Annotated in this window: 49 protein-coding genes (1 of these 49 only partly in view); 13 read left to right on the forward strand and 36 right to left on the reverse strand. The window is 36.6% G+C overall.

Annotated elements, in window-relative coordinates; all coding sequences use genetic code 11:
• Positions 1-440: the final stretch of a lipoteichoic acid biosynthesis MFS flippase LtaA gene (ltaA, locus tag PYW36_RS08430; RefSeq protein WP_169301482.1), read on the forward strand. It extends 748 nt beyond the left edge of the window; only the last 440 of its 1,188 coding nucleotides appear in the window; its start codon lies off the left edge, out of view; its stop codon occupies positions 438-440.
• 330 nt (positions 441-770) lie between these two features.
• Here the strand turns inward: ltaA and PYW36_RS08435 are convergent, their stop codons facing one another.
• The 3 genes from PYW36_RS08435 to PYW36_RS08445 form a co-directional block, all read right to left on the reverse strand.
• Positions 771-1,280 carry a 2'-5' RNA ligase family protein gene (locus tag PYW36_RS08435; protein ID WP_037572139.1) on the reverse strand — a complete coding sequence of 170 codons (510 nt, stop codon included), beginning with the start codon at positions 1,278-1,280 and terminating at the stop codon, positions 771-773.
• A 50-nt stretch (positions 1,281-1,330) separates the two neighbouring features.
• On the reverse strand, positions 1,331-2,068 hold the full coding sequence (locus tag PYW36_RS08440) for an esterase family protein (protein ID WP_037573034.1): 738 nt from the start codon (positions 2,066-2,068) through the stop codon (positions 1,331-1,333).
• Positions 2,069-2,244: 176 nt separating this feature from the next.
• A complete protein-coding gene (locus tag PYW36_RS08445) occupies positions 2,245-3,825 on the reverse strand; it encodes an alanine/glycine:cation symporter family protein (protein WP_103159393.1) in 1,581 nt (526 codons plus the stop codon).
• A gap of 199 nt (positions 3,826-4,024) precedes the next feature.
• Between PYW36_RS08445 and cozEa the strand changes: the two genes are divergently transcribed.
• The gene (gene cozEa, locus PYW36_RS08450) at positions 4,025-5,122 is read left to right on the forward strand and encodes a lipoteichoic acid biosynthesis protein CozEa (protein WP_037572143.1); all 1,098 of its coding nucleotides are present in this window, start codon (positions 4,025-4,027) and stop codon (positions 5,120-5,122) included.
• A gap of 147 nt (positions 5,123-5,269) precedes the next feature.
• On the opposite strand, the gene fabI is transcribed toward cozEa, so the two are convergent.
• The 7 genes from fabI to PYW36_RS08485 form a co-directional block, all read right to left on the reverse strand.
• Positions 5,270-6,040, reverse strand: coding sequence for an enoyl-ACP reductase FabI (gene fabI / locus PYW36_RS08455; protein ID WP_103159392.1), 771 nt, complete (start codon positions 6,038-6,040; stop codon positions 5,270-5,272).
• 176 nt (positions 6,041-6,216) lie between these two features.
• A complete protein-coding gene (locus tag PYW36_RS08460) occupies positions 6,217-8,052 on the reverse strand; it encodes a monovalent cation:proton antiporter family protein (RefSeq protein ID WP_037572148.1) in 1,836 nt (611 codons plus the stop codon).
• Positions 8,053-8,062: 10 nt separating this feature from the next.
• The gene (gene mgtE / locus PYW36_RS08465; protein ID WP_103159406.1) at positions 8,063-9,406 is read right to left on the reverse strand and encodes a magnesium transporter; all 1,344 of its coding nucleotides are present in this window, start codon (positions 9,404-9,406) and stop codon (positions 8,063-8,065) included.
• A 70-nt stretch (positions 9,407-9,476) separates the two neighbouring features.
• Positions 9,477-10,331: an RluA family pseudouridine synthase gene (locus PYW36_RS08470; protein WP_103159391.1), complete on the reverse strand. Its 855-nt coding sequence runs from the start codon at positions 10,329-10,331 to the stop codon at positions 9,477-9,479.
• Positions 10,328-11,137 carry an NAD kinase gene (locus PYW36_RS08475; protein ID WP_037572157.1) on the reverse strand — a complete coding sequence of 270 codons (810 nt, stop codon included), beginning with the start codon at positions 11,135-11,137 and terminating at the stop codon, positions 10,328-10,330. Before PYW36_RS08475 ends, PYW36_RS08470 begins: the two co-directional genes overlap by 4 nt.
• Positions 11,137-11,781, reverse strand: coding sequence for a GTP diphosphokinase (yjbM, locus tag PYW36_RS08480; RefSeq protein ID WP_037572160.1), 645 nt, complete (start codon positions 11,779-11,781; stop codon positions 11,137-11,139). Before yjbM ends, PYW36_RS08475 begins: the two co-directional genes overlap by 1 nt.
• Before the next feature lie 16 nt (positions 11,782-11,797).
• Positions 11,798-12,145 (reverse strand): UPF0738 family protein, encoded by a 348-nt coding sequence (locus PYW36_RS08485; protein WP_103159390.1) that lies wholly within the window; start codon positions 12,143-12,145, stop codon positions 11,798-11,800.
• 201 nt (positions 12,146-12,346) lie between these two features.
• Here PYW36_RS08485 and PYW36_RS08490 point away from each other — a divergent pair, with 201 nt between their 5' ends.
• The 3 genes from PYW36_RS08490 to yjbH all read left to right on the forward strand — a co-directional run bounded on the left by PYW36_RS08490 (position 12,347) and on the right by yjbH (position 14,206).
• Entirely contained in the window at positions 12,347-12,937 is a 591-nt protein-coding gene (locus PYW36_RS08490) for a CYTH domain-containing protein (protein WP_037572169.1), read from the forward strand.
• Between the two features lie 88 nt (positions 12,938-13,025).
• Positions 13,026-13,397, forward strand: coding sequence for a truncated hemoglobin YjbI (locus PYW36_RS08495; RefSeq protein WP_037572171.1), 372 nt, complete (start codon positions 13,026-13,028; stop codon positions 13,395-13,397).
• A 14-nt stretch (positions 13,398-13,411) separates the two neighbouring features.
• The gene (gene yjbH, locus PYW36_RS08500) at positions 13,412-14,206 is read left to right on the forward strand and encodes a protease adaptor protein YjbH (RefSeq protein ID WP_103159389.1); all 795 of its coding nucleotides are present in this window, start codon (positions 13,412-13,414) and stop codon (positions 14,204-14,206) included.
• Between the two features lie 259 nt (positions 14,207-14,465).
• Here yjbH and pepF read toward each other — a convergent pair whose 3' ends face one another.
• From pepF to spxA, 4 genes are all read right to left on the reverse strand, one after another.
• Positions 14,466-16,274, reverse strand: coding sequence for an oligoendopeptidase F (gene pepF, locus PYW36_RS08505; RefSeq protein ID WP_103159388.1), 1,809 nt, complete (start codon positions 16,272-16,274; stop codon positions 14,466-14,468).
• 70 nt (positions 16,275-16,344) lie between these two features.
• Positions 16,345-17,340 carry a competence protein CoiA gene (locus tag PYW36_RS08510; protein WP_133170672.1) on the reverse strand — a complete coding sequence of 332 codons (996 nt, stop codon included), beginning with the start codon at positions 17,338-17,340 and terminating at the stop codon, positions 16,345-16,347.
• Positions 17,341-17,537: 197 nt separating this feature from the next.
• Complete coding sequence (gene mecA / locus PYW36_RS08515) at positions 17,538-18,251, reverse strand: adaptor protein MecA (RefSeq protein WP_037572185.1); 714 nt, start codon at positions 18,249-18,251, stop codon at positions 17,538-17,540.
• A 225-nt stretch (positions 18,252-18,476) separates the two neighbouring features.
• Positions 18,477-18,872 carry a transcriptional regulator SpxA gene (spxA, locus tag PYW36_RS08520; protein ID WP_037572189.1) on the reverse strand — a complete coding sequence of 132 codons (396 nt, stop codon included), beginning with the start codon at positions 18,870-18,872 and terminating at the stop codon, positions 18,477-18,479.
• Positions 18,873-19,176: 304 nt separating this feature from the next.
• Here spxA and trpS point away from each other — a divergent pair, with 304 nt between their 5' ends.
• Entirely contained in the window at positions 19,177-20,169 is a 993-nt protein-coding gene (gene trpS / locus PYW36_RS08525; RefSeq protein WP_037572193.1) for a tryptophan--tRNA ligase, read from the forward strand.
• 114 nt (positions 20,170-20,283) lie between these two features.
• On the opposite strand, the gene PYW36_RS08530 is transcribed toward trpS, so the two are convergent.
• The 5 genes from PYW36_RS08530 to opp3b form a co-directional block, all read right to left on the reverse strand.
• On the reverse strand, positions 20,284-21,909 hold the full coding sequence (locus tag PYW36_RS08530) for a peptide ABC transporter substrate-binding protein (RefSeq protein ID WP_228512597.1): 1,626 nt from the start codon (positions 21,907-21,909) through the stop codon (positions 20,284-20,286).
• A 65-nt stretch (positions 21,910-21,974) separates the two neighbouring features.
• Entirely contained in the window at positions 21,975-22,913 is a 939-nt protein-coding gene (locus tag PYW36_RS08535; RefSeq protein WP_037572198.1) for an ABC transporter ATP-binding protein, read from the reverse strand.
• A complete protein-coding gene (locus PYW36_RS08540) occupies positions 22,913-23,986 on the reverse strand; it encodes an ABC transporter ATP-binding protein (RefSeq protein ID WP_037572201.1) in 1,074 nt (357 codons plus the stop codon). The genes PYW36_RS08535 and PYW36_RS08540 overlap by 1 nt, the downstream gene beginning before the upstream one ends.
• Before the next feature lie 14 nt (positions 23,987-24,000).
• Positions 24,001-25,062, reverse strand: a complete 1,062-nt coding sequence (gene opp3C, locus PYW36_RS08545; RefSeq protein WP_037572204.1) for an oligopeptide ABC transporter permease — start codon at positions 25,060-25,062, stop codon at positions 24,001-24,003.
• Entirely contained in the window at positions 25,062-25,988 is a 927-nt protein-coding gene (gene opp3b / locus PYW36_RS08550; RefSeq protein ID WP_037572207.1) for an oligopeptide ABC transporter permease, read from the reverse strand. The genes opp3C and opp3b overlap by 1 nt, the downstream gene beginning before the upstream one ends.
• 246 nt (positions 25,989-26,234) lie before the next feature.
• On the opposite strand from opp3b, the gene PYW36_RS08555 reads away from it, so the two are divergent.
• Positions 26,235-26,615 carry a DUF3899 domain-containing protein gene (locus PYW36_RS08555; RefSeq protein ID WP_037572210.1) on the forward strand — a complete coding sequence of 127 codons (381 nt, stop codon included), beginning with the start codon at positions 26,235-26,237 and terminating at the stop codon, positions 26,613-26,615.
• A gap of 319 nt (positions 26,616-26,934) precedes the next feature.
• Here the strand turns inward: PYW36_RS08555 and fabF are convergent, their stop codons facing one another.
• Both fabF and PYW36_RS08565 read right to left on the reverse strand, forming a co-directional pair.
• Positions 26,935-28,179 carry a beta-ketoacyl-ACP synthase II gene (fabF, locus tag PYW36_RS08560; RefSeq protein ID WP_037572213.1) on the reverse strand — a complete coding sequence of 415 codons (1,245 nt, stop codon included), beginning with the start codon at positions 28,177-28,179 and terminating at the stop codon, positions 26,935-26,937.
• A gap of 16 nt (positions 28,180-28,195) precedes the next feature.
• A complete protein-coding gene (locus PYW36_RS08565) occupies positions 28,196-29,137 on the reverse strand; it encodes a beta-ketoacyl-ACP synthase III (RefSeq protein WP_037572215.1) in 942 nt (313 codons plus the stop codon).
• Positions 29,138-29,287: 150 nt separating this feature from the next.
• Between PYW36_RS08565 and PYW36_RS08570 the strand changes: the two genes are divergently transcribed.
• Positions 29,288-29,488 carry a DUF2929 family protein gene (locus PYW36_RS08570; protein ID WP_037572217.1) on the forward strand — a complete coding sequence of 67 codons (201 nt, stop codon included), beginning with the start codon at positions 29,288-29,290 and terminating at the stop codon, positions 29,486-29,488.
• A 134-nt stretch (positions 29,489-29,622) separates the two neighbouring features.
• On the opposite strand, the gene clpB is transcribed toward PYW36_RS08570, so the two are convergent.
• Both clpB and PYW36_RS08580 read right to left on the reverse strand, forming a co-directional pair.
• The gene (clpB, locus tag PYW36_RS08575) at positions 29,623-32,232 is read right to left on the reverse strand and encodes an ATP-dependent chaperone ClpB (protein WP_037572219.1); all 2,610 of its coding nucleotides are present in this window, start codon (positions 32,230-32,232) and stop codon (positions 29,623-29,625) included.
• A 225-nt stretch (positions 32,233-32,457) separates the two neighbouring features.
• Entirely contained in the window at positions 32,458-32,766 is a 309-nt protein-coding gene (locus tag PYW36_RS08580) for a metal-sulfur cluster assembly factor (protein WP_037572221.1), read from the reverse strand.
• 112 nt (positions 32,767-32,878) lie between these two features.
• On the opposite strand from PYW36_RS08580, the gene PYW36_RS08585 reads away from it, so the two are divergent.
• On the forward strand, positions 32,879-33,715 hold the full coding sequence (locus PYW36_RS08585; RefSeq protein WP_037572223.1) for a Cof-type HAD-IIB family hydrolase: 837 nt from the start codon (positions 32,879-32,881) through the stop codon (positions 33,713-33,715).
• 2 nt (positions 33,716-33,717) lie between these two features.
• A complete protein-coding gene (locus PYW36_RS08590) occupies positions 33,718-35,040 on the forward strand; it encodes a CoA-disulfide reductase (protein ID WP_103159386.1) in 1,323 nt (440 codons plus the stop codon).
• Between the two features lie 146 nt (positions 35,041-35,186).
• Here the strand turns inward: PYW36_RS08590 and PYW36_RS08595 are convergent, their stop codons facing one another.
• The 7 genes from PYW36_RS08595 to PYW36_RS08625 form a co-directional block, all read right to left on the reverse strand.
• On the reverse strand, positions 35,187-35,576 hold the full coding sequence (locus tag PYW36_RS08595) for a YisL family protein (RefSeq protein ID WP_037572226.1): 390 nt from the start codon (positions 35,574-35,576) through the stop codon (positions 35,187-35,189).
• Positions 35,577-35,828: 252 nt separating this feature from the next.
• On the reverse strand, positions 35,829-36,731 hold the full coding sequence (locus PYW36_RS08600; protein WP_037572227.1) for a fumarylacetoacetate hydrolase family protein: 903 nt from the start codon (positions 36,729-36,731) through the stop codon (positions 35,829-35,831).
• 78 nt (positions 36,732-36,809) lie between these two features.
• Entirely contained in the window at positions 36,810-40,448 is a 3,639-nt protein-coding gene (addA, locus tag PYW36_RS08605; protein WP_103159385.1) for a helicase-exonuclease AddAB subunit AddA, read from the reverse strand.
• The gene (addB, locus tag PYW36_RS08610; RefSeq protein ID WP_103159384.1) at positions 40,435-43,896 is read right to left on the reverse strand and encodes a helicase-exonuclease AddAB subunit AddB; all 3,462 of its coding nucleotides are present in this window, start codon (positions 43,894-43,896) and stop codon (positions 40,435-40,437) included. The genes addA and addB overlap by 14 nt, the downstream gene beginning before the upstream one ends.
• Before the next feature lie 299 nt (positions 43,897-44,195).
• Entirely contained in the window at positions 44,196-44,777 is a 582-nt protein-coding gene (lepB, locus tag PYW36_RS08615; protein ID WP_037573035.1) for a signal peptidase I, read from the reverse strand.
• Between the two features lie 11 nt (positions 44,778-44,788).
• Entirely contained in the window at positions 44,789-45,310 is a 522-nt protein-coding gene (gene lepB, locus PYW36_RS08620; RefSeq protein WP_037572234.1) for a signal peptidase I, read from the reverse strand.
• 142 nt (positions 45,311-45,452) lie between these two features.
• Positions 45,453-46,784 (reverse strand): glucose-6-phosphate isomerase, encoded by a 1,332-nt coding sequence (locus PYW36_RS08625; RefSeq protein ID WP_037572236.1) that lies wholly within the window; start codon positions 46,782-46,784, stop codon positions 45,453-45,455.
• Positions 46,785-46,972: 188 nt separating this feature from the next.
• Here PYW36_RS08625 and PYW36_RS08630 point away from each other — a divergent pair, with 188 nt between their 5' ends.
• From PYW36_RS08630 to PYW36_RS08640, 3 genes are all read left to right on the forward strand, one after another.
• Positions 46,973-48,178 (forward strand): argininosuccinate synthase, encoded by a 1,206-nt coding sequence (locus PYW36_RS08630; protein ID WP_103159383.1) that lies wholly within the window; start codon positions 46,973-46,975, stop codon positions 48,176-48,178.
• Positions 48,171-49,544, forward strand: coding sequence for an argininosuccinate lyase (argH, locus tag PYW36_RS08635; RefSeq protein ID WP_103159382.1), 1,374 nt, complete (start codon positions 48,171-48,173; stop codon positions 49,542-49,544). Before PYW36_RS08630 ends, argH begins: the two co-directional genes overlap by 8 nt.
• A 153-nt stretch (positions 49,545-49,697) precedes the next feature.
• Positions 49,698-50,633: a glycerophosphodiester phosphodiesterase gene (locus tag PYW36_RS08640; RefSeq protein ID WP_103158908.1), complete on the forward strand. Its 936-nt coding sequence runs from the start codon at positions 49,698-49,700 to the stop codon at positions 50,631-50,633.
• Between the two features lie 52 nt (positions 50,634-50,685).
• Here the strand turns inward: PYW36_RS08640 and PYW36_RS08645 are convergent, their stop codons facing one another.
• From PYW36_RS08645 to fmdA, 6 genes are all read right to left on the reverse strand, one after another.
• Positions 50,686-51,930, reverse strand: a complete 1,245-nt coding sequence (locus PYW36_RS08645) for a Glu/Leu/Phe/Val family dehydrogenase (RefSeq protein WP_103158907.1) — start codon at positions 51,928-51,930, stop codon at positions 50,686-50,688.
• Positions 51,931-52,090: 160 nt separating this feature from the next.
• Complete coding sequence (locus PYW36_RS08650; protein ID WP_103158906.1) at positions 52,091-53,290, reverse strand: ornithine--oxo-acid transaminase; 1,200 nt, start codon at positions 53,288-53,290, stop codon at positions 52,091-52,093.
• 223 nt (positions 53,291-53,513) lie between these two features.
• The gene (gene pruA, locus PYW36_RS08655; protein ID WP_103158905.1) at positions 53,514-55,058 is read right to left on the reverse strand and encodes an L-glutamate gamma-semialdehyde dehydrogenase; all 1,545 of its coding nucleotides are present in this window, start codon (positions 55,056-55,058) and stop codon (positions 53,514-53,516) included.
• 331 nt (positions 55,059-55,389) lie between these two features.
• The gene (gene ygs / locus PYW36_RS08660) at positions 55,390-55,776 is read right to left on the reverse strand and encodes a S1 domain-containing post-transcriptional regulator Ygs (RefSeq protein ID WP_037572258.1); all 387 of its coding nucleotides are present in this window, start codon (positions 55,774-55,776) and stop codon (positions 55,390-55,392) included.
• Between the two features lie 165 nt (positions 55,777-55,941).
• On the reverse strand, positions 55,942-56,211 hold the full coding sequence (locus tag PYW36_RS08665) for an FmdB family zinc ribbon protein (RefSeq protein ID WP_037572261.1): 270 nt from the start codon (positions 56,209-56,211) through the stop codon (positions 55,942-55,944).
• Positions 56,211-57,401, reverse strand: coding sequence for a formamidase (gene fmdA, locus PYW36_RS08670; RefSeq protein ID WP_037572263.1), 1,191 nt, complete (start codon positions 57,399-57,401; stop codon positions 56,211-56,213). Before fmdA ends, PYW36_RS08665 begins: the two co-directional genes overlap by 1 nt.
• Between the last annotated feature and the right edge of the window lie 270 nt (positions 57,402-57,671).

Raw genomic sequence — 57,671 nt, forward strand, 5'->3', positions numbered from 1 at the left:
TTATTATTGGGGGAATCGGATGTACCGTTTCGATGTTATTTTTATCTAAAATTATCGATAAACATTCTAATAAATTTATGTATAGCGTCATTTTTATAGGCTTTTTCGTCTATGCGAGCGCAATACTGTCATTTGCATTTATCCACCAAATTTTCATCGTATGGGGGATTGCCTTTTTTATTGGTTTACTTTATGGACTTTTACTTCCTGCATGGAATACGTTTATGGCAAGCTTTATCCATCAAAACGAACAAGAAGAAACATGGGGTGTTATCAATAGTATTCAAGGCTTTGGTGCAATGATAGGGCCATTACTCGGCGGACCTATTTCTCAATTTACAGGTAGCCCTGTTTATACTTTTTATTTTGCGGCGATCCTTATTTACTTTTTAGCCTTTTTCTATGGCATCTATTTTTTAAAACGACACCGTAAAGCTTGAGGTTTGTAATCGTCAAAGTTGAGTCCATAGAGATGTTAAATTCTATATTTCAAGGGGTACATTATAATATTCACCTCACTAAAAAATAGCCATCCAAATTTTTCGTCAGATAAATTTGGGTGGTTATTCTAATAGAAGTAGACACTCTCCTGCCTTTTTTTGCTTTCACTTAAAGTTTACGTGATAACGCCTTGTAAGTCCTCAAATTATGCGCAGAACTCCTTTTTTCAGACCAAAAAAAGATACATATTTCAACATCACAACCCGTGCATTAAAATATGTATCTTATCAAAATAAGGTCACATCCATTTTGTTCAATTAAAATGTGCATTAACCTAAAGTATATGTTTCAATTTCTTCCCATTTATCGGCGTCGTCATTAAATTTCATTAAAGACAATTTATCAATGATTTCTTTATGCTCAATTCCAGCCAAACGAACTTGACCGTAAATGTCTTCAAATTCTTGACTTGTCAAACCTTGAGCAATTGTAAAATGAGGTACAAATGGGTGTTCCGCTTCGCCGTAGAAGTCATCGCCATCAAAACGGTTGAACAAATCTTGCAATTCGTCCGTTTTTTCAACTTTAAAATAGATGACGTTCGTTGTAGGTGCGAAGTTAGATGCTTTCGTTGCATGAACCGTTACAGGTTGCACACCTTCAAGACGCTTTGGAATATCTTGTTTAATAGAGTCTAGTGCATTGTCATCGACTTCGAATTGACTTTTAACAGTCACGTGCGGTTTAATTTTTGTGTAATGTTTATCGTAGCGTTTACGGTAGGCATTGACCTCTTCTTGAAACGCTTGTGACGGAATTAACGCTAATCCTAAAATCATTGAAATTCCTCCTTTGTTTGTCCTTGTTTCTATTATAGCAAAAAATTATATCATTGGTTACTTAAAAAGTATTTTAACAATGCGGGTAATTCTTTTTTCCACGTTTTCCAGTTATGTCCCCCATCTAATTCTTCATAATGATACGTTGCTGAAGTTGATGCGATTAAGCGACTTAACGCTCGATTAGGTGTTAAAAAGTCTGCCCGTTCACCACTCGTCGGGAGTTCAAAGTCTATTTCTTCCTTACCGACCACATGCCAAATGGTTAAGTCATTCTTAAATTGGCACCGTTGAAATAAAGACTCTACAACCTCATCATAATGAGGACTCAACATCCCCACTTGACTCATCACTCGAGGATAAGATAATGCAGTCAGTAATGCAATACTCCCTGCAAGACTATCACCTAAAAGGAGCCGCGCATTTCCCACTCTATAAGTCGGGAAAGTTTCATCAATCCAAGGTAATACTTCTTGAGCGACCGCTCGCACTGTATTGGCCGCTTTTTCACCTTGGGGATGAAATTCGGTGCGTCGTTTTTCTACATTCTCATAATGAAAACCAACAATAATCACACGTTCTACAGCATGATCTCGTCGTAACCTTTCATACACACGATGAATTTGCCCGAAACGTAAAAAATCCCTTCCATCAAAGCATAAAACCACTTTACTTTTATACAAATCAGAATAATCTTCTGGTAAATACACAGACAAAGTGACCTCACGTTGTAAGATTTCACTATACAATTGTGTGGTTATTACTTGTCCAGGTTTAAATTCACTCATCATTAAAGCGCCCCCTGTTTTTATTCAATAAAGATATTGTACCAAGAGACGCTTAACTTGTTAAATAGAGCGTGAGGATAGAAGACCGCCTACCACTCTTATTTTATATTAATGAATGTTACACTTTGATTGGTCCACATTTACTCGTGATTGACTGCCTTGTTATTTCCAATCTATTATTCGCTATCTGGACGATAATTTTCTTCGCGCAATCGACGTGGATAATCTTCTAACCAAAACGTGGCGTTAGGAAGTTCTTTCGGATCAGGACGATAAATCGCTGTTTTACCCGTTCCATTTTTCTTCTTTTGTTGCTCGAAATCTTTCAACGCCTTGAGCGCTGGTTTACACAATATCCAAATGGCAATGATATTCAACCAAGCCATCATTCCTACCCCTAAATCCCCTAACGCCCAAGCGACGTCTGCTGTTTTAATTGAACCATAAGCCGTAGCTACAATTAATAAAACACGGATGACATTACGCCATATTTTGTTTTGTTTTTTAGCGATTCTATTCGTAATATAACTCACATTAGTTTCTGCCATATAGTAATAAGCTAAAATCGTCGTAAATGCGAAAAAGAATAAAGCAATCGCAATGAAATAAGAGCCTAAACCTGAAAACGTCGGATCAAAATGATATTGAGAGCCTTGAAAAGCTTTATCTATCCCTGCTTGTGCATACATTGCTGTTCCTGAATAATCTTTTGTGCCATCAGCATTTTGAACATATATACCCCCATTTTCTATTAATCCTGGGCGTCCATTCGCATCGGTTGTACCGTCTGTTGTATTGTAAGTTCCTGAAATTAAAATGATAAGCGCTGTGGCTGTACAAACAAATAATGTATCCACGTAAACTGAGAATGCTTGAACCAGACCTTGTTTCGCCGGATGCGATACTTCAGCGGCCGCTGCTGCGTGAGGTCCTGTTCCTTGTCCAGCCTCGTTAGAATACAATCCACGTTTAACCCCAATTTCAATCATTGCACCAATAATACCCCCAAACGCTGCTTCCATACCAAAAGCTGATTTAAAAATTAATGCAAATAAAGCGGGTACCTCTGTAATATTCAATGCAATAATAACGAGCGCCATTAAAATGTATACAATTGCCATAAATGGCACAACGGCTGTTGCTACTTTGGCAATCCATTTTATGCCCCCGAAAATAATAAGTGCTAAAATAACGATGAGTGCAACGGCAATGACCCAAGTTGGAATACCAAATGCGTTATTCATTGAACTTGCAATTGCATTCGATTGTACCCCAGGTAAGAGTAATCCAACCGAAATGATGGTTACAACCGCAAATAGAAGTCCATAAATTTTACCGAATTTCCCCTTTATCCCTTGTTCTATGTAATAAGCTGGACCCCCACGATACTCTCCGTCTTCTTCTTTTTTAAAGATTTGACCTAATGTTGATTCAATAAATGCTGTTCCTGCTCCTAAAAATGCTGTCGCCCACATCCAAAAAACCGCTCCTGGACCACCGATGAATATTGCAGTTGAAACCCCAACAATATTACCTGTTCCGACACGTCCCGCTAATGATAGCGCAATAGCCTGAAAACTCGATATCCCTGTCGGTGATTTTTCCCCTTGGAACATTAAGCGTATCATTTCTTTAAAGTGTCTTACTTGTAAAAAGCGTGTCATTAAACTGAATAAAATTCCAGTTAACAAAAGGCCATATACCAACGGCTTGCTCCATACGATTTCATTCAACCATCCCACAATTGTTTCTACCATAAACATACCCCCATCTTGTCGGAAAATTAAAATTTATAATTTTCAGATAAATATGAATTCATTATACCTGTTAAATATAATCCGTGCAACACAATTAAAAAATTAGCTTTTGTAATTTTATACTTGAAATTTTGTTTCATCACTTCTCGTTTTGGGCTATACTGAAATGTGACTAAAAAATTTAAAGGAGGCGCATTTTATGACGAATAAAGTGTGGTTTCGAACGGGAGTAGCTTTGTTAATTCTCTTCCTATTAATTAAGCTCTTCTTAGAAATCAACAATATTTTCATGCCACTCGTAATTATCGTCCAATCGGTGTTGTTGCCGTTATTATTGGCCGGATTTTTATTTTACATATGCTTACCATTTCAAAAAATGCTTGAAAAAAGACATGTTCCGAGATGGGCGAGTATTACAATTATCCTTCTTGGTCTTAGTGCAATTATTGCTGCTATCATCGGTGTTGTGGGTCCTGTGATTACAAACCAAGTCCAAAATTTAATTAAAAATATTCCTACCATCCAACGTGAAGCACAAGAGCTCATTAATTTTGTTCTTGATCAAAGAGATCGCTTACCTTCAAACGTAACCGAAAAAATTAACAGTATGATTTCAAAAGTAGGTTCTTATATAACAGATATCTTGTCGAATTCTTTTAATATTATTACAAGCGTTATTTCGACACTATTCTTGCTTATTTTAGTGCCATTTTTCTTAATTTTTATGTTAAAGGATCACGAACGTTTTATCCCTGCCGTTGCACGTTGGTTTAACGGGGACCGTAAAATTTTCATTGTTGACCTTTTAACAGATTTAAATCATACTTTAAAATCATACATTCAAGGTCAAGTGATGGTCAGTTTAATCCTAGGTGCTATTTTATTTATCGGCTATAGCCTTATTGGCCTCGAATATACAGTATTACTTGTCATGTTTGCCATTGTTGCGAATATGATTCCGTTCCTTGGTCCATGGATGGCCTTTTTACCAGCGGGTATTTTAGGTCTTATCCAAAGCCCCTCTACCTTCATTTGGGTTTGTGTGGTCACTTTGATTGCACAACAACTTGAAGGTAATGTCATTACACCTAACGTAATGGGGAAATCTCTCAACATCCACCCTTTAACAATTATCATTGTTATTTTGGCTTCAGGAAGTTTAGGTGGTTTTGTATTAATCTTAGTTGCCGTGCCACTTTATGCGGTACTTAAAACAATCGTTCGTAACGTCTTTAAATACCGACATCAAATTATGCTAAAAGCTCGAAGCGACGTCAATGACCATGATCTTTTATAACACATAATAAAACCGCGGATTGAGAACTCTCTTAATCCGCGGTTTTTTCTATCAAATGCCTATCCTCTTGACTACAAATAAAAAACTGCCGACAAAAGTGTGGTCGACAGTCTTTCATATATCGTTTTACAGCTTAATTAAATATATTTATTTTATCGCATGGAAGCCGGCATCTACATGGATATTTTCGCCTGTAATACCACTAGAAAAATCACTTAATAAGAACGCTGCAGTTTTACCCACTTCTTCTTGATCTACATTACGTTGTAGCGGCGCACGTTGCTCGATTTCTTTAAGAATTGTCGTAAAGTTACCCACTCCACGTGAACTTAACGTTTTAATAGGGCCCGCAGAAATACAGTTCACACGGATATTATCTTGACCTAAATCAGCTGCAAGATATTTCACATTCGCTTCTAAGCTGGCTTTCGCAATCCCCATTACATTGTAATTAGGCACTGCAAATTCTCCACCAATATAAGAAGACGTCACAATACTTCCAGCTTCATTCATTATTTTTCGTGCTTCACGAGCAACAATCGTTAATGAATAAGAGCTAATATCTTGGGCCAATAAGAACCCATCACGAGACGTTTCCGAATAACGTCCACGTAATTCTTCTACACGTGCAAATGCGATAGAGTGGAAGACTCCATCAATTTTACCGACTTCTTTACCGATGCGTTCAAAACCATTTTCAACATCTTCATCACTTTGAACATCAATTTGATACACATGTTTTTCTTTTTGGTTTAATTGATCAATCAATTTGTCTAATTCTTTGAAGCTACGCTCTTTTCTGTATGTAAAAACAAGCTTAGCTCCGAGTTGATCTAAAACTTTTGCGACACCAAAGCCAATACTTCTTTTATTAGCAATGCCCATGATGACATACGTTTTACCTTCTAAATTTATCACTGTGAATTGCTCCTTTAAATTAAGATATACAAAATTCATCTTTAATTTTAACATCTGGTCTTAATTTTTTAAAATCAAATCCCTTTTTAAAGCATTAAGATGGTTTTGTTATGCCACCACCATTGAAAAACAAAAAACGCCATCTCTTAAGAAAAAAGAAATGACGTTCTTTAGCGTTATTTAAACATTTCGAGTTCCATTTTAAGTTGATCGACATACTCTTTAGAACCCGTCACAATCAAACGATCTCCGTATTGAAGTTTTGTATCCCCATGCGGCACAATCGATTCGTTATTACGAATAATTCTGACAAAGATAATATCTCCATCAAATGGGAAGTTACGCAGTTGTGTTTCATCAAAAGCATAGTTGAACATTCCAATTTCGTAAATAGACGTTTCAACATTACTCAATAAGTTCAACATGTTCGGAGTTTCAATCATCCCTTTAAGTAATATTTGATTACTTTGGAAGTTACTAAATATTTCAATCCCTTGATGCTTGAGTTGATGTTCTTCATCATTTGTTTCTAATCTACAAATGACACGCTCAACCCCAAATTCTTTTGCCATTAATGCGACTTTTCGGTTGATTTCATCATCATTCGTTGAACATACAACAATATCGCTCTCAAATAGGCCTAATCGCTCCAACATTTTTGATTCATAGTCAGCAATCTCAACCATTGTTATGTCGTCAGATAAAATGCGATGATCTGTCAAATCTTTACGATAGAACAACGTTATTTGATAAAGTTGGGATTGCAAACTTTGAGCGATTGGAATTGATAGCTGGTTTTTACCAATCATAGCTACCTTTATTGAACGTTGCATTTCATCAGGTAACGGGAATAGCTTTTTAAATACAATTGGTACAATAACACAAGTAATGACCGCACTTAAAATTAAAATCCCTGAGGTATCTGCACTAATGGTACCTAATCGTTCTGCGATTTTAGCGGCGGCAATCACTAATGACAACGTTGACGTCAGTAAAAAGGCAGAGGCAATGGTCGTTTTCATATCAAACCATTTTTTAATGATAAGTACAGGTATTAATTTTGAAATTAGGAAGGCCAAAATTAATACAGGAATAATGATAAGAAGTGATGGATTTTGAATTAATGATGGAATATCTAAATCCACACCTACCATAATGAAAAATATCGGGATAAAAAAGCCATATCCAAATGAGTCGAGCTTTTCTACAAGTTCTTTATTGGGTTGTAGCAAGGATACAACTACCCCGGCCAAAAAGGCCCCCAGTATATGTTCAGCGCCGACACCTTCAGCAAGAACGACAAGTAAAATAATTAAAGCAAAGACCGCGCGGATACCAATTTGTGTTGTACCATCCATCAATTTATTAAGGAATGGCGCTTTTTTAAAAAGTCCTCCTAAAACATAAAACACCACAGTAAACACAACGAGTATTCCGATAAGCCAAATCGTACCGCCGCCTTTAGCATGAATGGCACCATAGACTGTTAACAGCAACATTGTCGCCAAATCTGCGAGTACTGCAACGAGTAAAATAAATTGCCCAATCGTCGTACTCATTATGTTCATCTCTTTTAATGTTGGGACAACCACACCTAAAGAAATCGTCGAGATAATAATCACCATGAGAAGGACATCATTAATCAAGCCAATCCACATAAAGCCGAATGCCAAAACGATTGAAATGACCATAATTAAAATAAATACATATAAAGATAAAGAAAGATGACTAGGTCCTTCATGTTTATCTTTTTTAGCCTTTGTTTTATCTTTTTTGAAAGCATTAAAATCAATTTCAAGCCCACTCAAAAACATTAAAAAGATAAAGCCTAGTGTTGAAAGAATGTCTAAAACGTTGTCTCGATGAACGAGATTTAAAAACGAATTCCCGATAATAATCCCCATTAAAATTTCCGCAACCACTACAGGTAAAAAGGAAATTCTTAGTCGATTGACTAAGATGGGGGTGAGCAGCGCAGCAATAATAACAACAACGAGCGATACAAATTCCATAGACTCCTCCTTAAACTAGATATGTCATAAATGTGGTTGCCAATCCAAAGTAAATTAACATACTCACAATATCGTTAATGGTAGTAATAAAGGGACCACTTGCAACAGCAGGGTCGATACCAATCTTATTCATAATGAGAGGAATCACCGAACCTATCGTTGTTCCTACTGTCATGGCGATCGTTAAACTTCCCCCTACAATTAACCCAAGAAACGGTTCTCGGTAAAGTAATAATATAATAAAAAACAAACTCGTGGCACAACAAATTCCTGTGAGTAAACCACTTCCTGACTCTCGCAAAGCAAGTTTAAACTTACTCTTCTCATCAATCTCACCTGTAGAAATATTACGTACAGCAACGGCCAGGGATTGCGTACCAGAGTTTCCGGACATCCCGCTAATGATAGGAATAAATGCAGCGAGTAACGCCACTTTTTCAAGTGTTTCTTCAAAAGAGCCCAGTATGGAAGCCGTAATCATCCCTAGTACAGTTAAGATTAACAACCACGGCAAACGTTTTAATGCTGTTTTAACAATAGAATCGTCTGTAGAATCTATATCTGAGACCCCGGCTAAACGTGAGTAGTCTTCACTCGCCTCTTCATCCATAACATCGACGATATCATCGATTGTAATAATCCCTAATAAATGATTTTGGTAATCGACAACTGGCATTGCGATAAAATCATAGTCTCTCATTGTTTGGGCTACGTCTTCTTGGTCATCTGCGACATTTGCGCTAATGACACGTTCACTCATAATATCCTCAATGTAGGCATCATTTTCAGCGACGATTAAATCTCGTAACGAAATAACACCAACTAATTTTTTCTGTTCATCCACAACAAAAATCACATAAATGGTTTCTGCATCCGGCGCTTGATCTTTAACACGCATCATCGCCTCGTGAACAGGGGTATTGATGGTCAATGAGATAAATTCTGTTGTCATGATACCGCCGGCAGTATCTTCATCATAATGTAATAATGCTTTAATCTCGCTCGCATCTTCTTTGTTCATTAATAATAAAAGGCTTGCAATTTTACGCTTAGATAACTGATTTAAAATGTCTACGGCGTTATCATAGGACATATGTTCTAAAATTTGACTCGCATATGTCGCATTCATTTCTTCAAATAAATCTTCATAAGCCTCTTCATCTATCTCTAAATGTTCGAAAAATTCGGCCACTTCTTCCGGTGAAAGAAATTGATACATTTTTTGACGAATATCACTTTCACTTTCTTCAAAGTACTCACTTTGCTCATAAGAGTGAAGTTCTAAAAAAGCTTCGCGAAATCCGTCAATGTCATCCTGATGAATGAGGTGATCAAGTAAAGCTTTATCATACATCTCTTCGTCATCTAAAACGATTTGCTCTTTTTCATCCGTCAATGGTGCCACCTCCGTCTCTTACGTTTCCTTATAATGTCATCAAAAGTTTATTCAAATTTGGATGTGTCGCTTTAATATGTAATACATCTTTAGTGATGGGGTGTATAAATTTTACTTCAGCACATTTTAGTAATTGTGACGTGTATAAAGCATGTTGAGTGCCATACAGTCCATCCCCTACAATGGGTGCACCTATATATTGAAAATGCACGCGAATTTGATGTGTTCTTCCCGTTACAAGTTTAACACGGCATAATGTATAAGTCTTGAAATTTTTAATGGGCCAATAAAGTGTTTTGGCATACTTTCCCTCTGGTGAAACGCACCTTGAGATAATACTGTCATCAGCTCTTGCAATAGGTGCAACAATTTCATTGGGTTCCGTCAAATTCCCCTCACAGATACATTCATATATTTTATCAATAGAAGTTTGCGTCATTAAATGATGGAGATGACGCGATTTTGCAAAAATAACAATGCCCATCGTATGACGATCTAGACGTGTCACTATATGCGGTATACCTTGTGACTCAGCCTGTTGCATATAACTCAAAACTTGTTCGACAAGACTCTGATGTGGATGTTCCCGTGAAGGCGCACTATTTTGCGCAGTAGGCTTTGTTACAATCAGCAACCATTCATCTTCATAAAGAATATTGAGCGGTTTCTCATAAGGGATTAAACTTTCACTCGGCGTTTCTATAGGAAGGTGAACTTCAAGTTGATCCCCTTCTTCGAGTTGAGCCCTTACCGTCACGGGTTGACCATTAACAAGTAAAGCGCCATTTTGCTTAATGGCGCTAATCGTTTTTTTCGAAAATTGTTGCTCATATAAAAATGTCTTTAATAAATGACGCTCTTGAATCAAATATTTAAAAATCATACGTCATCGCCACTTGAAATAAATGAATCATGCACACGTTTCCAAAAAGGAAAAGGTCTAAAGCGCGCAAAGCGTATTTTCTCATTGGCTACACGATACTGTATTGCATTCACATTTTTATGCTTAATACTCACATGGTCGATTGTTGTCAATATAGAATCGTGATTGACGGGTCTTACATGACATGTATGATGTTTAGGCAATACAAGTGGCGACCCGACTGTCCTAAAAACGCGGTTATTGATAGAGGCAATTTCCGCAATTTGTATCGCTTCAAGCGACGGATGTATCAGTGCACCACCTAACGCTTTGTTATAAGCCGTTGATCCTGAAGGTGTTGAAATACACAAACCGTCCCCTCTAAAACGTTCAAAATGTTGTCCGCGAATGTCTAAGTCGACGACAAGCGTTGTCCCATTCTCTGTTTTCATTGTCGCTTCATTTAAGGCAAGATGACGTGTTTCATACCCTTTATCATTATATCTGACAATAATTTCTAATAAGGGATATTCAATCACTTGAAAATCTGAGTTGTTGATTTCGATTATGAGCTTTTCAACTTCATGGGGGAGCCAATCTGCATAAAACCCTAAATGTCCGGTATGTATTCCTACAAAAGCACATTTAGATAACATGTGACTATATTGATGAAACGCTTGTAATAGTGTTCCATCTCCTCCAACTGAAATGACGATTTCTGGATTTTCATTATCTTCTATCATCTTGAAATCATGCATATGGCTCATCATTTTATGTTTAAGGGCCTCTGACTTGGCGTCACCTTTTGATAAAATCACATATCGCATTACTCCACCCCACGATTTTCATGCTTATCTGCACGTTTTTTTGAATAAAACTTTTGTGCTTCTTTAATTTCTTCTTTAATTTCAGACATTTCTTCATCTAATAAAAATGCCGCTTCTGCTGCACGTTCTAATCGTTTTTGTATTTCTGGTGGATAATCACCATCATATTTGTAACGCAAAGTATGTTCGATGGTCGCCCAAAAATTCATTGCTAGTGTTCTAATTTGAATTTCAGCAAGAATCGTCTTCTGACCGTCAAGTGTCTCAATAGGATATTCGATAATAACATGATATGAACGATACCCACTTTGTTTTGTGTCTTTTATATAATCACGTTCTTCAATTACTTTGAAGTCTTTACGTTGTTTTAACAATTCAACCACTTTATCAATATCATCCACAAATTGACACATCATACGTAATCCAGCAATGTCATACATTTCTTCACGTAAGCGATCAAATGGGATCCCCCTTTTATTCGCCTTATCAATAATACTTGTAATCGGCTTGACACGCCCTGTCACAAACTCGATGGGAGAATTGTGTTCTGTGACTTGATATTCTTTACGTAACCCTTTGAGTTTAATTTTTAGTTCATCAATTGCTTGACGATAAGGCGCTAGAAAAATTTCCCACTGGTTCATCTTACCTCACTCCGCTTCATACTAATTCAAATGTTTCTTCAACGGCTGCCACAAATTCATTACCATAATTGGAATTACCTTCTATATTATTTAATAAATACGTTAGTTCATCTTTGAATTGTGTTAACGTTAACGTATCATTAATGACAATTTTTTTGTCTTTATGTTCATGAAGCATTGACCACGTTTCTTGAACAAAAATTAAGTAAGAAAATGATGACCCATTATCCATCAAATATACGAATGAAAAATTGTCACTGTCCACAATCATCTGACCAACTTCAGATAAACCTTCTGTCGATTGATCTGTATAACATAACATTTGATCATCTTGAATTTTAATTTCATTAACATATATACGCATACGTTCTCCTCCTAGATATGGGAGGCGGTAGTGATATCCGCACATTCCCCAATCCCTTTTCTTTTATCATCGAGGCACACGGCCTTATCATCTAACATTTTAACATAATTCCACTAAGGACTCATCGTCTATCTATCGAATGAGAAATACTTTTAAAGTCTTTTCATATTCGGCATAATACTCAATAAGGAGTGAACACATATGGCAATCGAAAAAGAAATCGAATTCAAACAATTACTTAATTTACAAAGTTACGAAAGCATTAAATCAACATATTTTAACGGAGCGACCCCTTTCAAACAAACGAATCATTATATCGACACACCTGACTTTCAAATTCAATCACAAAAAATGGCATTACGCATTAGAGAAAAAGCTGACGGAGCTTTAGAGTTAACTTTAAAAGTTCCGCAAGCCATTGGGTTAGATGAATATAACTTTGCTACGGACCTTAAACCCATTCAAGGACAAGTGCCAAAAAATGCCCTACCGAAAGAAATTCAGTCGCTTCTTATTGAAAAGCACGTGAATCTTGAAGCGCTTCAAATCTTAGGTGCCTTGACCACTTTGCGCTTAGAAAAACAACTGACAGATGGGTTGCTTGTACTCGACCATAGTTTTTATCTTGGCACAGAAGACTATGAATTAGAATTTGAAGTGAAAGATTTTGAAAAAGGACAACACGCCTTTAATGAACTCTTAAAATCTTTTCATTTGAAACACCAAGAACCTAAGAACAAAGTCCGTCGTTTTTTCGAATATCAATCCTTTCTCAACCAAAATAATAACTGATAGGTATTGTATAAGTGTTTTTACTTTGATATGTAAAAATTCATGTTATTATTTATGTATATCAAAACTAACGATTAAAGGTGAAATGATGCCTCAAACTCCATATGAAATTATTGGTCAAGATGCGCTTTACGACATGATTGACCATTTTTATACACTTGTTGAACAAGACAACCGAATTAATCACTTATTTCCTGGTGACTTTAAAGAAACGAGTAGAAAACAAAAACAATTTCTCACTCAATTTTTAGGCGGTCCTTCTCTTTATACAGAAGAGCATGGCCATCCGATGTTACGCCAAAGACATTTGCCATTTAAAATTGATGCACATGCTAAAAACGCATGGCTCGAAAATATGCATATTGCGATAGAAACTGCCCAACTCCCTCATGGTGTGGGCGATTATTTGTATGAACGTTTAAAGTTAACTGCAGAACATATGGTTAACACAGAAAATTAATTGTAGGTGAAATCATGACGAAAGAATTAAGAGCTGTTGTTCATAGTTACCAAGAAGACACAAACGCCAATCTTTCTCCTGTGAGCAAAATAGAAATTTATTCTTTTTTCGATCCATTCAGCAAAGAAAGTTTTAAACTGTCTGCCGTGTTATCGAAATTAAAAATTGAATACAGCCAATATATCCGCATTCGTCATATTCTCAACCCTTCATTACGTGTATTGACAAAATGCCAAGCTCAAAGTACTTCAGATAGAGATAACATTGCATTGGCGTTCAAGGCAGCGGAATTACAAGGCCGTGCACGTGCCCATCGCTTTATGCATCTCATTCAAAACGAGATTATTCCTAAACCAGATATCGTCACAGAAGACATGATTTCAAAATGTATTGTGAATGCGGGTTTAGACTACGACGTGTACCAAGAAGACTTAGCGCACGGAAATCTCCGTGAAAGCTTAAAAGTAGATTTGCATATCGCTCGCGAAATGGATGTTGAAATGGCACCTTCACTCGTGTTCTTTAATGAAGATATACAAGAAGAAGGTTTAAAAGTAGAAGGTCTATATCCCTACCATATTTATACTTATATCATTAATGAAATGATGGGCAGTCCAATCGAAAAGCAATTACCCCCCAAATTGGCTGAATATATTCTTCAAAAACAATTAGTCACTGAAGAAGAGCTTTTAACCATTTATGAATGGCCAGAGAAAACACTAAAAAAAGAACTTAAAAAACTTTTATTACAACAAAAAATCGAAAAGATAAAATATCCTGGTGGAGAATTTTGGAAAGCGAAAATGTGAGAAAACTAAATAAAGAGGTACGGAGTTGGAGCGATTAACATCAGTTCCAACTTTTTTGTATAAAAAAAACGCCGTGTTCTGACACGGCGCTAAACAAAGGGGATGGGAGAAATTTTTCACTTCAAACAAAGGGGTATGTTTGTTATGTGATTAATTTCATGCTCATAATATATCATGTGTTTACAAACGATTCAACCCTTTAACGGCTAAAAATGCAAGTTTTCACAAATCCGTCAAATTGTAAACGGATACACTAGTTTCAAGCTTTCATTAATTTTTCAAAAGCGTCTAATTTCTCTTCAAATACCTTACATGCATCTTCAATAGGTTGAGGTGTTGTCATATCAACACCAGCATTTTTCAATATATCAATTGGATAATTTGAACTTCCCTTTTTCAAAAATTCATTAATATATCTTTCAACCGCCGGCTGCCCTTCCGTTAATATTTGATGACTTAAACTTTGTGCAGCGCTATATCCCGTAGCATATTGATAAACATAATAATTCATGTAGAAATGCGGAATGCGTGACCATTCTTTACTAATATTTTCGTCTGTTTCAACTGTATCTCCAAAATATTGGCGGTTGAGCTTAGCATATTCTTCATTCATACGAGTTGCAGTTAATGGCTCTCCCGCTTCTTCAATTTGATGGATTTTATGTTCGAATTCTGCAAACATTGTTTGACGGAACAATGTGGCACGAAAGCGTTCCAACTCTTGATTTAATAAGAGTAAACGTCGTTTATCGTCTAAATGTTGATCCATATAGTGACTGAGTAGTGCTTCATTACATGTAGAAGCCACTTCTGCAACAAAGATGGTATAGTCACTTTGATTGGATGGTTGATATTTACGACTAAAATAACTATGCGCAGAATGGCCAAATTCATGCACTAAGGTATATAGATCTGAAACAGTATTAGACCAATTGAGTAAAATAAAAGGATTCGTTTTATGCGCTCCTGAAGAGTAACCACCAGAACGTTTACCTTTGTTTTCGTAAACATCGACCCAACGATTTGCTAAACCTTCTTTAACCACGTTAAGATACTCCTCACCCATCGGTGCGAGTCCTTTTAACATCCACTCTACTGCTTCATCATAAGGCATCTCAAATTTAATATCTTTGACCATGGGCGTATACATATCATACATTTTAAGATCATCTAATCCGAGCAATGTTTGACGGAGTTTAGTATAACGATGCAGTAAAGGTAAGTATTTGTGCACTGTTTTCACAAGGTTATCGTAAACTTCTTCCGGAATGTGATTACGACTTAAAGCTTGTTCACGTGCTGTTTTGTAGTGATGGGCACGCGCATTGAAAACATGCTTTTTCACTTCTCCAGCAAGTGTCGCCCCTAAAGTATTGTTATAAGCCCCATAAGCTTTATAAACATTGTTGTATGCCGATTTTCTTAATTCTCGGTCGTCTGACTCTAAATATTTGATAAATGTGCCTTGCGTGAGCGGGTGTTGACGTCCCTCTTTATCTATCACATCTTCAAATGTTAAATCTGCATTATCAAACATACTAAACACATTACTTGCTGTAGAGAGCGCATCTTGTGCTTCCGTCAAAAGTTTTTCTTTCTCCGCATCTAAGACATGTGGGCGTTGTTCATTAATTAATTGAATATCAAATGCATAACGCTTTAAACCTTCATGAGATGAAACAAAAGATTGTAAACGCCCTTCATCAATTTGTAATAACTCCGGAACTAAAAAGCTCCATGCTGAGCTCAATTTAATCGCCAATTGATGCGCCCGTGCTTCAAAGCCCGTATACTTATCGTTTGCTGTATCTTGATCTTGTTTCAAATGCGCATAAACATAAACTTCCTCAAGTTTAGTTTCGATTTCATCTTCTAAACTTAACGCTTTGTACAAAGTTTCTGCATCGTCACCTAAATGCCCTTTAAAAGCTTCTTCTTGGCCGAGATAACTTTCTACTTTTTTGAAAGCCTCTTCCCAAGCAGCATCATTTTCAAAAATTGTCGTTAAGTCCCAAGTATATTCAGGATATTGTTGTTCTTGTTCTGCTCTCGTTAGTTGTTGTGCCATTTCATATTCCTCCTCTAAAGATGATATTATAGCTATTTTCTCATTTTTAAATTCAGAATGCACTTTTTAACTATGTCACACGTAATAATTTCATGTAAGCATGAACCATCGTCTGCATCATACGTTGATAATCCACATTTTGATGCGCAAAATATCTAGGTTGGAGCATTTTGCGAACGGCTTGATGAGGAATGGAACCTCCTTTAAGAGATTTCAAAACAGTCAGCTGCCAATAGACAGGATGTGTGAGAAAGTAGAGTTGTTCTGGAAATATAAAACCCGTCAGTTTACAAACTTGTTCATCAGATAATTGTAATTGATACATCAGAGATAAATGGGGTTCTAAAACGCTATTTTTACGTCGACAATATGCAATATATCTTTCAATAAAATATTGCGAAAGTTTTCTTATAGGAGGTATTGATTTTGAAGGGTCACTCATATCCTCTAGCCACTGTTCAAAAGGAATTGGGATTATTTCACCTTGAAATGTTTTCGAGGCAATCGGGGTTAACTGTGTGATTTTATGGGGGATAAAAGTTTTTGCATCAATACAATATAAGGTACGTGTTTGATGAATGATACTCGTTTGATGACGTTGAGTGAAATAGTAACTTCCTTTATTCTTTTTGGGAACCTCCGTTACCCAAACGACGTTGTATCCTAAACTTTGTAACCCTGCTGTTCTCACTTGCATGGTCTCTACATCTATAGGGCTTAGTTGAATTTCAATTGCCCATTGATTGTTTATTGTAATGTCAGGAATTTGGCAAATAGTGGATAAGTAAGGTTCTAAACAAACATGTTCATAATGCTGTGCCAACTTCTCAAAAAGTCCTTGTTTCATTTTTAAATGTTGTTCTGTTTCTCCACCTTTATGTTTTAAATGGATTTGACCGGAGGGATGTGCAAAATGCGGCGTCACTTTTATACCTTGACGTAATATGAGTCGTTCTTTACAAATCGGGCAATAGTAGCACTCTAGCCGAGAGGCTTGTCTTGCTGAAACTTGTTCATTATTCTCGTTCATCGCTGTTAACATCAACTTCACCTCATAAAGATACACGCCTCATCCTCTTAAATTACTTTTTATTGCTTAACTTAATTTCAAAATACTTATCAATATACAAGAAATTATGCGCCGCCACAAAAAGGAGTTAAGCGATCCATAATTACCTAACTCCTTAATTTAACCCATCCGTATAGCCAAGGCACAAAAAAGCACGACCATCCTCAGAATGGTCGTACACCTTTTAGACTGTATTACTTATTTGGAAAATAACGTTTCACTTGTTCAGTAACATTGTGACTCATTACAATTTTAGCATAATCGTTTAAAAATACTTCAGTTTTATCTGTAGGTGATGCATATTCAAGCGCTTGTCCATAAAAATCATGAATGGCTTCTTCTGTCACCTCTTGGTCAAAATGAACCATGTAATAGTAAGTGTCATTAAACATATACAATAAATCTTCGTATTGTGTTAATTTTTGATTATTTTGATGTGCGTAAGCAATTAAAGTTTCTAAATCATCAAATTTAAAGATGAGTGTATTAGATTGAAGTGATGTCATTTGAGATGAACGACGTGTCGCTTGAGTAGTCTCTCTTTCATCTAAATCGTCTTCTTGTGTTTCGCTTGAATGAGCTTTCAACGATTGAGAAAGTAAATCGTTTAATTGGCTATCAAACTCATCTAAGGCACTATCTTCTTCAGACATTTGCATCAATTCGTCATTTTTAGACTTAGAAATCGTCACTTCTACCCCTTTTTCAAAAGCGTGTACTTGAATCCATAAAGGGCCTTCAACAACAAAATCTTCTTCTTGGTTAATTTCTTCCATCATTGACCAGAAAAACTCTTCTCCACGTTTACGGTTCGTCCATAAGTCCTCACGTCTAAATCCACGTGCTTCTATATCTTTATAAGTGATAAACAACTTTACAGTCATGTCGTCAATGCGTTCTATTCTCATATCATCTCACTCCTTACAGTCGATGAATAGTAATCCTATTGTAGTAGACAAATTAGAAAAATACAATCCATTTGTTTGAATACTACAATCATTTGAAAAACGCTTTAAATTCAGTATATCATACTTAAAAAAAGAGCTTAAATAGTTCGTATATATAAAAAAAGACGAGCAACGCAAACCGACGTTACTCGAAAACATTATCTAAATAGATTTATAAAGTTTAAATTAATCAACCATACGTTGCGCTTCTTGCAATTGGAACGTACGGACTTTACGTGGTAAGAAACGACGAATTTCATCTTCGTTGTATCCTACTTGTAAACGTTTATCATCTAAAATAATCGGACGGCGTAAAATGCCAGGGTTATCTTGGATGATGCCATATAAATCTTGTAAAGGTAAAGAATCGATATCTACGTTTAATTTTTGGTATGTTTTAGAACGTGTAGAGATAATTTCATCAGTACCGTCTTCTGTCATTTTTAAAATTTGTTTTATTTCATCTAAAGTTAAATGTTCAGAAAAAATATTTCGCTCCGTATACGGAATGTCATGTTCTTGTAACCATGCTTTCGCTTTACGGCAAGATGTGCAACTTGGTGAAGTAAATAATGTTACCATACATCTCACTCTCCTAATTGAATAAAAATTCATTAAAATTTAACGTTCAAGTTTGACTGATTAATATAAGCTAAAACAATTCAAATCTTTTTTCTGTCTGTCTAACGCTATATATCTATTATAGCCAAACAACATTAAAATTAAATGAGAAATCTGTAAAAATAGTATTTATTTTAAATAATCAGTCTTTAGTATGAGACTTATTTCTACCATTTCCTAATACTTATCATAACATAACTTACAAACTTAGAAAATACTGTTACAATAGTATTGATAAACACGAAAGAAAGTAGGCATTGTTCATATGAAAACATTATTCTCAGGCATTCAACCTAGTGGTATTCCCACAATTGGCAACTATATCGGTGCATTAAAACAGTTTGTTGAAATCCAAGATGATTACGAGTGCTATTTCTGCATCGTTGATCAACATGCAATCACGGTGCCTCAGGATCGCTTAAAATTGCGACAACAAACACGTCAACTTGCCGCGATTTATTTAGCTTCTGGCCTTAATCCGGATAAGATTACGTTATTCATTCAATCTGAGGTTCCTGCACACGTTCAAGCCGGTTGGATGTTAACGACCATTTCCTCCATTGGCGAACTCGAACGTATGACACAATTTAAAGATAAGGCGCAAAAACAAAATGATGGTATTCCTGCCGGTTTATTAACTTATCCCCCATTAATGGCAGCAGACATCATTTTATATAATACAGACATTGTTCCTGTTGGGGATGATCAAAAGCAACACATCGAATTAACACGTAACCTCGTAGATCGTTTCAACAGTCGCTATAATGATGTTTTAACAAAACCTGAAATACAAATGCCAAAAGTGGGCGGACGTATTATGAGTTTACAAGATCCGATGAAGAAAATGAGTAAAAGTGATGATAACCAAAAAAACTTTATTTCGTTACTTGACGAACCTCGTTTAGCTGCTAAAAAAATCAAAAGTGCTGTAACAGATTCAGAGGGAACTGTTAAATTTGATAAAGAGAATAAACCAGGTATCTCAAATTTACTTACGATGTATTCAAGCTTATCTGGAATATCTATTAAAGATTTAGAAGTACAATATGCCAATGAGGGCTACGGTAAATTTAAAGGAGATCTTGCTGAAGTCGTGGAACAATTTTTAACTGACTTCCAAGCTAAATATGAAGAATTTTACAACTCAGAACGTCTCGATGAAATTCTAGATGAAGGCCGTGACAAAGCGCACCGTACATCTTTTAAAACTTTAAAGAAAATGGAAAAAGCGATGGGCCTTGGCCGCAAACGAAAATAATATCAAAATAGCCATCAAAATTTATGCTTAGATAAATTTTGATGGCTTTCTATTTTAACTAGGTACTATCTCCCATCTGAATCCTTATTATTCAAAAGGAAGTCATTTGAGGTATTATTCTTTTTTCTTTTTACCTGTCTCACGATCGATAGATTTATCAATATAAGTGTACTTTAATGATGTATCTCCACCGATATTATGATATTGTAGGTTTTTCACTTGTGGATTCGTTAAATGTGCTTCCCCTTTTTGATAAACTGGCGCAATCGGTGCTTCATTAAGCAATAACTCTTCTGCATCTACAAGCGTTTGATTTCGTTCTTCAGGTTTTTGCAATAATTCGCCATTCGCTTTTTCAAGCATTTTATCATATTCTTTATTACTCCAACCTGTATTATTAGACGAATTACCTGTTGTCATAATATTAAGAAACGTCATTGGGTCCGGGTAATCTGGTCCCCAACCTGAAAGTGAAATTTGATAATTTCCACTTTGTTCACGTGCAAGACGTTGCTTAAACGGTAATTGTTGGATTTTAACAGTAACCCCTGGTAACGTGGTTTCAACTTGAGATTTAATAAACTCTGCTGAAATTTTAGACGCTGGAGTATCTTCTGTGTTCAACGTGAAAGTGAATTTATCTTTACCTAGTTCTTTTTTAGCTTTATTGTAATTCTCTTTAGCCTGTTTAGGGTCGTATTTCAATGGGGATTTAATTTGATCTGTAAAATCTTTGCCATTAGGTGCATCTGCAGTTCCTTTAGCAGTGAATCCATCCACTTCTTTAGAACCGTTATTCAATACAGAATCTACATAATCTTTTTTATTGATGGCTTGCGAAAAAGCAAGTCTCATATTTTTGTTTTTAAACTCTGGGACTTCATCTTGATTCAATTTCAAGTAGAATGTTGAGGCAAGAAGACGTTTTTTCAATGCAGGATCCCCTTTATATTTATCCACTTGTTCTGCAGAAATTGTCGTATCATCTACTGAACCTGTATCATAAAGTGACGCTCCAGCTTGACCATCTTTTAGAACTTTATAATTGACTTTGTCTAGTTTCACCACGTCTTTATCCCAATATTTATCATTTTTCACTAAAATAATTTTATCTTCAACGGCCCAATCTTTCACTTTGAATGGCCCATTATAAACACTTTTTTCCTCAGATGTTCCGAAGCGTTCCCCGTATTTTTTAACAACTTTTTCATTTTGTGGTAAATATGTAGCAAATGCGAGCATTTCTTTAAAATAAGGAATCGGTTTAGTGAGTTCAAAACGGAGAGTATGGTCGTCAATCGCTTTTACCCCTAGTTCATCCACATCTTTTTTCCCCATATTAATCGCTTCTGCATTTTTTAAATCATACATAATGTACGCATATTCTGAAGCCGTATTAGGGTCAACTACACGTTTCCATCCATATTCAAAATCATGGGCAGTGACTGGATCTCCATTTGACCATTTGGCATCTTTACGTAAGTGAACCGTCCAAGTTTTACCTCCGTTCGTAATTTCAGGGTCTCCTTGTGCAACGCCCGGTTCAGCTTTATCATTTTTTCCTGCTGTGTATAAACCTTCATAAACTTGGCTAAATTTATCAAAACTTACATTATCCGTTACTTTAGCAGGGTCTAATGACGCCATATCTTGAGGAATCACTTTTCGAAATACTTGCCCTTTTTCATCATAAATCCCTTCAGCATTACCGCATGCAGATAATACAATAACTGAACTCATGATTGCCCCGAGTAGTTTGACTTTATGTTTTGCGATTTTCAATTGCATTTCCCCCTTCCTTTGTTTTATACATGTAAACCGTTATTTTGAGTGAATTCTTGAAACTCTTCTTCTGTCGCAAGGACGTAATGATTGGGTGTGAAGGCCTTTAATTCACGTGGCGCATCTGGATTCTTTTCTCCTTCATACGCAAAACGTTTTCGTGTACGTTCGCTATCTGGATCTGGTTGAGGAACAGCCGACAATAACGATTTTGTATAAGGATGTAATGGGTGATTATAAATTTCGTCTGCGGGCCCTAATTCGACAATTTTCCCTAAATGCATAACTGCAATTCGATCTGAAATATATTTCACCATCGATAAATCATGCGCAATAAATAAAAACGTAATATTGCGTTCTTGTTGAAGTTTTCGCATCAAGTTAACGACTTGGGCTTGAATCGATACATCCAGTGCCGAAATCGGCTCATCCGCAATAATAAATTCTGGTTCTACCGCTAAAGCACGAGCAATACCGATACGTTGTCGTTGTCCACCCGAAAACTCATGGGGATAGCGATTGGCATGACTTTTACGAAGTCCTACTGTTTCTAGTAAGTCATAGACGCGTTTTTTACGGTCTTTTTTATCTTTCGCTAAACCATGAATATCAATACCTTCAGCCACAATGTCCATGACTTTTAATCTTGGATTTAATGAAGCATACGGATCTTGGAAAATCATTTGGATTTTTTTATTAAACTGAAGCAAATCTTTACGTTTTTTAATACTTTGAATATTAACCCCTTCGTAAAGCACCTGACCTTCTGTCACATCGTTGAGTTTAATAATGGCCTTACCTGTTGTTGATTTCCCTGAGCCGGATTCTCCAACAAGGCCAAATGTTTCTCCTCGATAAATATCGAACGAGATGTCATCAATTGCACGGACTTCATTCCGTTTTCCTTGGTTGAAATACTGTTTTAAATGTTTAACTTCCACTAAAATATCTTTTTCAGCCATTAAAACGACACCCTTTCTACGCGTTCTGGTTTCGCAAAATTGTTCGGCATTGGACGCTGTTTACGTTTTACCAATTCTGGAGGCTCTACTTTTGGAGCACGCTCATCTAACAACCAAGAACGAACATAGTGGGTCGGTGATACTTTAAACCACGGCGGCGCTTCTTTAAAGTCAATCGCCAATGCATACTCGCTACGTGCGGCAAATGCATCCCCTTTTGGCGGATGAACTAAATCTGGTGGCGATCCCGGAATCGCCCGAAGTTCAGTTGACCCTTCAGTTTCTAAATCTGGCATGGAAGATAATAACCCCCATGTATACGGATGTTTGGGATCATAAAATATTTCATCAACATCGCCTGTTTCAATCATTTGTCCACCATACATTACGGCTACTCGGTCTGCTACGTTTGCGACAACTCCCAAATCATGTGTAATGAAAATAATAGAAGTATCTATTTTTTGTTGTAATTCTTTCATTAAGTCTAAAATTTGTGCTTGCATCGTAACATCTAACGCTGTAGTAGGCTCGTCTGCAATTAAAACTTTAGGTTCACATGCAAGTGCCAGTGCAATGACAATACGTTGACGTTGTCCTCCTGAAAATTGATGTGGATATGCGTTAAAACGCTCTTTCACACGTTTTAAACCGACAAGTTCTAACAACTCAATTGCGCGTTGTTTCGCTTCTGCTTTACTTAAACCAATATGTTTAATAATCGGTTCCATCACTTGCTTACCTATTTTCATTGTTGGATTAAGTGATGTCATCGGATCTTGGAAAATCATCGAAATCTCTTTTCCTCGTAATTTCATCAATTCTTTTTCCGATTTTTTTGTTAAGTCTTCGCCATTAAAAATGATGCTACCTTGTTTAATACGACCCGACTTCCCTTGGAAAAGCTTCGTAATCGCTTTTGTTGTGACAGATTTTCCTGAACCGGATTCTCCCACAATAGCTAACGTTTCCCCTTTGTTTAAATAAAAATCTACACCTCGAACAGCTTGCACTTCTCCGACCTCAATATCAAAGGAGACATGCAAGTCATTGACTTCAATCACGCGTTCTGACATGTGCCATACCTCCTTTATTTTCTCATTTTAGGGTCAAATGCATCTCTTAGACCATCACTGAATAGGTAGAAGAATAAAATTAATAAACTTAAAATGAAAGCCGGAATAAATAGTTGGTGCGGATGAATCAATAACATTGCGCGACCTTCATTGACAAGTGAACCTAATGATGTTTGTGGTGCTGGAACACCAATACCGATAAAGCTTAAAAATGCTTCGAAGAAAATCGCATTAGGTACTGTGAACATAGAAGTTACAATAATAGCTCCTAATGTATTTGGTAAAATATGTTTAAAAATTAACTTTAAATTCGACGTCCCTAATGTGCGTGAAGCTAAAACAAATTCTTGATTTTTCAATTTTAAGAATTCTCCACGTACAACACGACTCATTCCAATCCAACCTGTAATGGCCATCGCTAAAATAATTGTCCAAATGGAAGGTTCAAATATTAAGACGAATAAAATAACAACGATGAGTGTTGGAATGGATGAGATGATTTCAATGATACGTTGCATAATATCATCAACACGGCCTCCAAAATAACCAGAAATCGCACCGTAAATTACACCAATGAAAATATCTAGTAACGCCGCCACTAACCCAATAAATAACGAAACTTGTGCACCTTGCCAAGTTCTTGTCCAAATGTCACGTCCTAGTTGATCTGTTCCAAACCAAAAGTTTTGTTTGACGTGCGCTTTATCGTAAGCATTACCGTCAATGCCTTCTCCATCAAAAGGTAAAAATGGAATTTGATCTAAAACAGCAATTTTCGGAGGCAAGTTACGACGTTCGACATCTTGCTCTGCATAATCATGCGAACTTATGAGTGGACCTACAATTGCTAAAATGAGGATAATAATTAACCCTATCATCCCTACAACCGCAAGTTTGTTGCGTGTTAATTGTGACCAAGCATCTTGCCAAAACGTACGTCCTTCTCTTTGAAAATCTTGTTCGCTGCTATCAGGTGCACCTGTACGCACAAAGTCTTCATGCATAATCCCTGCCGTTTGAGCGACTGTCGCACCTGAATGATCGTCTTTAGGTAAAATACGTTCTTCTTTCGTCATTACTTTTTACCCCCTTGCAAACGGATTCTAGGGTCGATAAGACCATATAGAATATCGACAATAAAAATGGAAACAATGAATAGTGTACTGAACAATAAAGTAATGGCCATAATCACAGAAAAGTCATTTGTGGTAATTGAACGTACAAATTGATCCCCTAGTCCAGGAACACCAAAAATATTTTCAATGGTTAAAGTCCCTGTTAAAATACTTGCAAGCATCGGAACGAGTATCGTAATGACTGGAATAAGTGCATTTCGTAATGCGTGGCCATATAAAACGCGGCTCGTCGAATTCCCCTTTGCTCGAGCTAATAATATGTAATCTGAACTTAACACTTCAATCATTTCTGCTCTAATATAACGTGCTACTGTTGCGATAACGACAGCTGATAATGCTAATGAAGGTAAAATTGCAGTGGAAATACCTTCCCATCCTGCCACTGGAAACCATTGGAGACGTACAGCAAAAACGTATTGTAGCAATACTGCTAAAACGAAGGATGGCACAGAAATAGCAATAACTGAAATAAAGGTGGCGAGATAGTCAACCCATGTATTTTGTCGTGTGGCTGCGATAACCCCTAAAAACAGACCGACAATAACCCCTATCACCATAGAAAAAAGCCCCATTTGAAAAGATGGCACTAATCTCGGTTTAATCAAATCCCAAACGGGCTGATTATCATATTGGAAAGAGTTACCAAAATCACCTTTAACGACATTCGCCATATAGTTGCCGTATTGAATAGGTAATGGATCATTTAAACCATATTTTTCATTCAACATCGTTTTTTGTTCTTCGCTTAATTTTTCATCATTAAACGGTGATCCAGGCATCAACTTCATAAGAAAAAACGTGATTGTAATAATGATAAATAGTGAAATAACCATATATAACAATCGTTTTAAAGTATACTTAAGCATCCTACAAACCCCCTTGTGTTTAATTAACATTCCCTTCAAAATTTTCAGAAATATTAATAATATTATAATCACAAGGCTCCGAATTAATCAATATCATTTCAATTTACAGTGATAAAGGAATTAAGGGAGAAGTAGCTTTAAATCTATATTTCTTTTCATTAAAAATTATTTATATCCTCTTAAATAACTTCAAATTAATTGAGTAGTAGGTTACAATGATGAAAACAAATAGTAAGGAATGACATTATGCCACGTCTCACTAATCAATCATGGATTTATATTATAATCACCCCAGCACTTACACTTTTTTCATGGCTCTTAAGTACGCATACTTGGACCCATTTCATAAATTTATTTTTTACCTTTTCCATTATTTTTTCAATCTTACTATTCACATTGCTTATTATTCAGGAAGGCATCTTTGATGTGACAAGTTTTGGATTTCGGCGTTTTAAGTATCAATTAATGCGCAGTAAAGATAAAAAACACTATGAATCCGATGAGTTCTTTAACCCGAAACAACCCAAAAAATCTCATTATGTCGTACAATCTTGGATTAAGCCTGCATTACTTATGCATGTTTTTTACATACTACTCTCCTTTTTAATGGCTTTTACGGTACATTAACTATACAAATATATGCATATACAAAAAACAGATGTCTCCTCTAAAAAGACACCTGTTTTTTAGTTTTATAAAAAATCCTTTTATTATTTTTTCGTCTGCTGATCTTATTAAGTCAAAGATGTTGCCCCAAAAAGCATTGAGGGAGTTAAATTTGACGTGTTTCTACTATTATATATGTGAGAATTCCTTTTTTATCTCTTCACTTTAGTTACCATAATGTACTTTTAAAAAGAACAGTTTTGTATAATTAATCAATAACATACAAAAAGGCTTGCTATAGAAATATTCACCTATTCTATAGCAAGTCTTGAGATTTTATTTATTGGTTATATTTTTTAAAGACTAATACCGCATTATGTCCACCGAAACCTAAACTATTACTCATCGCATAATTAATTTCGCAATCTACAGCTTTATTTGGTGTAATGTCTAAATCAATTTCAGGGTCATTGTTATCCGCATGAATTGTTGGCGCAATTTTACTGTCTCTTATTGACAACACAGAGAAAATCGCTTCTACGCCACCTGTTGCGCCTAATAAGTGTCCTGTCATTGATTTTGTAGAACTGATTTTAAGTGATTTTGCCGCTTCACCAAATGTTTTTTTGATGGCTCTAATTTCAAATAAGTCACCGACAGGCGTACTTGTGCCATGCGCATTTAAGTATTGAATGTCACTTGGTTGAATGCCTGCATCATTCATTGCTGCTTCCATTGCACGTGAGCCGCCTTCACCATCTGGACCTGGGGCAGTAATATGATGCGCATCACCTGTTGATCCATAGCCTACAATTTCAGCGTAAATATTTGCGCCACGGGCCTGTGCCGATTCTAAAGATTCAAGTACTAAAATCCCTGCACCTTCACCCATAATAAAACCATCACGGCCTTCTTGGAATGGGCGACATGCTGTTTCAATATCATCATTTGTGGATAATGCACGACTCGCACTAAATCCAGCGATGGCCATATGTGTAATCGGTGCCTCTGTGCCTCCAGCAATCATCGCATCCGCATCGCCACGTTCAATAAATTTGAACGCTTCACCAATGGAATTTGTTGCAGTCGCACAAGCTGTCACTGTTGAACCATTTGGACCTTTCGCGCCTAAATCGATAGAGACTTGTCCAGTCGCCATATCTGGAATTAACATAGGTACAAAGAACGGACTTACACGACGGGGTCCTCTTTCTTTAAGCAAGTCGTGGGCTTCTTCAAATGTTTCCATACCCCCGATACCTGAGCCAATCCATACACCAACGCGGTTGGCATTCGTTTCATCTATCACTAATCCAGAATCTTTCACTGCTTGTCGTGCAGCGACTACAGCATATTGTGTAAAACGTGACATTTTACGCGCTTCTTTTTTAGGGATATGTGCTTCAATATCGAAGTCTTTGAGTTCCCCGCCAATGTGCACATTATAAGGTGTTGTGTCAATGCGCGTAATTTTATCGATTCCGTTAACACCTTTTAAAGCGTTATCCCACATCGTAGGTACATCATTTCCAATTGGAGATAATGCCCCTAAACCTGTAACTACGACACGTTGTTTTTTAGTCATTCATGTTCCTCCTCTATTATTTACCCCATCGAATCACAAGTGATCCCCATGTCAATCCGCCTCCAAAGCCAACTAACACGAGTACATCATCGTCTTGAATTCGACCAGCTTCTAACTCTTCAGATATACTTAACGGTATGGATGCCGCTGATGTATTGCCATATTTATCTACCGACACACTCATTTTTTCCTTCGGGATATCTAATCTTTGTCTTGCAGATTCCATGATACGAATATTCGCTTGATGCGGTACGAATAAATCGATGTCTTCTGGCTGTAAATGCGCTTTTTCGACTACGCGTAAAGACGAATCTCCCATAATGCGTACCGCAAATTTAAATACTTCACGTCCATTCATTCGGATAAAATCGGTCTCTTGATCTTGATATAAGTATTTACCTCCGATTCCGTCAGAACCTAACTCATAACTTAGAATACCACGGTTGCCCGATACTTCGCCAATAATAGCCGCTCCAGCGCCATCGCCGAATAAAATTGCCGTTGAGCGATCCTCTAAATCTGTAATTCCAGATAATTTGTCTGCGCCTACAACGAGTACATTTTTATAGTCCCCAGATAAAACAAAAGATCTCGCAGTCACAAGGCCGTACATAAAACCTGTACATGCCGCAAGTTGATCGACAGATGCCACTTTACTAAGACCTAATCGGTGTTGTAACTTGTTTGCGACAGTCGGAAAACGATGGTCTCCTGTGGATGTCGCTACGATTACCATGTCAATGTCTTCTTTATCAATGCCTGCGTCTTCAATCGCACGGACACTGGCTTCATATGCTAAATCTGATGTATGTTCATCCTCTTTAGCCCATCTACGTTCTTTAATCCCTGTCATTTGGGAAATCCATTCATCTGATGTATCAAGGTATGATTCAAAAAACGCATTATCCACCACACGTTCAGGTGCGTATGCGCCAAATCCTTTAATACCTACATTCATGGTTTGAACACCTTCTTCATTTATTTTTAATACCAGGTAATAATTTACCATAAGGTTAACAAAAATGACAAGTCATATACTGTGACGACTATACAAAATGATATAAGACAATTATAATAGAAATATCAGAAAAATTGGAGGCATATCGCAATGAAATACTTTTTCACATTTTTTTGGGCGGTACTCTTATTAGAGATGGTCAATTTCGTGCTTAACAGCTTAAATGGAGGCGGCGCGATTAGTTTTATCGCTCCAATCGTTTTAGCTGCAATCATGGTAGGCGTTGTGGTATTAATTGATATCGCAATGAAGCCTGATACGAACCATCCTGTTAATGACCATCACAACTAAATTTCGAAATCACATGATTATCTTAATGTCTACTGTTGACAATACATATTGTTGACAGTTTTTTTGCGTAAAAATAGCGAACTAGGAGGTAACTCCTAATTCGCTATTACACTATAAAACAATTTTTATGATATTTATGCTTCATTTGGTTTTTCGACTTTAAATTCGATTTCACCTTCATGAACATCTCCGAAAACTTTTGTGCCTTCTGGAAGATTTTCTTTAATCATCATACGTGCTAAAGGTGTTTCAACATGACGTTGAACAAAACGTTTTAATGGACGTGCGCCAAATTGTGGCTCGTAAGCTGTTTCACCCATCCATTTTTTCGCTTCATCTGTCAATTCTAAAGTAATGCGTTGATCTGTTAATCTCATATTTAAGTTTCTTAGTACTTTATCGACAATCAATTGCATATCTTCAACAGATAATGGTTTGAACAAGACAATGTCGTCCATACGGTTTAAAATTTCCGGTTTGAAGTAAGCATGTAAACTATCCATTACTGCTTTTTCAGTGTCTTCAGTAATTTCACCGGTATCTTTAACACGATCAAGTAAAATCTGTGAACCTATATTACTTGTCATAATAATAATTGTATTTTTAAAGTCCACACTTCTACCTTTTGAATCTGTTAAACGACCATCATCTAAAATTTGAAGCAAGACGTTAAATACGTCAGAATGGGCTTTTTCAATCTCATCTAACAAAATAACTGAATAAGGATTACGACGTACGGCTTCTGTTAATTGTCCGCCTTCATCATGACCGACATAACCTGGAGGAGCCCCGATTAATCGTGAAACAGCGTGTTTTTCCATATATTCACTCATATCGATGCGAATCATATGACGTTCTGAATCAAATAAAGTGGATGCTAATGATTTTGCTAATTCTGTTTTACCTACCCCAGTTGGACCTAAGAATAAAAATGATCCAATAGGTCGATCTGGGTCTTTAATACCTGCGCGTGCACGCACAACAGCATCAGCGACTAAGTCAACCGCGCGTTCTTGACCTACCACACGCTCATGTAAGATATCAGAGAGGTTTAACAATTTTTCACGTTCTGTTTCGACAAGTTTTGAGACTGGAATTCCTGTCCATTGGCTCACAATTTCTCCAATTTCTTCATCCGTAACGACCTCTCTAATAATACGATCGCTATCAGTTCCTTGTGATTCTTGGAAAGAGGCTTCGAGTTCTTTTAATTCTTTTTCAAGTTGCGGTATTTTACCGTGTTGTAATTCTGCTGCTTTCTCCAAGTCATAGTTGTTTTCTGCATCTTCTAATGCTTTCCGACTTTCATCTAGTTCTGTTCGTTTTTCTTGAACTTTAGCAATTTTTTCTTTTTCTTTTTCTACACGAGATTGTAATTGGGCTTGCACTTCTTTTTCTTCTGCAAGTTCTTCTTGCAATTCTTTTAAACGCATTTGACTCGCTTCATCTGATTCTTTTTTAAGCGCATTTTCCTCAATTTCTAATTGCATTACTCTACGATTCACTTGGTCTAGTTCTGTTGGATTAGAACCCATTTCCGTGCGTATCGTAGCTGAAGCTTGATCGACAAGGTCAATCGCTTTGTCTGGTAAGAAACGGTCTGTAATATAACGATTTGAAAGTTCAGCAGCTGCAACTAATGCACGGTCTTGGATACGTACACCATGGTGAACTTCATAACGTTCTTTTAAACCTCGTAAGATTGAAATTGTATCTTCAATATTCGGCTCTTTAACGTTCACTTTTTGGAAACGGCGTTCTAAGGCTGAATCTTTCTCAATATATTCACGATACTCATTTAACGTTGTCGCACCAATACAGTGGAGTTCGCCACGCGCAAGCATAGGTTTTAACATATTTCCTGCGTCCATTGCACCATCTGTTTTACCTGCGCCAACTAACATATGGATTTCATCAATAAATAACAGAATACGTCCTTCAGACTCTTTAACTTCTTTTAATACTGCTTTTAAACGTTCCTCAAATTCACCACGATATTTTGCACCTGCAACTAACGCACTCAAATCAAGTTCAAATACTGTTTTATCGAGGAGTGAATCAGGTACATCTCGTTTAACAATACGTTGAGCCAGACCTTCCACTATGGCCGTTTTACCGACCCCAGGTTCACCGATAAGTACTGGATTATTTTTGGTTTTTCGACTTAAAATTCGAATGGTATTTCTAATTTCTTCATCACGGCCGATAACAGGGTCCATATTCCCTTTACGCACTTCTTCGACTAAATCACGACCGTATTTAGCTAATGCCTCATAATTTACTTCAGGATTTTGTGTTGTCACATGATTCCCTCCTCGCACTTTTTTTATAATTTCAATAATGACTTCTTTTTTATGGTTCACAGCTTGTTGTGTGGTTTCATCTATTTCCATTGCCGCTCTTAAAACGTGCTCCATCGAAATATAACTATCTTCATATTCACCCATAAACTGTTCAGCTTTATTAAATAATTCATTTGTTTTCGTGCCTAAATATTGTCCATATTGCACGTTATCCCCTTTTACAGTCGCATAACGTGATAACTTATCCGTATAAGCTTTGTCTAAGGCTTCTGTGTCAATATTTGCACGCTCTAAAATACTTTGATATAAACTTTCAGGTTGTTCTAAAACAGCTTTTAGAACCGCTTCTATTTCTACATTGGTTAAGTGATATTCTTTTGCATATTCAATGGCTTTTTGAAGCGCATTTTGAATAGAATGTGTCATTTGATTAATATCCAAAATGTCTCACTCCTTTATTTAACATAGGTCATTTGACTTTGACTTTCTTTGACCTTAATTATATTATACTCACTCGCGTTAATGAATGCAACCTATAAGTTTGACTTTTTTTGACTATTATTCATTTTTTCCGCATATAACAATAACCGTTCATTTCAAATTCAAACATCACACGGTATAAAAAGAACTCCCTTTGCAATTAAAGGAAGTTCTTTTCATTCAATATTAGCTAACGCCTAATGCTATTTTGGCATAACGTGACATCATATCTTTATTCCATGGTGGATTCCATACGATGTTCACTTCTGTGTCTTTAATTTCTGGCAATTCGCCTAACGCTGTTTTGACTTGATCAACAATCTGTGGCCCAAGTGGACAACCGATAGAAGTTAAAGTCATCTCAACAGTACAAAGGCCATCATCATCTAAATCCACTTTATATACAAGGCCTAAGTTTACGATATCAATCCCTAATTCGGGGTCAATAACATTTTCCAAAGCGCCTAATATGCTATCTTTTAAAGCCTCTTCCATGAGATTCACCTCTTCTAATTAATAACTACTCTCAATATATCAAAATTCAGACACGAGAACAATAAAATGCTATGATAAGTTTACATTGAAACTCGTGCATAAGGAGACATTTATGAAACAACATTTGATTTGCCTCGATCTCGATGGCACTTTATTAAACGATGCAAAAGAAATTACCCCCTATACGTTCAAAGTCTTAAAAACATTACAGGCAAAAGGCCATGCCATCATGATTTCTACTGGTCGGCCATTTCGAGCGAGTCAACGCTATTATCATGAACTTGAAATGGATACACCTATTGTGAATTTTAATGGCGCATACGTACACCATCCTAAAGATCCACAATTTCCCATGCAACATGCGCGTTTAGATGAAGGGATTGCATCAAGTATTATTGAAACTTTGAAAGAAATGGAAGTACAAAATATTATCGCTGAAGTCAAAGACTGCGTGTATTTAGATCGCTATGATGAAAACCTTTTTGAAGGCTTTAGCATGGGTGATGCTCACATTGAAGTTGGCGATTTAAGAACATTACTTCATGAAAATCCGACAAGTCTTCTCATTGAAGCGAAGGAACATCAGATTCCTCGTATTAAACAAACATTAACACGGTTTTATGCTGAAAATATCGAACATCGCCGTTGGGGTGCCCCATTTCCTGTTATCGAAATCGTTAAACGAGGCATTAGTAAAGCAGTAGGTATTGATATAGTCAAAGATTATTTAAACATTGAACGTCAACATATTATTGCTTTTGGTGATGAAGACAACGATATTGAGATGATAAAATACGCAAAACACGGTGTCGCAATGGAGAATGCCATTCCTGAACTCAAACACATCGCTAAAGAGACAACCGCTTCAAATAACGAAGACGGCATCGGTCTCTACTTGAATGATTTTTTTCAACTTAACTTATCTTATAAGGACATCAAGGAGGATTAAAAATGACACAAAAAGTAATTGTTGTAGGTGCTGTTGCAGGTGGCGCAACGGCTGCGAGTCAATTGCGCCGATTAGATGCCTCTGCTCAAATTAACGTTTATGAAAAGGACCGAGATATGAGCTTTGCAAATTGTGGGTTACCTTACTACTTAGGTCATGTGATTAAGTCACGTGACGATATGTTACCGATTACTCCAAATGATTTTAAAGAAAAGAAAAATATTGATGTTTATTTAAAACATGAAGTCATTGCTGTTAACAGTGCTAAAAACACGGTACAAGTTAAAAACCATCAAACTGGGGATATTTTTACAGATCACTATGATACCCTCATTTTAAGTCCAGGTGCACGTGCTCATCGATTAAATTTCGACGTCCCCCATTTATTCACGTTACGTAATATGGAAGATACGGATGCGATTGAAAATTATATCAATGATCATCGTGTCGAACGTGTACTCATTGTAGGTGGCGGTTATGTCAGTTTAGAAGTATTGGAAAATATGTATGAAAGAGGATTAAAACCGACGTTAATCCATCGTTCTGAAGCAATTAATAAACATATGGATCAAGATATGAATCAAGTTATTTTTGATTCATTGAAAGAAAGAGAGATTCCTTACCGATTAAATGAAGAAATAAAGGCAATAAAGGGCAACACGGTCTCGTTCACTTCTGATCTCCAAGAAGACTACGATTTGATTATTACAGGCATTGGTGTAAAACCGAATTCAGAGTTCTTAAAGGACTCAGGCATACATCTTGATGACAAAGGTTATATTCCAGTAAATGCACGTTTTCAAACAAATGTGCCTAACGTGTACGCCTTAGGTGATATCGCGACGAGTCATTACCGTCATGTTGATTTACCTGCACATGTCCCATTAGCTTGGGGTGCCCATCGAGGCGCAAGTATTATTGCCGAACAACTTGCCGGTAATTCCAATATTACTTTCAAAGGGTTTCTCGGTGCAAATATCGTTAAGTTTTTCGATTATACTTTAACAAGTTCTGGAATTGCGCCTCATGAGTTAAAACATTTTGATTATGAGGTGGTCAACGTCAACCAAACGGCGCATGCTGGCTATTACCCTAATAATAGTACGCTTCATTTGAGAGCTTATTATGAAAAGACAAGTCGAAAATTATTGCGTGCCGTTGCTGTAGGAAAACAAGGTGCAGATAAACGAATTGATGTGCTCACTATGGCGATGATGCACGGGGCAACAATAGATGATCTTACTGAATTTGAAGTGGCTTACGCGCCGCCATATAGCCATCCTAAAGATGCGATTAATATGTTAGGCTACAGAGCAAGACCTTAAACTTAGTTGTTATTGAAAGACGAAACATGTAACGCGCTTTACGATGAGATTACACTTCTCATTGAATGTAAAAAGAACGCATTGGGAAATAGTAACCCAACGCGTTCTTTTTTATGGCATTTTTTAAAGCCATTTCTCATGAGTAATTAATGAAATAACTGCGTCAATGGACCCCAAGGTAAAATAATACCAAGAATAATCGTAATCAACGCAACAACCCACGTTGCAATAAATAATCCACGACTTGAGGCTTTACGTTTTTTACGTGCAATTGTCACTTCCATTAAGCCTACAATCGCAATACCTAAAATCATCTTTAATGTTAATAACATATGATTGGCACCAGAACTTGTGAAAGCATTCGCAACGAGCCAAAAACCTGTAATTAATACTAAAAGCATGAATAAACGTGTCGCCATATGTAATGGTTTGAATAATGGTGTTGGACCTTGTTTGCTGGAAAAATTTTCATATACCGCAAAAAATAAAATGAGTAAAATAATCCAACTAATAATGTGAAGATTAATTAAGACCACTATGACCCCTCCTTTTATACATAACTTTATTAATTGTACCACATTTCATGTATTCATTCATTTAAATAACCGTTCTTATAGACCTTCAAACAAAGAGAAAAAATTCTTTCATATTGTTCAACATTAGACAATAAATCAACGAGGGGTAACACTAACAATAACAATCCCTTTTTCTCAAAAATAATCACGAAAAAACTGCCTACAAAGACAACTTTGTAGACAGTTCATCCCAAGTAAAGACTGAGCTTTTACTTATTTTTCGATATAGTTCGTTAATGTTCCAATATTATCCACAGTGACTTTTACTTCATCACCCGGTTGTAAGTATTGAGGTGGGTTCATTCCCGCACCTACGCCTGCAGGTGTTCCCGTTGCAATAATATCACCTGGATGTAACGCAACATATTTTGAAATTTCTTCAATGAGTTCATCAATTTTTAAAATCATTTGTGATGTATTTCCATCTTGACGAATTTCATTATTCACTTTAGTCACGATATTCACGTTTTCTGGTGTTGGCATTTCATCTTTCGTCACGATATAAGGTCCCATAGGGCATGCGCCTGTTAAACTTTTTGATAAAAATGCCTGATCGTGTGCTTTTTGAGCCGTACGGTCAGTAATGTCATTGATGATGGTATATCCATAGACATAGTCTAACGCCAAACCTTTAGGAATTTTTTCTCCTGATTTTCCGATAACTACACCAAGTTCACCTTCATAATCTAATGTGTCTGTAATATCTTTATGGTTTGGAATTGTTGCTTCATCTCCTGTTAAAGATGAAGCCGCTTTTGTGAACACATATAAACGATTGACTTCGTGATTCAATTCTTCAGCATGTGCTTTATAGTTGCGACCAAAAGCAATTACATTGTTCGTTGGGGTAACAGGAGGTAAAAATTCAATATCAGTAAATTTTACTTTATAGTCATCACCACGACCACTATCCTCTGCGGCAACCACCGCTTTACGCACCTGTTCTTGGAATTCTATCGTTTGATTCTGTTGTAATCCTTGTAGTAACGTTTTTGGATGAAAATCACCCTCCGCAAAGTCAGCAAATACTTTTGTTAAATCCCATGCGGCTTCCTCACGTTTTACTTTTACGCCAAATGACGTTTCACCATTGTGTTTGAATGATAAAAATTTCATTCATAATCAGCTCCTAACGTATATCTTACACACATTATAACGAAAATTTCAGATAAATCACACATTTACCCTTTTAATTTAATCAATTACTAAGGCACCAAACTTAAAGAAATACAAATATCCTGAAACATGTTGACCTGTAATCGTCTCTAAAGCTTTTTTATAATACTGCATTTGAATGCGGTATTTTTCTTTCAATTGTGCTCCAATTTCATCATCTGTCATTCCTCGACGTTTCACAAAGGCATCCGTTTTATAATCCACAAAATGATACGTCCCTTCTTCAACATAAACTACGTCAATCATCCCTTGAATGATAGCTGCATCATTATCATGCGTCTCACTTTCTAAATCATGTTGATTCACAATAAAGGGGAGTTCTCGATAAATCTCATCACTTTCTGCAATTCGTTGATATAAATCACTGTTAATGAATCGCATTACATCATCTCGTTGAATATCATTTATGGCACCTTCACTAATGATGGCCCGTTGTACGAGAGTGTCAATATAGGCGTTAAGTTCTTCTTCTGTTAAGCCCTCTTTACGAAATGGCAAATGTTGCATCACTGTATGCATTAAAGTTCCTATTTCCGCTGCAGTTCGTTTTTGTTCTTCAAGAAACTGAGGGCGATTGTATGTGGCCACGCCTAAGCGGTATTGACGCACCCGATCATAATTGGTATCTGCCTGTTCCGTTTCAAGTTGGCGTTTTAACTCAGAGACCGATTGTTTAGAAGCATCGTGTTGCGCACTTTGATATGGATATTCAAATAAAAGTCGCGCTTCAATTTCACGGGTAGTTGCGCGATCACGCCCTCCTTTATTGATTTGTTGTTCGAGTCCTTCCATTGTGAGACGATGGGCTTCTTCTGTTTCAGTCGGTAGAATATCTTTGGCTTCAATATGTTTGATTTCAATTGCCGGTTGCAATGAAGCATCTTGTTGAGAAGGAGCTTTAAAGCGCAACGCATCAATGAGTGACTGGTTGTCAAATTTACTAAACACACTATAAATCAGTTCAAATGGATTTTTAGCATTGAATCTTGTGAGCGCTGTAAGTTTATCTTGCGCAATGGGCGCTTGTGTCAGTTTTTCTAAACGCTCTTCTTTTTTCTCACGACCAATAAGATACAGTTGTTCTTTCGCACGTGTTAAGGCCACATAAATTAATCTCATTTCCTCGGAAATAATTTCTTTTCGATTGGTTAACTCGATACTCATCGAAATCAATGATGGATAAAATATTCCTTTTTCTTCGTCGTAATATTGAAGTCCTAACCCCTCGTGTTGATTTAATATGACAGGTTGATTTAAGTCCATCATGTTGAAATCACGGGTTAGACCTGAATAAATGACGAATGGGAATTCTAATCCTTTACTGCTATGAATTGTCATCATTCTTACGACATTGTCATTCGGCCCAATCATATTTTCTTCTCCGAAATCTTTTCCTCTTTCTATCATTTGATCTATAAATCGAATAAATTGGAAAAGCCCTCTAAAACTTGATGACTCAAAATCAACGGCTTTGTTAAACAATCCATGTAAATTGGCACGTCGCCCTTGTCCGCCGACAAGACCGCTAAAATATTGGATTAAATAATGGTCATTAAAAATCTTATCTATCAATTGATACACAGGATGACTCTGACTGTATTTGCGGTAAGCCTCTATATCATTAAGAAATAATTTGAGCTTATCTATCAGTTCAGGTTGTGCTTGTTCAGATTTCATATAATGCTGAATGGATTGGTAATAATAATCATCATTAGGTGAAATAATTCTAATTTGAGCAAGTTCATCTTCAGTAAACTGATAAATCACTGAACGCATCAATCCGACTAAATAAATGTCTTGAAGTGGATTATCTATAACTCTTAAAAACGATAGCATAAGTCTTATTTCTGTCTGTTCAAAATAGCCTTGTTTACTATTTACATAAAAAGGAATATCCCTATCTTTAAACACTCGTTGTAAATGACGGGCGTTACTATAGCTTCTTTCCAAAATGACAATATCTTTATACGTCGCTGGGCGATATTGTTTTGTTTTGATGTCATACACTTTTTGTGTTTCAAGAATCGATTCAACTTGTGCTGCAATCAAATGCGCCTCTTGTTCAGATCCTGTTAAATCACTGTCTTGCTCCTCTAATAGCACATTGAAATATAACGGGATGTCGACCGCATCAAACGGGGCCCCATAATACAATCTTGCCGCTGCATCGTACTCGATTTCTCCTACTTCTGAATCCATCATATGATGAAATAGGTAGTTGGTACTGTTTAATACTTCTTTACGCGAACGAAAGTTTTGTGATAAATCGATTCTCCAACCACTTGATTGATCAGGTTGATTGAATGCTTGATACTTTTCAATGAATAAACTTGGATCAGCTTGTCTGAACTTATAAATCGATTGTTTTACATCGCCCACCATAAAAAGATTTCCATTTGAGGCATCTCCACGCTTAATGCTCGCAATTATCTTTTCTTGCACGCGATTCGTATCTTGATATTCATCTACAAGAATTTCTTCAAAACGTTGGCGATACATCTCAGCCACTTCTGAAGGGTGACCCTTTTCATCATATAAAATTCGAAGTGCAAAATGCTCATAATCTGTGAAATCTAAAATATTACGTTCTCTTTTCGCTTTACTAAATGCCTGAATGACGTTTTTTGTCATTTGTGCAAGATAATTAACTCTCGGTGCCAAATGTGTCAATTCAGACATTAATTCCTCATCATCACGTGCGGCGAACTCTTCTTTTACTTTCGTCAATAGCGTTTTAAATTGATCATAGTATGCTTTGAATGTTTCATACATTTCATTTAAACTTTCGTCTTTTCCGATGTCCCGAGGTTTTGTGGGTAAACGTCCAAAGTCATAGTCTTTCAGTTGCATTTTATCAATTTGACTCTCACTTAAAAGGCCACGCAATGCTTGACGATGAGCATCTACAAATGGCACATGTTTTTCTAAATCTCCGATAAGTTCCAATTGATTATAGGCTTGTTCAAGTGCATCTTGTGCCGCTTCTACATAAAGTTTGATATAACGATTTAAATTAGAGAGATAATGTTGTCGAAGATGCGTCTCTATATAGGGTGCATCTAGTGCATCAAGCCACTCTTGAGGGTTTGGGTTAGCCACACTAAAGTAATACAAACTTTTGATAATTTGACGTAAGCGTTCATCGTTGCGATCTGAACCAATTTGTTCTGTTAATGCAATAAAATGTGAATTTAATTGACTATAATGTGTTTCGAAAACATCATCAATCACCGATTCTAATAACAATACATTTTCAACTTCACTTGCCGTCCGAAAGTTAGGGTCAATTTCTAATACATCGTAATGTTGTTGAATTAACTTTAAACAAAAACTGTGTAAAGTAGAAATTTGTGCTTGATGAATTTTTGCACTTTGATTTTTAATATGTTGGTTGGACGGGTCTTCTATAATGGCTTGTTGAATTCTTGCTTCAATACGATGTTTCATTTCTCTAGCGCTTAAATTGGTAAAGGTCACAACGAGCAGACGGTCCACATCAATGCCATCTGTTAAAATGCGTTGAATGATGCGTTCTACAAGTACAGCCGTTTTCCCTGAACCTGCAGCAGCAGCCACTAGAACATCTTGCCCTTTCGCATAGATACTCTCCCATTGGGCATCTGTCCATTGCACCTCTTGTGGTTTAGTTGGAATCATCGTCTTCCTCCTCTCTCAAACATTTTAAAGGATCAATCTTTTCATCCACCGTGCGATATTTTGGCGCATCAATCAAACTGTCTACATGACAAACAGATTGATAATTACAAAAACGACAAGGGAGCGTTTCTTTATATTTAAGTGGGGCAACTTCGGTATGTCCATCCATAATGTTTGTCGCAATCTTTTCAAAATTTCGTTGGTTATGTTGCATTAAACGGTAAAGCGTCTTTTCATCTGCCACTTTACTAGAACTGTAAAATTCGCCATTTTTCTTTAATCGAACCGGAACAATATCTGAGCTAAACCCACCTGTTAAACGCTTATCATAAGCTTCTAATACATCTGGGTCACTATTCAGCAATCCACTCAATTGATATGATTTCAAGAAAGCCTGTGCTAAGTTTTCTACGTTTAAATTAGACCAAGTTCGTTTCTCATCTTTAAATTTATGCACATACATATAAAGAAATCCACCCGGTTTGACTTCATTTGATAAACCGAGTCTGTCTTTATTCTGTAGTGCAATATCCATATACGTCATCATTTGCATTTGTAATCCATAATACACCTTTACTAAATCTAATGATGCACTTGTGGTAGAAGATTTATAGTCTACGATATTGACAAAGCTCTTATCATGAGTTTCAAAAGTATCAATACGGTCAATTTGTCCTCTAATATTAATCGGTATGCCCTGTTTCGTTTGTAGGGGTTGTGCCACAAGTTCATTCTCATTACGTGGACGCTTTCTAAACGATTTTTCAAATGCGATAGGATGAAATTGAGAATATTCACTTTGATGTTTCATCGCAAATAAAGTGGCTTGCACAATGGCGCCAATACGTTGTGACAAATATTGATAATAAGACGTTGAATTCAATAAATTGTATTGAACCTCAGGTAAATAATGTGCTAGCGCCTCTTCTGTTAATTGCTGAATTTGAGTCGCTGTCAATTGGTTGAAACGGCCTTCTACTTTTTCAGCAATGTAACGTAAGACGTCGTGAAAAATCGTCCCTAAATCAAAACTTTGCAGTTGGTATTTTGTACGTTCGTTTAAACGTAGCCCATGAGAAGCATAATGTTTAAATGGGCAAGTTTGATAACCTTCAAAACGTGAGACACTCGCATTAATCGTTGTTCCATATAATGCTTTTGTCATTTGTTGATCGAGCTGAGTAGTGTCATTCGTATAAGTGAGTGCCGTTTTAAGATGATTCAAACCTTTTGACAATGCCGTATACTCTGCCATCACATAATAGACGTCATACCAAATATCCGAAATCAATTCACCTTCTAAAGCGGATTTTAAAGCTTCGAACAAATGAACTTTTGTTTGATGCGGATGGGAAACGAGAGACAACGTATGACGTTCATGTTCTCTTTTTGTTGCTGTCACTTGTAATTTCGAAAATAGGCCCATCGTCTGTATTAAAAATGGACTTATTTCTCTTTCATTACCATTCGTTCCCATTAAACTGTAACTCCACGTTACTTTTTCAGTCGCACGTGTCATGGCATAATAGCAAACGAACGCTTCGTCCATTTGTAATATGTCCGCAGTAGGACTGAGTTGCATCTCGGTAACACTTTCGAACTGTTTCTTTTCTTCATCGGACATTAAATTTTGACTTGAGGACGCTTGAGGCATGACACCATCATTCATACCTATCATATATACATGCTTTTTATTATCTACCTTTGCAAGATCCATCGTTCCTATCGTGACTTGATCTAACGTTTGAGGAATCATTGAAAATTCAAGCTCATTTAACCCGACATCTAATAGTTCAAGAAATCTTTTTAAAGACATCGATTGCTCTTGAAAAACAGTGACTACATCATCTAAAACACGACTAAATCCATTCCAAATTTGATCGATTTCTTCTGCTTCTGTATGTTTTCCAGCCTCATCTAATAAATCACGTTCCGTCATCAGTTGCTGTGGCAGTTCAAAATCTTCCATGACTTCATAAAAAGCTGTTGCATAATCTAACACGTGTTGACCTTTATTTAATCTTTCTTCAAACGTTAATAACTTATGAAAAACATCATTTTTTAAAGTCACGACACGTTCGAATAATGTTTTTACATCTTCATTAATTTTTTTTCGTTTAATCCCCATTTTTTCAAATTGCTCAAGCGTAAAATATTTTGGATCTATCCAACGCTTTCCGTAAATGCCTCGCTCGATAGCAAAGTTTTCCAAAATATCAATACGATGCATACTATCTGTATATTGCTTCGTTAAAACATTTGTTTTTAACAGACGCATCAATGGTTCAAATTGCCAACCTGTTTGCATCACTTCAATGAGGGCGCGCAACATCTCCATCACAGGATGGTGCGTCATAGATTTTTTAACATCAATATTATACGGAATATCAAACTGTGGCAAAATCGCATCTAATAAATACGTATAGCTCGGGTCTCGATACAAAATGGCAATATCTTTAAAGCGATATTGATGCTCGCGTACATCTTTTAAAATTTGTCGCGCAATTTCATTGACTTCATCACGCGTTGTTGGGGATTCAAGGATTTCTATAGACTCGATATCATTGTGATAACGCTCTGGCAACAATGCGTCAAATTGTTGTTCAAGGTGTCTCATGTCCTGACGTTGGAATCGATATTGTGTTGTAAATGAGACAGATTGTAGCGGTACCCCTACTCGCTTGGCAATGTCTTCGATATGTAGAAGGGCTTCGGACGGTTTTCGAAACATGCTAAACTCATCTTTATCACCATTTGTCGTCAATAAGACGGTCACGGACTTTGCTTGTTGAACTAATGCCTCAATCACCAAATATTCTTGCGTCGAAAAGTTATGAAAGCCATCAATGTAGATATCGGCTTTAGAGAGCCATTTTGATTGAGGAATCAATGAAATAAAACGATTCATTAAAGCTTCGGACGTTATATACTCATCTGATAAGCGCTCCATAAGTTGCTCGTAGATTAATCCTATGTCCGATAATTTATCACGCGTACGACGTTCAAATCGCTCATTTTGCGCTGCTTCTAACACCATTTCAGAAGTAATCGCATATTTTTCAAAATCTTGAATTTGTTCTCTAATTTTTGCACTAAACCCTAAATATTCAGTTTGCGCATGATACAACTTAAGATGTTGACGTTGTTCTTGTAAAATATCATAAAGCATCATTTCTATAGCACTTGTGGATAAACGTTTTTCGGTCACACCACCTAATTCTTGAAATACGCGATGACTTAATCTTTCAAAGTGTAGCACTTCTGCCCGTAAACTTCCACGTAACGCTTCATCATTGACGAAGGCTTGCTCATACATGTAGGTCCCTTGCATAGGCGTAATCAAGACAATAGGATCCCCAATGGGTTGCGTTTGAAGTTTCTTTTTAATTTCATCTAACATTGCCGTGCTTTTTCCAGTACCTGCACGACCTAGAAATGTTCGAAACATTTCTTCACCCCTTTAACTCTCGTTCATTTTATATTTATTATAGCATTCTCCTATCGTTTACTCGATACGTTTCATACAATCCTTAGATGCATAAATTTCATACAAAATGCCCTTCTTTTCACGTGAATTCATATAGAAATAGGAACATCTATGCCGCTTTACTTAGAGATAAAATCGTAAACTTCTAACAATATGAAAAAGCCATCAAAATTTACCTCTTGATAAATTTTGATGGCTATTAAAATATCTATTAAATAAAATTATAATGAAGGCGCGAATAATATATCGCCTCGCCATATTTAACCGTTTTGATTACTTGTATGATCAGGGTTAAAATTGATTTTAAATTCACTGAATGGCCAGAAACGTAAAGAAACTTTACCCACAATTTGCTTTTTGTCAATTAAACCAAAAGCACGACTATCTTTACTTACTTCACGATTGTCCCCTAAAACTAAGTATCTGTCTTTAGGAATCTTATACTGTCCACCACTATTCGGTAAATCAGATGATTTGAATGACCCTGTAATTTCTTCATAATTTTTATGTTTCATATTGTACTCTAAATACGGTTCTGGTGTTTTTTTACCGTTAACATATAAAACATCATGTTTATATTCAATATGATCGCCAGGGACACCAATGATACGCTTGACGTAATCACTATTTTCATCCGCATGGAACACAATCACATTACCACGCTCTAGGTTTCCAAATGTTTTCCCTAGCTTATTAACAATGACGCGCTCGCCATCTTTTAATGTTGGATCCATTGAGTCTCCCTTTACATTATATGGTTTGATGACAAAAGCATAAAGTAACCCCACTATGAGTAACGCTAAACCAATAGAAACCAACCATTCCATTGTTTCTTTTTTCAACATCGACACCTCTAATCCTTAAAGTTTACAGTCATTTTTTCGAAAGGATAATAACGTATTAAAATCGTTCCTATTATATCATTTTTATGTACAGTTCCAAAGGCTTCAGATTCCTTTGAAGATGAAAGCTGATTCATCACAACATAATGACTAGGACTTATAATATCACTTTCTTGTTCAGATAACATCTTTGAAGACCAATTTTGAACCCCTATTTGTTTGACCCAATCATCTTTTACCGGTTGGTTGTCCACGTAGAGTTGTTGTGCCTTAATCTCAATGGATTGACCTGGTTCACCTATAATCCGACCAAGATGCAGTTGACCATCTTTATGATATACAATCATATCCGCATGATGAATCATGTTCAATCGGGGCGTCAGTTGATTCACAATCATGCGATCTCCTTTTTGAATTAGGGGGGACATATAGTCATTGTCTGCACGAAAAGGGACTGCAATAAACAAGACAATCACCAAGAGTACAATGATGGCGCTTATCAATGCTCCCATAATTTTAATGGTTTTTCTCATATTGGCTCCCCCCCTTTTTATTTGAAGTTTATCTATTATACCTTGTTTTATTTATTTCAGTATCCTACTTAAGAACGAATTATGTTGCATTCAAAAAGAGGCGGGACTTTATCGTCCTCGCCTCTATGGAGTCATTTAACGCTTATAATCTTTCTTCAAGTTCTTTTTTCTTATCTTCGAAACCAGGTTTACCTAATAATGCAAACATGTTTTGTTTGTAAGCTTCTACACCTGGTTGGTTGAACGGATTAACACCTAGTTGGTAGCCACTCATCGCTACAGCTGTTTCAAAGAAGTAAACAAGATAGCCATAAGTAAAGGCATCGAGTTGAGGTACTTTCACAACTAAGTTAGGAACACCTCCGTCAGTATGTGCGAGCAATGTCCCTTCAAATGCTTTCGTATTGACATCATCAACTGTTTTACCAGCCAAATAATTCAAACCATCTAAATCCTCTGGGTCTTCTTCAATTGTAATCGCATGCTTAGGTGATTCAACTTTTAAAACAGTTTCAAATAAGAAACGACGCCCTTCTTGAACATATTGACCTAATGAATGCAAATCTGTTGTAAAGTTTGCACTAGATGGATAAATCCCTTTTAGGTCTTTACCTTCAGATTCTCCGAAAAGTTGTTTCCACCATTCGTTAAAATATTGTAATGAGGGTTCATAGTTGATCAACATTTCAGTCGTATATCCTTTGCTATATAGGATATTACGAATCGTCGCATACTGATAAGCAATATTTTCAGAAACGTCATCAGAGCTTAATTCTTCACGTGCTTTTGCAGCCCCTGACATCATGCTTTCAATATCAATTCCTGCAACTGCGATAGGTAAAAGTCCTACTGCTGTAAGGACTGAGAAACGACCCCCAACATCATCAGGCACGATAAATGATTCGTATCCTTCGTTAGTTGCAAGTTGTTTTAATGCACCTTTTTCTTTATCTGTCGTAGCGAAAATACGTTTTACTGCTTCTTCTTTACCGTATTTTTCTTCTAATAATTTTTTGAAAAGACGAAATGCTACTGCTGGTTCAGTTGTTGTTCCAGATTTAGAAATGACATTCACTGAGAAGTCTTTGCCCTCTAAATAGTCAATTAATTCTTGTGTATATGTGGATGATAAATGATGTCCTGCAAAAATAATTTCAGGTGTATCCTCATTCTTTTTAAATGCTGGTGTCAACATCTCAATAGCTGAACGTGCACCTAAATATGAACCACCAATACCAATAACCACTAAGACGTCAGAGTTAGATTGAATTTGCTTTGCGGATTTTTGTATACGTGCAAATTCCTCTTTATCATAATCTACGGGTAAATCAACCCAACCTAAAAAGTCGCTACCTGCTCCTGTACCTTCATGAATTGTGCGATGTACTGATTTAACAAGGTCAGCTTGTTGATCGATTTCGTGTTGTTCAAAAAATGATAACGCTTTTTGATAATCTAATTGAATATGTGTCATGCACTGCGCCTCCTAATATTTCTAACTATTGTTATTCTACTAAGATTTTCATATGTTTTCAATTTTCAGACTCGCAGATTCTTGCTCATTTCAAAATTTTTAGTGTATATTTATTTATATACTTGCATAATAAATCATTTGTGATATAGTAAGTGCTATACATATTAAACACCGAGGGGGAATTGGAAATGAATAAACAAAAAGTTGTATTAGCATACTCAGGCGGTCTTGATACGAGCGTGGCCGTTCAATGGTTGATTGATCAAGGTTATGAAGTTGTCGCTTGCTGCTTAGATGTTGGCGAGGGCAAAGATTTAGATGTTGTCTATCAAAAAGCACTCGATATGGGAGCGGTCGAGTCACATGTGATTGATGCCACAAAAGAATTTAGTGAAGATTACGTCGGCTATGCGATTAAAGGTAATTTAATGTATGAACAAGCTTATCCTTTAGTTTCTGCTTTATCTCGTCCGTTAATTTCTAAAAAGCTTGTTGAAATCGCACATGAAACTCAAGCAGATGCCATTGCTCATGGTTGTACAGGTAAAGGAAATGACCAAGTTCGATTTGAAGTCGCTATTAAAGCATTAGACCCTAAACTTAAAGTGATCGCACCTGTAAGAGAATGGGGTTGGAGCCGTGAAGAAGAAATTGATTATGCAAAAAAACATAATATTCCTGTACCAATTGGAAAAGAATCACCTTATTCTATCGACCAAAACTTATGGGGACGTAGTAATGAATGCGGTGTATTAGAAGATCCATTTGTGGCACCTCCAAAAGATGCCTTTGACTTAACAAATGAGTTAGAAGATACACCAGACACACCTGATGAATTGCTTATAACATTTCATAAAGGTTTGCCAACACATATTGACGGCCAGGCTTTCGAATTAGATGATTTGATTCTACATTTAAATCAAGTCGCTGGGAAACATGGCATTGGACGTATTGACCATATTGAAAATAGATTAGTAGGTATTAAATCACGTGAAGTATATGAAACACCTGGTGCTGAAGTTATTTTAAAAGCGCATAAAGCTTTAGAGTCTATCACATTGACAAAAGACGTCGCGCATTTCAAACCTATCATCGAAAAGCAATTTGCTGAACAAGTGTACAATGGTCTATGGTTTTCTCCGTTAACAGATGCACTCAAAGTGTTTGTAGACCAAACGCAAGAACATGTCACTGGTGAAGTACGTGTCAAATTGTTCAAGGGTCATGCTATCGCCAATGGAAGAAAATCAGACTATACATTATATAATGAAGAACTTGCGACTTATACTAAGGAAGATGCATTTAATCAATCATCTGCTGTAGGATTTATCGATATTTATGGATTGCCTACTAAAGTTAACGCAATGCAAAATGGAGGGTATCAAAATGACTAAAAAAGCTTGGGGCGGTCGTTTTGAAGAGAAACCAGAAGATTGGGTCGATGCATTTAATGCATCGATTCACTTCGATCAAACATTAATTGATGAGGATATTCAAGGAAGTATTGCTCATGCAACGATGTTGAGTCATAAAGGGATACTTACTGAAAATGAATGCCAATCAATTGTCCAAGGTTTACAAGAGATTCAAAAGGATTTTCATGAGGGTCATATTCAATTTCAAGCCTCACTCGAAGATATCCATCTCAATATTGAACATGAGTTAATCACACGTATCGGGGCTGTTGGCGGAAAGTTACACACTGGCCGTAGCCGTAACGACCAAGTTGCGACGGATATGCACCTTTATACAAAAAAAGAAGTTCAAAATCTTATCGCATCCATTCAATCATTCCAAAAAACCATTGTTCATTTAGCAGACGAACACGTCGACACTATCATGCCTGGTTATACGCATTTGCAACGTGCTCAGCCTATTTCCTTTGCACATCATATTATGACGTATTTTTGGATGTTGGAGCGCGATAAAGGACGTTTTCAGGATGCATTGAAGCGGATTGATATTTCTCCCCTCGGTGCGGCGGCATTAAGTGGAACAACTTATCCTATTGATCGCCATGAAACACAACAGTTATTAGGTTTTGCTTCGTTATACGAAAACAGTTTAGATGCGGTGAGTGACCGAGATTATATTGTTGAAACATTACATGCGATAAGTCTGACAATGGTTCATTTATCCCGTTTCGCTGAAGAGATTATCTTTTGGTCCTCAGAAGAAGCTCAATTTGTGGCATTATCAGATGCCTTTTCTACAGGTTCATCCATCATGCCTCAGAAAAAAAATCCTGACATGGCTGAATTGATTCGTGGTAAAGTCGGTCGAACAACCGGACATTTAATGAGCATGTTGATGACATTGAAAGGGCTGCCTCTTGCCTATAATAAAGATATGCAAGAAGATAAAGAAGGCCTATTTGATGCCCTTCATACATTGAAAGGCTCCTTGCGTATTTTTGAGGGCATGTTAGGTAGTATGACTGTAAACACTGAGCGATTAACCCAAACTGTTCAAAAAGATTTTTCAAATGCCACAGAATTGGCAGACTACCTTGTAATGAAAGGCATCCCTTTTAGAGAAGCTCATGAAATTGTTGGGAAAATTGTATTATGGTCCATTCAAAATGATCTTTATTTATTAGATGTCCCTCTTGAAGTCTATCAACAACATCATGCTTCTATTGAGAAAGATATCTATCATTATCTTCATCCATCAGAAGCGGTCAAACGTCGTAAAAGCTATGGTTCTACTGGTCAAGAGTCCGTAAAACATCAAATCTCTGTTGCAAAAACATTAATTTAATATAAAGAGTTCAAAAGTTCTGTTAAATTTAGCAGAACTTTTTTAATTAGTTATTAATTTTTATAACATTCATTCAAATCTATTGTTATTATAATTTGTGTATTATAATTTAAGTAAGGAGTAATTATTACTTTAATAAAGGGAGGATTTACCATGAAGCATTCCAAAGTTTTACTTTCTACAGGTTTAGCGACATCTTTAATTTTAGGTGGTGTGACAATGCCTCAACAAGCAAATGCCGGTTCAGTACAAAGTGCCTCACAACACCAACAAGCAACACCTCTATCTCCAAGTGTACATAATGTTTTAAACAAAAAACATGTCACGATTGGTCATCGTGGCGCTAGCGGATATGCCCCTGAACATACTATCCCTTCTTACGATAAAAGCATTAATGAAATGGGTTCTGACTTTTTAGAAATTGATTTACAAATGACGAAAGACGGCCACCTCATTGCGATGCATGATGAAACTGTCGACCGCACAACGAACGGTACAGGTCGTGTAGATCAATATACCCTCGCACAACTCAAAAAATTGGACGCCGGTTCTTGGTTTAATAAAGCGCACCCTGAATACAAAAATCCTAAATACGTTGGACAAAAAGTACTAACACTCGATGAAATCTTCCAACGTTATGGTACACGGACTAACTATTACATCGAAACGAAATCACCAGAAGTTTATCCTGGCATGGAAGAAAAATTACTGCAAACAATGCATAAATATGGATTGGATAAGAAAAACCAACTTACGAATGGGAAAGTCGTCATTCAGTCCTTCTCACAAGCAAGCTTACAAAAAACACACCGTTTAAATCCTTATATCCCTTTAATTCAATTGACTGATTTAGGTCAATTGCAAACAATGACTGAAAAAGATTTACAAAATGTGAAAAGTTATGCTGTCGGCATTGGACCAGATTATCATGATTTAAATGCGAAAAACACAAAGCACTTAAGAGAACTCGGCTTTTACATTCATCCTTATACAGTGAATACGCTCGCTGATATGAAGCGATTAAACAAATATGGCGTAACAGGAGTTTTCACGAATTACCCTGATGTATATAGTCAACTTATTAAATAAATTCAAAAAACACGCAAAGTTCATGAACTTTGCGTGTTACTATATTTTTATATTACGCCCAACCACGATAACGTGCTGCTTCTGCTGTACGTTTAATACCAACGATATATGCTGCTAAACGCATGTCGATTTTACGATTTTGAGAAAGATTGTAAATCGTATCGAAGGCACTGACTAATTTTTCACGTAATTTTTCGTTAACTTCTTCTTCTGTCCAGTAGTAGCCTGTATTATTTTGTACCCATTCAAAATAAGAAACGGTTACGCCCCCTGCGCTGGCTAATACGTCAGGAACAAGCAGTACACCACGATCTGTTAAAATTTTTGTTGCTTCAGGAGTTGTCGGTCCATTTGCAGCTTCGACAACAATTTCAGCTTTAATATCGTGTGCATTATCTTCTGTAATTTGGTTCGCAATGGCTGCTGGTACTAAAATATCACAGTCTAGTTCGAATAATTCTTTATTAGAAATCGTATCTTCAAATAAGTTCGTTACTGTACCAAAACTATCACGACGATCTAATAAATAATCAATATCTAGGCCTTCAGGATCATGTAATGCACCGTATGCATCTGAAATCCCTACAATTTTAGCGCCTTGATCATATAAGAATTTCGCAAGGAAACTACCTGCGTTACCAAACCCTTGAATCACAATACGAGAACCTTTAATCGTTTTACTACGGCGTTTTGCTGCTTCTTCAATTGCGATAACAACACCTAATGCTGTAGAACGGTCACGCCCTTGTGAACCCCCAAGGACAATTGGTTTACCTGTAATAAAACCTGGTGAGTTAAATTCATCCATTTGGCTGTATTCATCCATCATCCAAGCCATAATTTGAGAATTTGTAAAAACATCCGGCGCCGGGATGTCTTTTGTTGGCCCAACGATTTGTGAGATTGCACGTACATACCCTCTAGACAGACGTTCTACTTCATGGATGCTCATTTGACGAGGGTCACACACAATTCCCCCTTTACCGCCACCATAAGGTAAGTTCACAATACCGCATTTTAATGTCATCCACATAGATAACGCTTTTACTTCTTCTTCATCAACATCTGGATGAAAACGTACCCCACCTTTAGTTGGTCCAACCGCATCATTATGTTGCGCACGATATCCTGTAAACGTTTTTACTGTACCGTCATCCATTTTAACTGGAATTCGAACAGTTAAAAATCGTAATGGTTCTTTAATTAACTCATACATACCATCATCGAAACCTAATTTGTGCATCGCTTCTTTGATGATACCTTGAGTTGACGTCACTAGATTATTTTTTTCAGCCATGATCCATTTCGCCTCTTTTTCCTACATGTTTTCGCTTACATAAGTCATTGTAACATAAGCTATTCTTTTTTAAAGCCTTTTCGCCTATGGTAAAAGGATAATCATTTTTTATAAATTTGAGGTCATAAAATTCACTTTAAAATATGAAATTTAAAACTTATTAGGCCTCAGAAAAAACCTTTTTCACTTTATCAATTGCAAAATCTAGTTCTTCTTTCGTAATGATTAATGGAGGTGCGAAACGAATAACTGTATCATGTGTTTCTTTACATAAAATACCCTCTTCTTTTAAGCGTTCGCAATATGGACGTGCATTTTCATGTAATTCAACACCAATAAATAACCCACGGCCACGTACTTCTTTAATCGATGGGTGATCTATTTCAAGTAATGCTTTTTTGAAATATTCGCCAAGTTCTTGAGAGCGTCCTGGTAAGTCTTCGTCAACAATCACATCTAATGCTGCAATAGACGCCGCACATGCAAGTGGATTGCCTCCAAAAGTTGATCCGTGAGAGCCAGGTGTAAATACATCAAGTACCTCTTTATCCGCAAGTACCACAGAAATTGGGAAGACACCGCCACCTAAAGCTTTTCCTAAAATATAAACATCTGGTTTAACCTCATCCCAATCTGTGGCAAATAGTTTTCCTGTGCGCCCTAATCCTGCTTGAATCTCGTCAGCAATAAATAAGACATTATGCTCATCACATAACTCACGCACTTGTTTTAAGTAACCTTCAGGTGGTATATTAATGCCGGCTTCCCCTTGGATTGGCTCAATTAAAACCGCAGCAGTATTTTCATTGATAACTTCTTTTAATTGTTCAATGTTGCCGAATTCAACATTTGTAAACCCTTCTAATAAAGGACCATATCCACGTTGATACTCTTTTTCGGAAGAGAGTGAGACAGGTGCCATCGTACGTCCATGGAAGTTACCTACCATTGCCACAATTTCAGCATCATTCGGCTTAATTCCTTTGACATCATACGCCCAACGACGTGCTGCTTTTAAAGCCGTTTCTACCGCTTCTGCTCCTGTATTCATTGGTAATGCTTTTTCTTTACCAGACAGTTTACAAATTTTTTCATACCATTCCCCTAAGTTTGCGCTATGGAAGGCACGGGAAACAAGCGTCACTTTGTCTGCTTGATCTTTTAATGCTTGAATGATTTTAGGATGTCTATGTCCTTGGTTCACTGCAGAATAAGCAGCAAGCATATCCATATATTTGTTGCCTTCAGGGTCTTTCACCCAGACACCCTCTGCTTCCGAAATGACAATTGGTAGTGGTAAATAGTTATGCGCCCCATAATGATTTGTTAATTCAATAATTTGTTCTGATTTTGTTGTCACAATAAACGCCCCTTTATATGAAATTATAGGGTAAACCTATCTCGTATTACATTTCAAATCAAACTTCCGTTTCATCTGAATGCATCTATGAATGGCTTACCCTACCTTACGTACATAAAGTATTACATCGCCAAATGGTGATTCGCCTGCGTTCTCTTTAAAAACGTATTGGCATCTTGTACACACTTTGAGACTTTATGCATATTATTCAATTCTTTATTTTTTATAAATGTTCAGACACTGTACGTCCTTGCATATGAAGTACTAAATAATCTGGTCCACCCGCTTTAGAATCTGTACCTGACATTTTGAACCCACCAAATGGTTGATATCCAACAACAGCGCCTGTACAGCCACGGTTGAAGTACAAGTTACCCACCATAAAGTCACGACGCGCTTGCTCTAACTTCATACGGTTGTTTGAGATAACTGCACCTGTTAAACCATATTCAGTGTCATTCGCCACATCGATAGCTTCATCGAAATCTTTCACTTTTGAGAAACCAACGACAGGTCCGAAAATTTCTTCTTGCATAATGCGTGAATTTGGATCTAAATCAGCAATAACTGTTGGATGCACAAAGTTTCCTTTTTCTTCGTCAGTGTTACCACCAGTTACAATGCGACCTTCTTCTTTACCAATTTCAATGTATTTTTTAATTTTATCTAGTGATTTTTGGTCAATAACTGGACCTACATATGTGTCTGGATCAGCTGCATTGCCGACTTTAATTTTTTCAGTTTCAGTTTTAACGCGCTCTAACAATTCATCATAAATGTCTTGGTGTGCAATGACGCGTGAACATGCAGAACATTTTTGCCCAGAGAAGCCAAATGCTGAGTACACAATCGCATCAGTTGCCACTTGTAAATCTGCTTCATTATCAACGATAATCGCATCTTTACCGCCCATTTCAGCAATGACACGTTTGATATGATTTTGTCCTTCTTGAATCACTGCCGCTTTTTGAATAATTTCTTTACCTACATTTTTAGAACCTGTAAATGAAATTAAGCCCACGTCTTTATTTTCAATTAAGAAGTCACCAATTTCACTTGATGAGCCCGGAATCCAGTTGACTACCCCTTTAGGTAATCCTGCTTCTTCAAGCACTTCCATAAATTTATAAGAAATAATTGGTGTATTTGAAGAAGGTTTTAATAATACTGTATTACCTGTTACTACTGGTGCTGCAGTTGTTCCTGCCATAATCGCATAAGCAAAGTTCCATGGTGAAATGACCACACTTACACCAATTGGAAGATAATCGAATTGATTATATTCTCCTGGTCGGCTATTTACTTTTTTACCGTCTTTTAATTCGAGCATTTGACGACCATAATATTCCATAAAATCAATAGCTTCTGCAGTATCTGCATCTGCCTCTTTCCATGGTTTTCCGCCTTCTTTAGATAATAGCGCTGAAAATTCATGTTTACGTTTACGTGTTAATTCGGCAGCACGGAATAAAATATTCGCACGTACTTTTGGATCTACATTTCTCCATGTTTTAAACGCTTCTTTAGCTGCTTCTAATGCTTTTTGAGCATGTTCTTTTGATGCTTTAGAGACATAACCAATTGTTTCTTCACGATTTGAAGGGTTATACACACGTGTTTTATCATCTGTATAGACGCGTTCTCCACCAATAATTAATGGATACTCTTGACCTAATTCGCGCTCAACTTTTTCTAATGCACGAAAATAAGCTTCGCGGTTCTCCTCTTTCGTAAAATCTGTAAATGGTTCGTGTTGATATGGAATCATTTATAAATCCTCCCTTGTTTAATTTGAGAAAGCACTTACCTTTATCATGACATATCGCCTTTAGGAAGTAAAAGATTTTTTCAGTCTTTACTGAATTATCACAATTTTCGTGGTAATTTGTATCTTCAACACTCTAAAGCGATTATATTGCTCGAATTAAAGCGCTTTCATTTACAAGAATTATAGCTTTTATTCAGGCTAAATTCAACCACTTTAAGCCAGTAAATTCAGACGCTTTTATTTCATTTATGCTCATTTTGCATTAATATACATCTATCAATTTTTATATACAAAAAGACCAAACGACGATTCATGTCATCTGGTCTTTTAATTAATCGGCTTCGTCTTGCATTTGTCGCTTTGACTGTTTCACCCAATATGGCAAGCGTTCTTTTAAAGTTTGAAACCCATATGTTTCGGTCTCTTTAATTTCGTCCAATACTGAACGTTTTTCCTTTTTACGCTCATAATTTTTAAAGTAATCATTGTCTTTTAAAGACAAATTCAGTTTACCTGATTCATCAATTGAAATGATTTTCGCCTTTACCGTTTGTCCTTGCGATAAAAGTTTTTTTAAATTATGCACATAATCATCCATAACTTCTGAAATATGAATAAGTCCTTCAGTATTGTCAGGGGTTTCAACGAAAGCACCGTAGGGTTGAATACCAGTCACACGTACTTTTATGTGTTGACCAACACGATACTGTTTTTTCAACTTACATAACCCCTTATTTAATTTGAACTTCAACAGTATCATCATAGCATATATTTTTTAAGAATCCTAACCTTTTAGCACGTGATTATTTAAAGCTCAAATCTATATCCATACGTTAAAAAAACAATTTTCTCAATTCTTCTACGTGTATCATGCAGTGCACATCTATGAATGACCCGCTACCCAAGGACGTTGTGTAGAAGTGGGAGTTTTTCTTTTAGCTGGTAACGCTTCCTTTTTGACCACTCTTGGATTTTGTCCTTTTTCAATGCGTTGTTTTAAATTTGCATCCATTTTATACGTTTGAAAGGCCGTAAATTCACGCTTTGCAGTAGACTGACAAGTTGGGCATGTCGCTACTTCGTGAGAAATATTCATCGATTGACGCAATGTAAACGACCCACACGTGGCGCATGTATAAGTATAGTTTGGCATTAATCTTCATCCATTTCTGGTAATACACCTTTTTTAAAAATTTCTCGTGGAATTGCAATTGTACAGCAAGCATTCGGCACATCAACAATACCCGCGACGGTTCCTTGAATTGGCGCAGTTCCTAACAACATAAACGCCTGTTCACCGGTAAAACCTCTCGTTTTCAAAAATTCTATCGCATTTAAACATGCATTTCTGTATGCTGTATTAGCATCCAGATACGTTTGTTTACCTGTAAATTCATTCACAGAGATCCCTTCAAACACGATATAATCACTGTAATTTGGCATAACAGGCCCTGGATTAAAGGCTGGATTTTTCTTAATACTATATTTTTCCATTCCATTTTTAATCACATTGACTCGCAATTCTATCCATCCGGGCATTTCAATTCCGCCGCAAAATGTAATCTCCCCATCTCCTTGAGAAAAATGTAAATCTCCTACAGATAGTTTTGCGCCGTCTACAAATACTGGAAAATAGATTCTAGATCCTTTGGATAAATTCTTAATGTCACAGTTTCCTCCATTTTCACGTGGAGGTACCGTACGTGCGCCTTCTTTTGCCACACGTTGAAACTCTTTTCCTTTTAATGTGCCTAATACTGCGGCGTCTTCTGTAGGTAAATTCGCTAAAACAGGCTCACGATTAGGATCAGTATCTACGAGTGCTTTTTCTCGTTTATTCCATTCATCTAACATTTCTTGAGAAGGCGCTACACCGATTAATCCAGGATGAATAATTCCAGCAAACTCAACTCCTGGGACGTGTCGACTCGTCGCATATATTCCATTAAAATCCCAGATTGATTTTTGTGCATGTGGATAATGGTCAACTAAAAAACTACCGCCATTAGTTTTATCGAAAATGCCATTGAATCCCCATTCGTGTTCAGGAAATGTGCCGATATCTAAAATATCAACGACAAGTAAGTCCCCTGGTTTAACGCCATTAACATAGACTGGGCCACTCAATACATGTACACGGTTTAAGTTAACCTGTTTAATGTCACTTGGGTCATCATTATTTGCAATTTGTCCATCTGTCCAATCTAGACATTCCATACGAAACGACTCTCCTGGTTCCACTGAAAATGCAGCAGGTATATCGGGATGCCAGCGATTGTGTCCCGGATATGCTTGTTGGTCCATTTTCTTATTCAAATCAATGCTAAATAATTTTTTGGGCACGATTTCATCCCCTTTATGAAAATTTATCAATAATGAATGCGCTTACCTGTTGTTATTGTTAAATTACCCTAAAAGAGATAGTGTACACACCAAAAGTTTATATCGTCTATTTATCATTGTAATTAAAAGGATTGGTATGATGCTAAGAAAAATTTAATAGATTAAAATGACCAAATTAAAGCTATTTTTAAACTTCATATCCCCTATAAAAAGCGTACGCAAAGAACAACTTTCTAAAATCAGAAAACCATCAAAATTTACCCTCAGATA

Origin of the sequence: Staphylococcus chromogenes, from assembly GCF_029024625.1 — a bacterium.
In the GTDB taxonomy this organism is placed as follows: domain Bacteria; phylum Bacillota; class Bacilli; order Staphylococcales; family Staphylococcaceae; genus Staphylococcus; species Staphylococcus chromogenes.

Excerpts from the sequence above, each read along its gene's own strand:
- PYW36_RS08640 (WP_103158908.1), top strand. The coding sequence starts at position 49,698 with ATGAAGCATTCCAAAGTTTTACTTTCTACAGGTTTAGCGACATCTTTA.
- PYW36_RS08600 (WP_037572227.1), bottom strand. The coding sequence starts at position 36,731 with ATGAAATTTTTATCATTCAAACACAATGGTGAAACGTCATTTGGCGTA.
- PYW36_RS08625 (WP_037572236.1), bottom strand. The coding sequence starts at position 46,784 with ATGACACATATTCAATTAGATTATCAAAAAGCGTTATCATTTTTTGAA.
- trpS (WP_037572193.1), top strand. The coding sequence starts at position 19,177 with ATGAAAACATTATTCTCAGGCATTCAACCTAGTGGTATTCCCACAATT.
- opp3b (WP_037572207.1), bottom strand. The coding sequence starts at position 25,988 with ATGCTTAAGTATACTTTAAAACGATTGTTATATATGGTTATTTCACTA.
- PYW36_RS08570 (WP_037572217.1), top strand. The coding sequence starts at position 29,288 with ATGAAATACTTTTTCACATTTTTTTGGGCGGTACTCTTATTAGAGATG.
- PYW36_RS08490 (WP_037572169.1), top strand. The coding sequence starts at position 12,347 with ATGGCAATCGAAAAAGAAATCGAATTCAAACAATTACTTAATTTACAA.
- pruA (WP_103158905.1), bottom strand. The coding sequence starts at position 55,058 with ATGATTCCATATCAACACGAACCATTTACAGATTTTACGAAAGAGGAG.
- PYW36_RS08630 (WP_103159383.1), top strand. The coding sequence starts at position 46,973 with ATGAATAAACAAAAAGTTGTATTAGCATACTCAGGCGGTCTTGATACG.
- PYW36_RS08535 (WP_037572198.1), bottom strand. The coding sequence starts at position 22,913 with ATGGCTGAAAAAGATATTTTAGTGGAAGTTAAACATTTAAAACAGTAT.
- PYW36_RS08665 (WP_037572261.1), bottom strand. The coding sequence starts at position 56,211 with ATGCCAAACTATACTTATACATGCGCCACGTGTGGGTCGTTTACATTG.
- PYW36_RS08485 (WP_103159390.1), bottom strand. The coding sequence starts at position 12,145 with ATGCGTATATATGTTAATGAAATTAAAATTCAAGATGATCAAATGTTA.
- pepF (WP_103159388.1), bottom strand. The coding sequence starts at position 16,274 with ATGGCACAACAACTAACGAGAGCAGAACAAGAACAACAATATCCTGAA.
- addB (WP_103159384.1), bottom strand. The coding sequence starts at position 43,896 with ATGTTTCGAACATTTCTAGGTCGTGCAGGTACTGGAAAAAGCACGGCA.
- PYW36_RS08445 (WP_103159393.1), bottom strand. The coding sequence starts at position 3,825 with ATGGTAGAAACAATTGTGGGATGGTTGAATGAAATCGTATGGAGCAAG.
- cozEa (WP_037572143.1), top strand. The coding sequence starts at position 4,025 with ATGACGAATAAAGTGTGGTTTCGAACGGGAGTAGCTTTGTTAATTCTC.
- yjbM (WP_037572160.1), bottom strand. The coding sequence starts at position 11,781 with ATGAACCAGTGGGAAATTTTTCTAGCGCCTTATCGTCAAGCAATTGAT.
- PYW36_RS08645 (WP_103158907.1), bottom strand. The coding sequence starts at position 51,930 with ATGGCTGAAAAAAATAATCTAGTGACGTCAACTCAAGGTATCATCAAA.
- PYW36_RS08565 (WP_037572215.1), bottom strand. The coding sequence starts at position 29,137 with ATGAATGTAGGTATTAAAGGATTTGGCGCATACGCACCTGAACGTGTG.
- PYW36_RS08460 (WP_037572148.1), bottom strand. The coding sequence starts at position 8,052 with ATGGAATTTGTATCGCTCGTTGTTGTTATTATTGCTGCGCTGCTCACC.
- PYW36_RS08470 (WP_103159391.1), bottom strand. The coding sequence starts at position 10,331 with ATGATTTTTAAATATTTGATTCAAGAGCGTCATTTATTAAAGACATTT.
- PYW36_RS08440 (WP_037573034.1), bottom strand. The coding sequence starts at position 2,068 with ATGAGTGAATTTAAACCTGGACAAGTAATAACCACACAATTGTATAGT.
- addA (WP_103159385.1), bottom strand. The coding sequence starts at position 40,448 with ATGATTCCAACTAAACCACAAGAGGTGCAATGGACAGATGCCCAATGG.
- mgtE (WP_103159406.1), bottom strand. The coding sequence starts at position 9,406 with ATGTATGATAAAGCTTTACTTGATCACCTCATTCATCAGGATGACATT.
- PYW36_RS08435 (WP_037572139.1), bottom strand. The coding sequence starts at position 1,280 with ATGATTTTAGGATTAGCGTTAATTCCGTCACAAGCGTTTCAAGAAGAG.
- yjbH (WP_103159389.1), top strand. The coding sequence starts at position 13,412 with ATGACGAAAGAATTAAGAGCTGTTGTTCATAGTTACCAAGAAGACACA.
- fabF (WP_037572213.1), bottom strand. The coding sequence starts at position 28,179 with ATGACTAAAAAACAACGTGTCGTAGTTACAGGTTTAGGGGCATTATCT.
- opp3C (WP_037572204.1), bottom strand. The coding sequence starts at position 25,062 with ATGACGAAAGAAGAACGTATTTTACCTAAAGACGATCATTCAGGTGCG.
- PYW36_RS08590 (WP_103159386.1), top strand. The coding sequence starts at position 33,718 with ATGACACAAAAAGTAATTGTTGTAGGTGCTGTTGCAGGTGGCGCAACG.
- spxA (WP_037572189.1), bottom strand. The coding sequence starts at position 18,872 with ATGGTAACATTATTTACTTCACCAAGTTGCACATCTTGCCGTAAAGCG.
- lepB (WP_037572234.1), bottom strand. The coding sequence starts at position 45,310 with ATGAGAAAAACCATTAAAATTATGGGAGCATTGATAAGCGCCATCATT.
- PYW36_RS08475 (WP_037572157.1), bottom strand. The coding sequence starts at position 11,137 with ATGCGATATGTGATTTTATCAAAAGGTGACGCCAAGTCAGAGGCCCTT.
- PYW36_RS08585 (WP_037572223.1), top strand. The coding sequence starts at position 32,879 with ATGAAACAACATTTGATTTGCCTCGATCTCGATGGCACTTTATTAAAC.
- PYW36_RS08495 (WP_037572171.1), top strand. The coding sequence starts at position 13,026 with ATGCCTCAAACTCCATATGAAATTATTGGTCAAGATGCGCTTTACGAC.
- argH (WP_103159382.1), top strand. The coding sequence starts at position 48,171 with ATGACTAAAAAAGCTTGGGGCGGTCGTTTTGAAGAGAAACCAGAAGAT.
- PYW36_RS08530 (WP_228512597.1), bottom strand. The coding sequence starts at position 21,909 with ATGAGTTCAGTTATTGTATTATCTGCATGCGGTAATGCTGAAGGGATT.
- PYW36_RS08580 (WP_037572221.1), bottom strand. The coding sequence starts at position 32,766 with ATGGAAGAGGCTTTAAAAGATAGCATATTAGGCGCTTTGGAAAATGTT.
- PYW36_RS08540 (WP_037572201.1), bottom strand. The coding sequence starts at position 23,986 with ATGTCAGAACGCGTGATTGAAGTCAATGACTTGCATGTCTCCTTTGAT.
- mecA (WP_037572185.1), bottom strand. The coding sequence starts at position 18,251 with ATGAGAATAGAACGCATTGACGACATGACTGTAAAGTTGTTTATCACT.
- PYW36_RS08555 (WP_037572210.1), top strand. The coding sequence starts at position 26,235 with ATGCCACGTCTCACTAATCAATCATGGATTTATATTATAATCACCCCA.